47 protein-coding genes (2 of these 47 only partly in view) are annotated in these 57,671 nt (G+C 50.7%); 10 read left to right on the top strand and 37 right to left on the bottom strand.

Going from position 1 to position 57,671, the window contains the following annotated elements; all coding sequences use genetic code 11:
* A protein-coding gene (locus tag ACFQ0N_RS02465) for an alpha/beta hydrolase (RefSeq protein WP_379322755.1) crosses the window boundary here: on the top strand, nucleotides 1–557 show its 3' portion. 217 nt of this gene lie to the left of the window's left edge; 557 of the gene's 774 nt are visible here — the last part of the coding sequence; its start codon lies off the left edge, out of view; its stop codon occupies nucleotides 555–557.
* A 57-nt stretch (nucleotides 558–614) separates the two neighbouring features.
* On the opposite strand, the gene ACFQ0N_RS02460 is transcribed toward ACFQ0N_RS02465, so the two are convergent.
* The 12 genes from ACFQ0N_RS02460 to ACFQ0N_RS02405 form a co-directional block, all read right to left on the bottom strand.
* Nucleotides 615–980: a hypothetical protein gene (locus ACFQ0N_RS02460; protein ID WP_379322754.1), complete on the bottom strand. Its 366-nt coding sequence runs from the start codon at nucleotides 978–980 to the stop codon at nucleotides 615–617.
* A 102-nt stretch (nucleotides 981–1,082) separates the two neighbouring features.
* Nucleotides 1,083–2,414 carry a DUF4129 domain-containing protein gene (locus ACFQ0N_RS02455; protein WP_379322753.1) on the bottom strand — a complete coding sequence of 444 codons (1,332 nt, stop codon included), beginning with the start codon at nucleotides 2,412–2,414 and terminating at the stop codon, nucleotides 1,083–1,085.
* 2 nt (nucleotides 2,415–2,416) lie between these two features.
* Nucleotides 2,417–3,508 carry a DUF58 domain-containing protein gene (locus ACFQ0N_RS02450; protein ID WP_379322752.1) on the bottom strand — a complete coding sequence of 364 codons (1,092 nt, stop codon included), beginning with the start codon at nucleotides 3,506–3,508 and terminating at the stop codon, nucleotides 2,417–2,419.
* A gap of 42 nt (nucleotides 3,509–3,550) precedes the next feature.
* The gene (locus ACFQ0N_RS02445; RefSeq protein ID WP_379322751.1) at nucleotides 3,551–4,513 is read right to left on the bottom strand and encodes an AAA family ATPase; all 963 of its coding nucleotides are present in this window, start codon (nucleotides 4,511–4,513) and stop codon (nucleotides 3,551–3,553) included.
* Nucleotides 4,514–4,659: 146 nt separating this feature from the next.
* Nucleotides 4,660–5,937, bottom strand: a complete 1,278-nt coding sequence (gene serS, locus ACFQ0N_RS02440) for a serine--tRNA ligase (protein WP_379322750.1) — start codon at nucleotides 5,935–5,937, stop codon at nucleotides 4,660–4,662.
* 305 nt (nucleotides 5,938–6,242) lie between these two features.
* Nucleotides 6,243–11,144: an S-layer homology domain-containing protein gene (locus tag ACFQ0N_RS02435; protein WP_379322749.1), complete on the bottom strand. Its 4,902-nt coding sequence runs from the start codon at nucleotides 11,142–11,144 to the stop codon at nucleotides 6,243–6,245.
* 26 nt (nucleotides 11,145–11,170) lie between these two features.
* Nucleotides 11,171–12,049, bottom strand: coding sequence for a carbohydrate ABC transporter permease (locus ACFQ0N_RS02430; RefSeq protein ID WP_379322748.1), 879 nt, complete (start codon nucleotides 12,047–12,049; stop codon nucleotides 11,171–11,173).
* Between the two features lie 16 nt (nucleotides 12,050–12,065).
* Complete coding sequence (locus ACFQ0N_RS02425; RefSeq protein WP_379322747.1) at nucleotides 12,066–13,019, bottom strand: ABC transporter permease; 954 nt, start codon at nucleotides 13,017–13,019, stop codon at nucleotides 12,066–12,068.
* A gap of 12 nt (nucleotides 13,020–13,031) precedes the next feature.
* Nucleotides 13,032–14,621, bottom strand: coding sequence for an extracellular solute-binding protein (locus tag ACFQ0N_RS02420; protein WP_379322988.1), 1,590 nt, complete (start codon nucleotides 14,619–14,621; stop codon nucleotides 13,032–13,034).
* Between the two features lie 182 nt (nucleotides 14,622–14,803).
* Nucleotides 14,804–17,137 carry a helix-turn-helix domain-containing protein gene (locus ACFQ0N_RS02415; protein ID WP_379322746.1) on the bottom strand — a complete coding sequence of 778 codons (2,334 nt, stop codon included), beginning with the start codon at nucleotides 17,135–17,137 and terminating at the stop codon, nucleotides 14,804–14,806.
* Between the two features lie 99 nt (nucleotides 17,138–17,236).
* The gene (locus ACFQ0N_RS02410; RefSeq protein ID WP_379322987.1) at nucleotides 17,237–17,686 is read right to left on the bottom strand and encodes a Fur family transcriptional regulator; all 450 of its coding nucleotides are present in this window, start codon (nucleotides 17,684–17,686) and stop codon (nucleotides 17,237–17,239) included.
* Nucleotides 17,687–17,753: 67 nt separating this feature from the next.
* Nucleotides 17,754–18,626 carry a helix-turn-helix domain-containing protein gene (locus ACFQ0N_RS02405; RefSeq protein WP_379322745.1) on the bottom strand — a complete coding sequence of 291 codons (873 nt, stop codon included), beginning with the start codon at nucleotides 18,624–18,626 and terminating at the stop codon, nucleotides 17,754–17,756.
* Nucleotides 18,627–18,748: 122 nt separating this feature from the next.
* On the opposite strand from ACFQ0N_RS02405, the gene ACFQ0N_RS02400 reads away from it, so the two are divergent.
* The gene (locus tag ACFQ0N_RS02400; RefSeq protein ID WP_379322744.1) at nucleotides 18,749–19,873 is read left to right on the top strand and encodes a glycoside hydrolase family 88 protein; all 1,125 of its coding nucleotides are present in this window, start codon (nucleotides 18,749–18,751) and stop codon (nucleotides 19,871–19,873) included.
* Nucleotides 19,874–19,947: 74 nt separating this feature from the next.
* Here the strand turns inward: ACFQ0N_RS02400 and ACFQ0N_RS02395 are convergent, their stop codons facing one another.
* From ACFQ0N_RS02395 to ACFQ0N_RS02365, 7 genes are all read right to left on the bottom strand, one after another.
* A complete protein-coding gene (locus ACFQ0N_RS02395) occupies nucleotides 19,948–21,036 on the bottom strand; it encodes a lactonase family protein (protein ID WP_379322743.1) in 1,089 nt (362 codons plus the stop codon).
* 77 nt (nucleotides 21,037–21,113) lie between these two features.
* On the bottom strand, nucleotides 21,114–22,046 hold the full coding sequence (locus ACFQ0N_RS02390) for a manganese-dependent inorganic pyrophosphatase (protein WP_379322742.1): 933 nt from the start codon (nucleotides 22,044–22,046) through the stop codon (nucleotides 21,114–21,116).
* A gap of 97 nt (nucleotides 22,047–22,143) precedes the next feature.
* On the bottom strand, nucleotides 22,144–23,082 hold the full coding sequence (gene rpoD, locus ACFQ0N_RS02385) for an RNA polymerase sigma factor RpoD (RefSeq protein WP_379322741.1): 939 nt from the start codon (nucleotides 23,080–23,082) through the stop codon (nucleotides 22,144–22,146).
* Nucleotides 23,083–23,469: 387 nt separating this feature from the next.
* Nucleotides 23,470–24,174, bottom strand: coding sequence for an SGNH/GDSL hydrolase family protein (locus ACFQ0N_RS02380; RefSeq protein ID WP_379322740.1), 705 nt, complete (start codon nucleotides 24,172–24,174; stop codon nucleotides 23,470–23,472).
* Nucleotides 24,175–24,185: 11 nt separating this feature from the next.
* Entirely contained in the window at nucleotides 24,186–25,115 is a 930-nt protein-coding gene (locus tag ACFQ0N_RS02375) for an alpha/beta hydrolase (protein ID WP_379322739.1), read from the bottom strand.
* Nucleotides 25,116–25,180: 65 nt separating this feature from the next.
* Nucleotides 25,181–25,375: a DUF4177 domain-containing protein gene (locus tag ACFQ0N_RS02370; protein WP_379322738.1), complete on the bottom strand. Its 195-nt coding sequence runs from the start codon at nucleotides 25,373–25,375 to the stop codon at nucleotides 25,181–25,183.
* A 166-nt stretch (nucleotides 25,376–25,541) separates the two neighbouring features.
* Nucleotides 25,542–26,747, bottom strand: a complete 1,206-nt coding sequence (locus ACFQ0N_RS02365; RefSeq protein WP_379322737.1) for an MFS transporter — start codon at nucleotides 26,745–26,747, stop codon at nucleotides 25,542–25,544.
* Between the two features lie 157 nt (nucleotides 26,748–26,904).
* On the opposite strand from ACFQ0N_RS02365, the gene ACFQ0N_RS02360 reads away from it, so the two are divergent.
* The 3 genes from ACFQ0N_RS02360 (at nucleotide 26,905) to ACFQ0N_RS02350 (ending at nucleotide 28,684) form a co-directional block, all read left to right on the top strand.
* On the top strand, nucleotides 26,905–27,666 hold the full coding sequence (locus ACFQ0N_RS02360; RefSeq protein ID WP_379322736.1) for a MerR family transcriptional regulator: 762 nt from the start codon (nucleotides 26,905–26,907) through the stop codon (nucleotides 27,664–27,666).
* 119 nt (nucleotides 27,667–27,785) lie between these two features.
* Nucleotides 27,786–28,133, top strand: a complete 348-nt coding sequence (locus tag ACFQ0N_RS02355) for a PadR family transcriptional regulator (RefSeq protein ID WP_379322735.1) — start codon at nucleotides 27,786–27,788, stop codon at nucleotides 28,131–28,133.
* Nucleotides 28,130–28,684 carry a DUF1700 domain-containing protein gene (locus ACFQ0N_RS02350; protein ID WP_379322734.1) on the top strand — a complete coding sequence of 185 codons (555 nt, stop codon included), beginning with the start codon at nucleotides 28,130–28,132 and terminating at the stop codon, nucleotides 28,682–28,684. Before ACFQ0N_RS02355 ends, ACFQ0N_RS02350 begins: the two co-directional genes overlap by 4 nt.
* 130 nt (nucleotides 28,685–28,814) lie before the next feature.
* On the opposite strand, the gene ACFQ0N_RS02345 is transcribed toward ACFQ0N_RS02350, so the two are convergent.
* From ACFQ0N_RS02345 to ACFQ0N_RS02330, 4 genes are all read right to left on the bottom strand, one after another.
* The gene (locus ACFQ0N_RS02345; protein WP_379322733.1) at nucleotides 28,815–29,687 is read right to left on the bottom strand and encodes a MurR/RpiR family transcriptional regulator; all 873 of its coding nucleotides are present in this window, start codon (nucleotides 29,685–29,687) and stop codon (nucleotides 28,815–28,817) included.
* 11 nt (nucleotides 29,688–29,698) lie between these two features.
* Nucleotides 29,699–30,661, bottom strand: coding sequence for an ROK family protein (locus ACFQ0N_RS02340; RefSeq protein WP_379322732.1), 963 nt, complete (start codon nucleotides 30,659–30,661; stop codon nucleotides 29,699–29,701).
* Nucleotides 30,651–31,355: an N-acetylmannosamine-6-phosphate 2-epimerase gene (locus ACFQ0N_RS02335; RefSeq protein WP_379322731.1), complete on the bottom strand. Its 705-nt coding sequence runs from the start codon at nucleotides 31,353–31,355 to the stop codon at nucleotides 30,651–30,653. Before ACFQ0N_RS02335 ends, ACFQ0N_RS02340 begins: the two co-directional genes overlap by 11 nt.
* A gap of 633 nt (nucleotides 31,356–31,988) precedes the next feature.
* A complete protein-coding gene (locus tag ACFQ0N_RS02330; RefSeq protein ID WP_379322730.1) occupies nucleotides 31,989–32,795 on the bottom strand; it encodes a phytanoyl-CoA dioxygenase family protein in 807 nt (268 codons plus the stop codon).
* 249 nt (nucleotides 32,796–33,044) lie between these two features.
* Here ACFQ0N_RS02330 and ACFQ0N_RS02325 point away from each other — a divergent pair, with 249 nt between their 5' ends.
* On the top strand, nucleotides 33,045–33,944 hold the full coding sequence (locus ACFQ0N_RS02325; RefSeq protein ID WP_379322729.1) for a DNA-3-methyladenine glycosylase family protein: 900 nt from the start codon (nucleotides 33,045–33,047) through the stop codon (nucleotides 33,942–33,944).
* 1 nt (nucleotide 33,945) lies between these two features.
* Here ACFQ0N_RS02325 and def read toward each other — a convergent pair whose 3' ends face one another.
* The 3 genes from def to ACFQ0N_RS02310 form a co-directional block, all read right to left on the bottom strand.
* On the bottom strand, nucleotides 33,946–34,458 hold the full coding sequence (gene def / locus ACFQ0N_RS02320) for a peptide deformylase (protein WP_379322728.1): 513 nt from the start codon (nucleotides 34,456–34,458) through the stop codon (nucleotides 33,946–33,948).
* Between the two features lie 137 nt (nucleotides 34,459–34,595).
* On the bottom strand, nucleotides 34,596–35,546 hold the full coding sequence (locus tag ACFQ0N_RS02315; RefSeq protein WP_379322727.1) for a sugar phosphate isomerase family: 951 nt from the start codon (nucleotides 35,544–35,546) through the stop codon (nucleotides 34,596–34,598).
* A 37-nt stretch (nucleotides 35,547–35,583) separates the two neighbouring features.
* Nucleotides 35,584–36,288 carry a PIG-L deacetylase family protein gene (locus ACFQ0N_RS02310; RefSeq protein WP_379322726.1) on the bottom strand — a complete coding sequence of 235 codons (705 nt, stop codon included), beginning with the start codon at nucleotides 36,286–36,288 and terminating at the stop codon, nucleotides 35,584–35,586.
* A gap of 166 nt (nucleotides 36,289–36,454) precedes the next feature.
* Here ACFQ0N_RS02310 and ACFQ0N_RS02305 point away from each other — a divergent pair, with 166 nt between their 5' ends.
* Nucleotides 36,455–37,354: a helix-turn-helix domain-containing protein gene (locus tag ACFQ0N_RS02305; RefSeq protein ID WP_379322725.1), complete on the top strand. Its 900-nt coding sequence runs from the start codon at nucleotides 36,455–36,457 to the stop codon at nucleotides 37,352–37,354.
* Here ACFQ0N_RS02305 and alr read toward each other — a convergent pair.
* The 10 genes from alr to ACFQ0N_RS02255 form a co-directional block, all read right to left on the bottom strand.
* Nucleotides 37,351–38,499: an alanine racemase gene (gene alr, locus ACFQ0N_RS02300; protein WP_379322724.1), complete on the bottom strand. Its 1,149-nt coding sequence runs from the start codon at nucleotides 38,497–38,499 to the stop codon at nucleotides 37,351–37,353. The genes ACFQ0N_RS02305 and alr overlap by 4 nt on opposite strands.
* 6 nt (nucleotides 38,500–38,505) lie before the next feature.
* Nucleotides 38,506–39,585, bottom strand: a complete 1,080-nt coding sequence (locus ACFQ0N_RS02295) for a D-alanine--D-alanine ligase family protein (RefSeq protein ID WP_379322723.1) — start codon at nucleotides 39,583–39,585, stop codon at nucleotides 38,506–38,508.
* A gap of 846 nt (nucleotides 39,586–40,431) precedes the next feature.
* On the bottom strand, nucleotides 40,432–41,547 hold the full coding sequence (gene carA / locus ACFQ0N_RS02290) for a glutamine-hydrolyzing carbamoyl-phosphate synthase small subunit (protein WP_379322722.1): 1,116 nt from the start codon (nucleotides 41,545–41,547) through the stop codon (nucleotides 40,432–40,434).
* A 17-nt stretch (nucleotides 41,548–41,564) separates the two neighbouring features.
* Nucleotides 41,565–42,902 (bottom strand): type I glutamate--ammonia ligase, encoded by a 1,338-nt coding sequence (gene glnA, locus ACFQ0N_RS02285; protein WP_379322721.1) that lies wholly within the window; start codon nucleotides 42,900–42,902, stop codon nucleotides 41,565–41,567.
* A 145-nt stretch (nucleotides 42,903–43,047) separates the two neighbouring features.
* Nucleotides 43,048–43,917, bottom strand: a complete 870-nt coding sequence (gene dapF / locus ACFQ0N_RS02280; protein WP_379322720.1) for a diaminopimelate epimerase — start codon at nucleotides 43,915–43,917, stop codon at nucleotides 43,048–43,050.
* Nucleotides 43,918–43,935: 18 nt separating this feature from the next.
* Nucleotides 43,936–45,168, bottom strand: coding sequence for an LL-diaminopimelate aminotransferase (locus ACFQ0N_RS02275; RefSeq protein WP_379322719.1), 1,233 nt, complete (start codon nucleotides 45,166–45,168; stop codon nucleotides 43,936–43,938).
* 17 nt (nucleotides 45,169–45,185) lie between these two features.
* On the bottom strand, nucleotides 45,186–46,631 hold the full coding sequence (locus tag ACFQ0N_RS02270; RefSeq protein WP_379322718.1) for a glutamate synthase subunit beta: 1,446 nt from the start codon (nucleotides 46,629–46,631) through the stop codon (nucleotides 45,186–45,188).
* 6 nt (nucleotides 46,632–46,637) lie between these two features.
* Nucleotides 46,638–51,188, bottom strand: a complete 4,551-nt coding sequence (gltB, locus tag ACFQ0N_RS02265; RefSeq protein ID WP_379322717.1) for a glutamate synthase large subunit — start codon at nucleotides 51,186–51,188, stop codon at nucleotides 46,638–46,640.
* Nucleotides 51,189–51,377: 189 nt separating this feature from the next.
* Nucleotides 51,378–52,166, bottom strand: coding sequence for a helix-turn-helix domain-containing protein (locus tag ACFQ0N_RS02260; RefSeq protein ID WP_379322986.1), 789 nt, complete (start codon nucleotides 52,164–52,166; stop codon nucleotides 51,378–51,380).
* 44 nt (nucleotides 52,167–52,210) lie between these two features.
* Nucleotides 52,211–53,488, bottom strand: a complete 1,278-nt coding sequence (locus tag ACFQ0N_RS02255; RefSeq protein WP_379322716.1) for an adenylosuccinate synthase — start codon at nucleotides 53,486–53,488, stop codon at nucleotides 52,211–52,213.
* A 288-nt stretch (nucleotides 53,489–53,776) separates the two neighbouring features.
* Here ACFQ0N_RS02255 and purB point away from each other — a divergent pair, with 288 nt between their 5' ends.
* The 3 genes from purB (at nucleotide 53,777) to purF (ending at nucleotide 57,549) form a co-directional block, all read left to right on the top strand.
* Nucleotides 53,777–55,084 (top strand): adenylosuccinate lyase, encoded by a 1,308-nt coding sequence (gene purB / locus ACFQ0N_RS02250; protein ID WP_379322715.1) that lies wholly within the window; start codon nucleotides 53,777–53,779, stop codon nucleotides 55,082–55,084.
* Nucleotides 55,081–55,959, top strand: a complete 879-nt coding sequence (locus tag ACFQ0N_RS02245; RefSeq protein WP_379322714.1) for a phosphoribosylaminoimidazolesuccinocarboxamide synthase — start codon at nucleotides 55,081–55,083, stop codon at nucleotides 55,957–55,959. Before purB ends, ACFQ0N_RS02245 begins: the two co-directional genes overlap by 4 nt.
* 159 nt (nucleotides 55,960–56,118) lie before the next feature.
* Complete coding sequence (gene purF / locus ACFQ0N_RS02240; RefSeq protein WP_379322713.1) at nucleotides 56,119–57,549, top strand: amidophosphoribosyltransferase; 1,431 nt, start codon at nucleotides 56,119–56,121, stop codon at nucleotides 57,547–57,549.
* Between the two features lie 66 nt (nucleotides 57,550–57,615).
* On the opposite strand, the gene ACFQ0N_RS02235 is transcribed toward purF, so the two are convergent.
* Nucleotides 57,616–57,671, bottom strand: partial view of a GTP pyrophosphokinase gene (locus tag ACFQ0N_RS02235; RefSeq protein ID WP_379322712.1) — the 3' end only. It continues 691 nt past the right edge of the window; the window shows 56 of its 747 coding nt (coding positions 692–747); its start codon lies off the right edge, out of view; it ends in the stop codon at nucleotides 57,616–57,618.

Genomic DNA, 57,671 nt, shown 5'->3' with positions numbered 1-57,671 from the left:
TTGCAGTTATTATGCCAAACGTACATCGCAGCTTTTATACGGATATGAAAAGCGGCTACCCTTACTGGACATTTATTACAGAAGAGCTGCCCGAAATAGCCCGTTCCTTTTTTCCTCTTTCCAGCAAAAAGGAAGATACTTTCGTCGCCGGCTTGTCGATGGGCGGTTACGGTGCTTTCAAGGTCGCTTTAAGCCTGCCCGATCGCTACCAAGCTGCGGCAAGCTTATCAGGCGCTGTCGACATTACACATGTCAACACCGTATTCCCCCAAGATTTCGCGAAAATATTCGGCAGCATAGAAGAGGCAGTCGGCAGTGAAAACGACTTGTTTGAGCTTGCCAAGCGCGCGGCGGCCAGGGACTCCGTCCCTCTGCTTTATCAATGCTGCGGAACGGAAGATTTTTTATACGAAAACAATCTTGCTTTCCGCGACCATGCCCTCAGCTTGCAGCTTCCGCTTACCTACGAAGAGGAAGCCGGCAACCACGACTGGGGATATTGGGATATGAAAATTCAGCGCGTTCTGCAATGGCTGCCGCTCCGCAGAAATCAGTAAAAAACATAAAAAGCCCCGGCCTGCTGCCACTCAAGGACCTGCTGCCGAGGCTTTTTCCTATTGCATATAAGGAGCCGTATAAGCTTGATTGGGCGGTTGCTGCGCGTTCGCGGACGACATATAGGCAATCACGTTCTTTACCTGCTGCTCGGCTTGCTGCATCCGCTGCTTAATACTTTGGATTTGGCGTCTTTGGGCATCCATTTGACTTTGCAATTGGTTTTCAGCGAGCTGCAGCTCCTCATTAATATGATGAAATTCGACAATGATTTGGTTCAGCTGCTGTGAGTCTTTATCGAGTCCCGCTTTTTTCAATGCTTGCTGCGCTTGCTGCCGCTCTTGCTCACGTCTCATTTGTACTTGCTCCTGAAACTGCTCATAAGTCAATTGCTGACTATTGATTGGCATCCCGCTATTTTCCATTTTTAGCCCTCCTTGGTTGCTTATTCATCAATTTCAATTGTGACCGTTATGAAATTGACTCATACAGCTACTAGTATCCACCAATTAGGGGAGCTTTATGAATTATTTTCTTTTCCGCTGTAAGAGCTGCTGCAGTGCAGCCAGTTCCTCATCAGCAACTGCTTTATTGCCGTAACGAACCGCATCATATCGCGCGATCAGCTTGCGTTCCAATTGTTCGCTTTCCGCAGCGTCTGCCTGCGGCCGCCCCAGCTTGCTCGCCTCGCTTTGCAGTTCTGACGGCGTAAGATACGCTCTAAAATCGATCCCCGATTTAATCTGTTTATCAAGCCAGAAGCGGTAAAGATAACGCACACGCGCCGTATTATCTTGCATGTCCTTCCATCTTCCTCCGCTGTGTCCGCGTTTGCGGAACCAGTCCCCTATCCGCCGCTCTTTATGAATATTTTCGACTTCATCGACATATCCCTGAGCGGCTTGCGCGGCACGCTCCCTGCCAAACAGCCATGCCAGCCTCTCCTGCAGCGCCCGAATCCAGCCTGGCACATATTTTAGGAGCCGGAAAACGATCCAGATCGCTGCGATGATGAGCAGCCCAATAAACAGATAAGACAAGTATTCCCAGAACGGCGAGGTCTTGCCCGGCTCTGGCAGCATGGGCGGCTGACTGTTCTCAGGCATCGGCTGAACGAGCGGCTCTTCCCCCGTTCCTCCGCCTTGCAGCAAAGCCTGCAGCCACTCGGATAAATAAGCCCACAATGTGCGTAGCAATAGCTGGATTTGATACGAGAAGCCGATGATTAAGGTTAAAATAATCATCGCCGACACCAGCCAGCCGTTATAGCGGCGCACCGCGGCCTCGACTCTTGGCTTTTCCCGGCTTCCGGAGAATGACTCATCGCCGACCATTTGGCTGTTTATCGCGAAAAAGGTTAGCACCAGACTAGTGAATCCGCCGATCAATAGTATAGGGGCATCAGCTGCAAACGGCTCCAAACGCAAGCAGATCGCTGAAGTCATAAAATAATAAAGAATTCCTAGCAAATAGGGGCGCACCGGCTGCTTGCCGGCAAAGCCGAGATGAAAAATTCTGGCGCCGCGGTACAGGCCGAACACGGCTGGTGCAGCCGCAACAGCTCCACTAATTGTGGCGCCGAAAAACAGAAAACCGGAAATAGCTCCAATGGGCAGTGAAACTAGCCCGACAGTGAACGGATGATGAAACTTGAGCATCCGATTAAGCGCGTAGCCTGCAAGCATGCCTATCGGCAGCCCGGCAAGCCAGAGCCAGTTATGCTGCGCTTTTATTCCGTAACGGGCTGCGACGAGAAACAACGGGAAATATAGCAGCAGCTCCAGCAGTCCCCGCTGTACCAGCTGCCAGCTGATATTCTCCTTATGACTGTTTTTTTGTTCCATTTCTGCAGCGTTCATGATCAAGCCGCTCCCTTCGCTGCATCAATCGGCATCCAGTGCGCGCCGTGGCCTTCCGAACGGATTCGCTCCATGACCGCATTTATTTTGTCGCTCATAAAAGCAGATACAACGAGCAGATCGCAGCGTGCATCAAGCTCTTCAGCCATCTGCTCCAGCAGCGTATCGAACGGGACTGCACGGGCGATGACCAGGCGTGACATTTGCTCCAGCGTCGCCATAAAATGCTCATGCCCGCTGCCTGTCCCGACATGGACCGGGCGTCCCGGGACGTCCAGATCATGGCCATTGGCGGCGAAGCCAACCTCCAGTCCTTGCTCGGATGCATATTGAATAATGCCGGCCGCATAGCGGATTCCCTGCTCTATCGTCTCCGTATCGTTCACCGTATCCCACATGCCAGCATGATCCTCTACATTGAGGACGACCATTAGGCGATAATCCGCCGTATAGTCCCGCTGATGGACCTGCAGTTTGCCGGCGCGCGCCGTGGCGTTCCAATTGATGGCCTTCAGCGGATCGCCTTGCTGATAATCGCGTACGCCGGTAATGTAGAATGGATCTTCCACAATCCAGCGTTTCACCGAAATATCACCTTGCCAGCTATTGGACGGCAAATGAATCTCCGAGCGATCGACCGGCTTAGGGTACACGATCAACTGCTCCTGCAGCGGTACATTCATCCACGCTTTATGCAGCCCGAACAGATCCCCGGAAGTGAGCGAAGCTGAGGTGAGCCTGTAGCAGCCGCGCTGTACGCATTGAACAGTATGCCTTCGCGTCAATTGCTTATAGCCCATCAGACTGAACAAACTTTTATGATTTTGATAAAATTGCCCTTGACTGACGTCAAAATTAAATTCACTGTCGAACCTTAATCCTGTATGCAGCTGCGACTCGACACGCAGCCAGGGCAGCGGCAGCATGCTGTGATTGGCCAGCTTCTCCACCATTTCTATCCGATCGCCCTCAAAGCAATGCGTGGTATTGAAGTTTCTGCTATAGTGCACTTTCTTCATTCCCAGCCGCTTGAACAACTGCCATTGAATAATCAAAACGGCGACTGCACTCAATATAAACCAGTGGATGCCCATCGCTTACCGCTCCTCCCCTCCTATACCTGATCTTCACTGCCGTTAACGGGACATCAGCGGGCGATCAGCCGGAACCGGAATTTGTCCAAGCAAGGACTGAATCACCTGCTCTGCCGCATGCTCCCGCAGCCGCTGCGAGCTGCGCAGCGCCATACGATGCGCCAGCACCGGCACGGCCATCGCCTTAATATCATCCGGCGAGACGTAGTCTCTGCCGCGCAGCGCCGCCTGAACTTGACTCGCTTTGAGCAGCGCTTGACTGCCGCGCGGGCTGACTCCAAGCAGCACATCGGCATGCTGCCTCGTTCCTTCTACAATATCCAGCATATAACGAAGCAGCTCATCGCTTACCTGTACTGTCGGGTAGATGCGCTGCGCCTCCAATATGTCGGCGATGCCGACAACCGGCTGCAGCTGTTCAAGCGGACTGTCCGCAATGAAGCGCTTCAGAATCGCCAGCCCCTCTTCAGCAGTCGGATAGCCCATCCTTACTTTGAACAAAAACCGGTCAAGCTGCGCTTCCGGCAGCGGGAATGTGCCTTGCTGCTCTACCGGGTTTTGGGTCGCAATAACGAGAAATGGCCGCTCAAGCGTATGAGTCGTCCCATCGATACTAAGCTGCCGCTCCTCCATACATTCGAGCAGACTGGACTGTGTCCGCGGCGTCGCGCGGTTAATTTCGTCCGCCAGCACCAGGTTGGCGAATAACGGGCCCGGCCGGAACTCAAACTCCGACAGCTTTTGATTATAGTAATGAATGCCGCTCAAATCCGACGGCAGCAAATCCGGCGTAAATTGAATCCGCTTGAAGGAACAGTCCAGCGACTTCGCAAGCGCTTTCGCGAGCAGCGTTTTGCCTGTGCCGGGCACGTCCTCAAGCAGCACATGACCTGACGTTATAATAGCGATCAGCAATTTATCGACGATATCTTCTTTCCCGACAATAACAGACCCGACATTATCGCGAATTCGCTCTGCCAGTTGATGAATGGATTTCATACTCATTTGAGATTAAGCTCCCTTCTCTTCTGCAGCTAAAGGTTATTTGTTTTTTCCAGTATACCCGTTCAAAGTGTTGATCGCCATACAAAAGTAAAAAACAATCATTGCAGCCAAGCGGCAAACACTGCAATGATTGTTTTTCTCATCACTTAAGGCTGAAGCGCCTTTTGCCCCCGCATATAAGGTCGCAGCGCAGGCGGAATATAGATTGTCCCATCGGCCTGCTGATGATTTTCAAGCAACGGGATTAATATACGCGGACTGGCTACCATCGTGTTGTTCAGGGTATGCGCATATTGCAAGTTGCCGGCATCGTCCCGATAGCGGATCCGCGCCCGCCGCGCCTGAAATTCATGGATGTTCGATGCCGAATGCGTTTCTCCATAGCTGCCGCGGCTTGGCATCCATGTTTCAATGTCGTATTGCTTATACGTTTTTTGCGACATATCGCCTGTACATACAGCCACGACCCGGTAAGGCAGCTCGAGCAGTTGCAAAAGCTGCTCGGCATTCGCTACCATCTGCTGCAGCAGCTGTTCCGACAGCTCGGCATCCGCCTGGCAGATCACCACCTGCTCCACTTTGGCAAATTGATGAACCCGATACAAGCCGTGCACATCCCGGCCAGCCGAGCCAACCTCACTGCGAAAACATGGCGTAGCCGCAGCGAGACGCAGCGGCTCGCTCAAATCAATGACTTCATCGCTATAGAGCGCTACAAGCGGCACCTCCGACGTGCCGGCGAGAAAGCTATCCTCCCCGGCAATGGCAAACGTCTGGTCGCGATTGGCCGGAAAAAAGCCCGTTGCGGTAAGCGCCTGCTCCTTGACCATCATCGGAACGTCCAGCAGCCGGTAGCCGCGGTCAGCCAGTAAATCGAGCGCCAGCTGCTGCACAGCCCGGTGCAGTAGCTGGCCGTTATTTTGCAGCACATAATGCCGGCTGCCGCCAATTTTCACGCCGCGCTGCAGATCCATCAGCCCATGCCGCTCTCCCAGCTCGACATGATCAAGCATTTGAAAAGGCTGCTGCACTGCCTCTCCCCAGCGTCTTACCTCCACATTATCAGCATCGCTTGTTCCCACAGGCGTATCTGGCGAAACCAGATTAGGCACCTGCAGCATGAGCGCATCAAAGACCTCATCCGTCTGCCTAAGCTGCTCCTCCAAACCCTTAAGCTGCTCGCCGCGAAGCGCCGCCAACTGCTTTTCCCGCTCAAACTCCTCCTGCTTGCCTGCGCGCAGCAGCTTAGTAATCGCGGCCGAATGGCGATTGCGTTCGGCCCGCATTGTCTCCACCTCAACAACCAGTTGACGTCTTTTTGCATCAGCCGCGAGCAGCTGCTCCACATTAAATTCAAGGCCTTTTTGCCTTGCAGCCTGCTGGACCTCTTGAGCCCGTTCACGAATTACCTTGATATCCAACATTTGTAACCCACTCCCTATCGTAAATAAAAACACGCTCCTCATCCACATATGGGACGAGGAGCGCGCTCGCGGTGCCACCCAAATTAGCCGATCAAAATCGACTCACTTGATCCGCCTCTAACGGTGCGGTACCGGAATACTTAGAGAATGTATCGTATACGACAAACCACTGTCATATCATTCTGATCATAACGCCTCAGAGTTGGAAGCTCTTCATAGGCCTGTTTTACTTATGAAATTGACTTCAAGATGCTTGCATTATACCAGCTTTGCCGTATGAACGCAAGTCTCGGGCGCTATTACTGCTATTCTATTAATGTGTGCAGCCTGAGCAGCACCGTTATCGCTTCCGCCCGGGTTACGATGCTGTCCGGCATAAAGCGGCCGCCGCTTCCTCCCTGCATAAGCCCGCTTGCCTTTGCTGCTGCCGCATATGGCTGCGCCCATTTGGCGATGCCGGCATAATCGGCAAATGGAGACTTTTGCCGCTCAGAAAGGGCAGCAGCCTTCTTTCCGCCGGCCCGAACCGCCATCGCAGCCAGTTCGGCGCGCGTTATTACAGCAGCCGGACGGAAGGAACCATCTGCAAAGCCCGTTACAATTCCAAGACCGGTCGCTTGCGCAATTTGCGCTTTTGCCCAAGCTGGAATCGCCGCTGCATCCGTATAATTGCTGCTCTGCTCAGATTCTGCCGCTCCTTTGATGCTATTCATCAGCATCACAACAAATTCGGCACGGGTTACGGTCCGGTCTGGTTTAAAGGTTCCGTCCGGGTAGCTGTTTGCGATGTTGAAGCAGCTGCCCATGTGGATCTCCTTTTCAGCCCAATGCCCGTTAATATCTGTAAAACTATTTTCGCTCGAGCTGCAGCCTGCGTAGTTCTCCGGATCTGCCGGCTCTGCTTTAGCAGGATGACGCATTATTGTAAGATGGTAGGCTCGCTCAGCGCCATTTTCGGCTACTACGACAAAGGTGAAGTGATTTTCCCCGATTTGCAGCTCGGCCGTAATGTCCGAAATGACTTGCTTTCCTTCCCATTTTACGACAGCCAAAGACGAGGCGGCCTTAACCGTAAGCGTCACCTTCTCTGTATCTGTAGCAGCCGTATAATTCAAGTTGGCGTAGGAGAATGCGGGGTTGAGCTCCACAATTTTTCCGTTGGAAGTTATTTCCACCCTAAGTAAATCAGTATTATCTGACAACTGCACACCCGCATTTCCAGGCTGGGGCTCTTCCTCCGGATTTTCCCCCTCGGGCTCCTCGCCCGGCTCTTCTCCAGGTTCTTCGCCGGGTTCCTCACCAGGCTCTTCGCCTGGTTGTTCTTCTTCCTCTTCTAGCAGCGGCCCGTAAAAACCGACTTCAGTTATACTGTTCCATGCATTCTGATTATTGCCAAAGCCTTGAATGCGCACATAGCGCGCCGTTTCGGCAGTAAACGGGTATAGCTCATGATCTGTGGATTGCCCCGAGCTTTCTCCCTCAAACACCGTCCGCCACAGCTGACCGTCGTCCGAGAGCTCAATGTGGAAGAAGCTGGAGCGTGTGTTTCCCATATACCAGGCTATGCTGATTGCGGCAAGCTCCCTTGCTTCTCCAAGATCATACTGAATCCACTGCCGCCCCGAAGCTGACCAGCGTGTTGCCAGGTCATTATCGAGCGTATTTTCCGCAATATTGCCGTCATCCTCGCTTGCCAGGACACTTACCGCCTGCCAGCGCTCGCGATCTTGCGGTATGCCGAACTGCAGCGGATTAGTAAATTCGATATAATAGACGGACGGCTTTTTCACCCCTTTTGGGTCCGTAACAGCAATTCGTGCCCGGCCTGGCAGCTGCGCTGCCTGCGTTACGGTTGCCACGTAACTGTCTGCATATGAAGCCCCGATGACAGGAACTTGCTTTTGTCCATAAGGCAGCTTCACTTCATACAAATAACGTTCTGGAGCGAAGGCGGGTAGCGGTTCTCCGTCAATCGTTATCCCGTCCAGCTGTGCAATCTCCCCCTGCTCGACCTGCCATTCATCCAAAGCCGGCCAATTCCCAGGCAGCGCCGGCAAAGTTTCCTCGCCCGCCAGCGGCGTCATCTGAACGCGAATCTGTGTACTCAATACCTCGTCCCAATGAATGGCCAGCTTTTTCACGCCAATGTTCATCGTTTGTCCGGCGGGGTTGGGCGAAGACGGCAGCGGCTCTGCACTCATCACACTAAAGCGCGCGCCATCTGCAGTCTGTAACTGGACGGCAAGTTTTCTTCCCTGCTGCGTCAATATTGCCGTCCTGCCGTCATCGCTAAGCTCAATTGCTGCACGGGTATGCATGAACCAATACAGCTCCGCAGGCGCTTTCAGCTTGATTTCATCCTGTACAACAAACTGTCTGCGGTGATCGATCAAAGCCGTTCCCCGTTTGACAGATTCTGCTGTCGCGCGATAGGCCGGCGTCAGATCGGCAATTGCAAAAGCGCCCTCCGGAGAATCGAATTGCGATGTAATGATTGGCGCTGAAGCCGTTACATTTTGATCCGGCTTCTGCGACGGTTGAATGACAAGCGTATTATGACCTTCCGCACGTTTGCGGTAATAGGTCCAGCGTCCGCCGTCAGGGGTCATATCCCAAAAACCGGGCAAATTATAGTCCTCTGAGCCAAAATCGATCGCCCACCGCACGCCGTTCGCATCCAGCACGAAGGAGCCAATATCAAGATCGCCGTGCGGCGAACCGTTGACACCCCCTTTGAAGCCGGCAAACAGCGCGTTGGCATCCTCCCAGGAGCTGCGCATTGTCACAGCCTGCTGGCGTTCAAAATAGTAGTCCTTATGCTGAGGCTCACTGCCGTTATACAATTCCGGACGATACCAGAGCAGATCGTAGAGGCTGATCTGTTCGGCTTTGGCATTGACAAAGCGGTGATACCAGGCGTAATCCGCTTCTTCATACCGCTGGGCGAACCACAGCAATAATCGGCCTGGAATGAAGGCTTCCGCATTGTCCGAATAATTGAAGGTTCCCTTCGCCCCGGCAATGTAAAGCGGGTATTTCGCCGTATCTGCAATGCCTTCCGCTGCAGAGAAGCCGAAATCATGGCCATAGGCCGTCTCCAGCGCAGACAACATATAGACTAAGTAGCTCGAGCCGTATTCCCAGTAGGCCGGCCCTTCGAGCGCCGAGCCGTCCGGCGCGTACTGCCGCAAGCCATACTGCAGCGATTGAAAAGCGCCCTGCAGCACAGCTCCGGCTATCGCCTCTTCCTCTTCGGCGATTGCAAGTGCGCCGATGATCATGCCGGCATTGCATACAAAGTTCCAGTTATTATCGTTTTTTGTCCAGTAGGTCATATTCCGGTACAGCTTTTCGCCTTCCTGCAGTCCCTTTGCGACAATGGCTTGCTTAATTTGCTGGCTCTGCCCTTCAGTCATATAGTCGTAGAGCCAGTCGTAACCGATGGCAACGCCGTAAGTCATCGTGGCATCGTCGAGAAAATGGCCGGGGCTCCAATCCGGATAAGCAGAGGATGAGACATGGAGCAGCTCCGTTACGGCCCGATCCGCATATTTGCTTTCACCCGAAATTTGATATAAAAACGCCATATTGGCAATGATAGAAGCCGACTCCGTACGCAGACGCAAGCCGTCCGGCTTCAAATAAGGCACAACAGGCTGCGAAAGCTTGCTGTCCCCTTCGCGTTTGACGATCCCATACCACTTCTGCATCGCCGGATCACTCACGATCAGCTGCCGAATGCGCGTAAAATCGTCAGCCGTCGCCAAAATTCGCGGATGGCGCCGGCCAGGCTGCCTGTCCTTCAGTTCCTGTACCAAGGCAGCAGCAGTGGGCGCCATATAGACGCGAATCGTACCACTCGCCTGCCCGCCACGCTGATCGCTTACAGCAATCGTGAACATATCCTCGCCAATATAATCAGGATCGGGCGTATAAGTCCATTCTCCATTCGCCTGCAGTTCCACCCGCCCGTGCTGCGGGGCGGTGCCGACCGTATAGCTCAGTACATCGCCATCGGGGTCCTTTGCCCCGGTCTTACCGGTGATTACCTTGTTCTGAATCGTCGGATATACGCTATCCGCCACATATGGCGCCCGATTGACGGGATGCACGAGTACCGTTACGACCGATACAGCGAATCGGCCTGCTCCGTCGCGTACATTCACAGTAAAACTGTCTGCGCCATGAAAATCAGGCTCCGGATAATAACGCCATTCTCCAGATGACTGTATATTCACGATGCCATGCTGCGGCTTTATCAATGTACTAAAGCTTAGTGGTGCCTGATAACTTGAGCTTACTGCAATTCGCCCGTCAAGCATCCCGCCCTGCTCCATCTCCCGCTCATCGTCCGGCACAACAAGCTCCTCACTGCCGACAATGACGATGCAATCCGCTTGCACATCGCCATCTGCCGTCCGCGCTGTAATGATTGCCGTTCCTTGCGAGATGCCCGCTACTACCCCTTCGCTGCTGACGACTGCCGTGGCCGGATCGGAAGAGCTCCAGACTATCTCTTTGTTCATCGCATTTGCCGGGATGACCTCAGCGGTCAATGCCGCCTCTCCGCCCACAGGCAAAGCAAACTTGGACTGATCAAGCGCGATGCGCTCCGCTCGAATCCACGGTTTCAGCACGGCATCGTCAAACCAGACGGTTCCCGTACTGTTTTCCAAAAAGTTTTCCCAAACAAAACTTACAGCCTCGGCAGGCATTTCGATTATTTTCTCCACCAGCGTCCAATCGTTCGTCCCCTGCAAAGAGGGAGCTTCTATCAGATCGCCAATGCGCGTGCCGGCCTGATTGTAAATTTGCACGCGGAAATAGGCCTTTCCGGTCACATTCTCCGTCTTCATCCACTGGCTCATTTTATAATTGATCCCTTTAGGCGCATCATGAAGCGGAATTCTTTGAGTGACAGCGCCCCGAACAATACGGCTGTCCGGCGCTTGAATAAAGAGAGACCTGCTGCCAGCCTTGTAGACGGCGTCCGTTACACCATATACCGGCGTACCGGTAGGCGACCAGGTGCCCCATAGACTGGGCATGCCATCTGTTACCTGTTCATAGCTTCCATTCGGGATCACTACCTCCGACAGCCCCTCTTCGGCGGCCGCAATATGTGGTATTGCCCACAAGCCGTTATCCATGACTAAAAATAGCGCTAACAGAATCATGATTCCTCTTCTCGCCCTGCGAACCGGCACAACAATTCCTCCCTCACGGAATTTCGTTATTCCTTAATCGCTCCAATCATGACACCCTTCACAAAATAACGCTGCAAAAACGGATAAAGTACCAGGATCGGCACTGTAGCGACGATAATCGTCGCATATTTGATCGTTTCGCCGATCGGCATCCGGTCACCGCCGCCTACTCCCGTCAACATACTGTCCGTACTGTTCGTAATTAATATTTCGCGCAGCACAAGCTGAAGCGGGAATAATTCGCGGTCCCTGAGGTAGATCATTGCGCCGAACCACGCATTCCAATGCGACACGCCGTAAAATAGTATCATGACGGCTACGACCGGCAAGGATAGCGGCAAAACAATCCGAAACAGCACAGTAAAATCGTTGGCGCCGTCGAGCTTGGCCGACTCTTCCAGACTGACCGGCACTGCCGCAAAGGAAGTGCGCATAATGATCAAATTGAATGCGCTTACCAGCCCCGGAAGAATAAGCGCCCAGCGGCTGTCCAGCAAACCGAGGCCGTCTACAAGCAAATAGCTCGGAATAATGCCGCCCTGAAAAAACATTGTAAAGACGATTAAAAACATAATCGGATGCTTCCACATTACCTCTCTGCGCGAAAGCGCGTATGCTCCGAACGAGGTCACTAATACATTAAGCGCAGTACCGATGACAAGGATGAATAATGTGTTCAAATATCCCGTCCGGATCATCGGATTGTCAAAGACCAGATTGTAGGCCGCCATCGTAAAGCCTTCCGGAAACCAGATCATTCCCCGCTGCTGCACGAGCCAGGACGGATCGCTGACTGATGCGATAAAAATATACAAAAAGGGATAAGCGGTTATAAAGCACAGAAGCAGCATCAGAATGGTATTTCCTGTATCAAACATCTTTCCGCTTATACTCGTCTTCATCATGTTGTCCAAGCCTCCCTCACCACAGCTTCGTCTCCGTCAATCGTCTGCTGATCGAATTAGCCAATAGAAGCAGCGTAAAGTTAATGACCGAGTTGAACAAGCCAATTGCTGTACTGTAGCTGAAATCCGCCTCCAGCAGTCCTTTGCGGTACACATAGGTTTGAATGACATCCGCAGTTTCATAAGTGAACGGATTGTACATCAGCAATATTTTTTCAGTGCCTACCGTCATCAAATTGCCGATTTGCAAAATGAGCAAAATGATAATCGTCGGCATAATTCCCGGGATCGTAACATGAATCGCTTGCTTCCATCGATTGGCCCCATCTGCCTTGGCAGCTTCATACAGGGTAGGATCAATGCTGGAAATGGCCGCCAAATAAATGATCGTTCCCCAGCCGATATTTTGCCAAATGCCAGAAAAAATGTACAACGACCGAAACCAGCCCGGCTCTCCCAGAAATGCTGTCTGTTCCAGACCGAACCAGCCAATGATGCTGTTGATCAAACCGTCCCGCGACAGAAAGTCGACCATCATCCCGACGACTACGACAATGGATACAAAGTGCGGCAGGTAGGTTATCGTCTGTACCGATCTTTTGAAAATACGGGAGCGAATCTCATTCATCAAGAGCGCCAGCAGGATCGGAGCCGGGAAAGACAGAAGCAGGTCGAATGCGCTTAATAGCACCGTATTGCGAATTAACCGCCAAAAATAAATACTATTAAAAAATTGTTCAAAATGGTAAAGCCCGGCCCATGGACTATCTGAAATGCCAAGTGACGGCGAAAAATTTTTGAAGGCGATCTGAATGCCATATAAAGGCCCGTAATGAAACAGCAAGTAGTAGGCGACGACCGGCAGTACCATCAAATAAACGTATTTATTTTGCTTCAAATCTTTCAGCATGCGCAAGCGCAGGCCGCTCTTCTGTTTGAACACCGCTTTCGGGACGGTTATTTGTTCCATCGCATTTATCTCCTATCTTTGATTAAACCGGTCAAGCGCGTTTTGCTTCAGCTTGATTGCTTCTTCGATTCCCATGCTGCTCAGCTTGCTGGTAAAGGCGTCGAAGTTATCCAGCGATTCCGAACCAATAATAAATTTGTTCAACATTTCCTTATGATAGGTGTCGATATCATTCATAATTGAAGCATATTTCGCGCTTTCATCCGCTGTCATCGTCGTCGGCGGCATTAACTTGCTATGATCGGCCTGCATCCACATATCAAGCGCGTTCCGCTGCACCTCTGTCGCATAATACTGCTCTACATAGCGGCGATCCTGAATAAAAGGCCCGCTCCAGCTGGCGGTAAAATATTGCGCCATAGCTTGCGTAATCGGCAGCCCGTCCGGGTTATGCAAAATCTGGTCTGTATAGGTCGGGTAGCCGTCCTTCATCGTGTAGCTCTCGCCTTCAATACCGAAGTTAAACAGCAGATGCCCCTCTTCGCTATATTTTAAGTCCAGCCATTTTGCGATCTTTTCCGGCTCTTTTGCCGAAGCGGTTATGGAGGCGCCAACCCCTGCAAAAGGAAACTCCATCTGCCCGATCGATTTTCCGCCCTTCTCCAAGGCTGGATACGGAGTCGCGGCCAGTACAAAATCCGGGGTCTGCTCCTTCATCAAATCATTAAAACGGCCGACCCCGCTGCCTGCATAAGTGATGAGCGAGCCGAGCTGATTGCCGGTAACCTTCGCATCGCGCAATTTGGCATCTGTTAGCGCATAATCCTTATCGATCAGCCCTTCCTTGTACCAGCGGTTCATTGTCGTCAAAAACTGCTTATATTCCGGCTGCATCGGCCCGAATTTCACCTGGCCGTTTTCATGATAAAAGCTGTTCGTAATGCCGTAGGCACCGATAAAAGCATGGCCCGTGTTCAACTCGTCGATATTTAATAGGAACGGAATTTCATCCTTCTTGCCATTGCCGTTCGGATCCTGATCGCGGAATGCCTTCAAAACCTGCTCCCATTCATCAATCGTCTCCGGAACGGACAAATTCAATTTATCCAGCCAGTCTTTGCGAATCGTCGGCCCGTGATAGGTCAACAGCAGTTCATCCCCGCGAATGAAAGGAAATACATAAATATTGCCGTCATCGGTCGTAATGAGCTTTTTATATTCCGGATTCGCCTCCAAAATCGCTTTCAAATTTGGCGCGTGCTCCTCGATCAGCTCATTCAGGCGCAGGATCCGCTTTTCTTTAATGGCATTGTCCGGCCCCTTAGGAATGTTCGACATTGTGTACTCTATTACGTCCGGCATTTTGCTTGACGAAAAGACCAAATTAAATTGATCGCTTTCCTGACCGGCGGGCGGATGCTGAAACTCCACCTTCGTTCCAGTCAGCTTTTCAATTTCCTTATAAGCGGCAATGCCATTGTAGCTTTTCATAGTAGCGCCGGCATTGCCGTTCAGACCAACCCAATACGTAATCGAAGCAGGGTACTCCGCCCCTTTTGGCTGGGCCCCGCCATCGCTTGCTTCCTTTTGCGTCTCGCCGGCAGCCCCCTCCGGTTTCACTCCGCCATCGCTGCCGCAGCCGCTAAGCAAGCTCCCTGTCATGGCAGCGGTTAATGCAATCGGCCATATTTTCTTTTTTGTTTGCAAGGTGTTGCGCCTCCTTTAATTTGAAGTCGGTTGATTCCATTTCAATATATCCTCTCTGACACAAAGCCGGATACAGCCTGATGGCAAAATGGGCTATACATCCTTAATTTCGGGCGGCTATATCATTTTAATGTGTCCTATACATCTTTAATTTTCAGCTCATTTTGCGCCAGTTCACTGTATTTCCCAGGTGTAATCCCTTCATATTTCTTAAACATGCGGATGAATCCAATCTCATTGGCGTAGCCGACCTCCTGAGCAATTCGCGTCACGGTAAGCGATTTGTCGGCCAGCCATTTCTTCGCAGCGCGAATGCGGGTAAGCGCGATAAAGTCGGTCATGTTTTGCCCGCCTTTCTTCTTGAAGAAGGAAGACATATATTGCGGAGTTACATCAAAATGCTCGGCAATACTTGTCAGACTTAAATTGCTGTCGCCAAAATTTTCTTCGATGTAGGCTGTAATCCGCGCATAGAATCGGTCACTCGGGTCGGTGCGTTCAGCTTTCACGCTTGTACAAACCTGGCGGTAGAGACCCTTCGTTGCTTCCAGCATCTCTCGCGCCGTTAAGCAGTTGGCAAAAAAATGCACCGGATCAAGATTCGCAGCTTCTTCAAACGTCTCCTGATTGTGTACGCGAATGCTATTATAAGTTTTCAAAATGGTGCTCAATAAATCGTGAAATAAAAACAGCCCCATCCTTCGGTCAAGGGAATGTGCCACAAAATTGATTTCATAAATTTGCTCCAGCACTTGTTCTGCTTGTGCGAAATCACCCGTCTTGACGTAATTGGTCAGCTGAATCTCGGTTTCCAGCGGATAATGATAGGATAACGGGGTGTACTGCTTGGAGTCCGCGTAAAAAATGACTGCATGAGCCCCATAAACCATCCGGTAATCTAAGGCCAGCGTCGCCTCCTGATAACCTTGGGCAATCTCTGCCGCTTCAGCAAAGCTGCCGCTTACGCCGACCGTCATTCGCATACGGAATCGCAGATCAACAATTCCCATCAGCTCATCCAGCTTCCCGCGGATATCTGTACTAAGACTGTGATCCGCAGGAAAATTGAGCAGCACGCCTAGTAAATTGCGGTCCATCTCTGCGATATATAGTCGGGCCAAGCTGTCCTGGAACAGCTCCGTGCACAGATTCGAGACAATAAAACGGGCAAGCGCCCATTCTTCCTCAGAATCATCCTTCATAAACCGGCTGCAATCTTCAATGTCTGCAAGGATGACAATAAAGCAATCATGCGATAGGCGAACATCCATAAATGCCAGCGACTCGTCAGTCATCGCCTCTGCATCAACATGCCCTTTTATCAATCTCGTCAAAAAATTCGCCCGGATAACCGGCGCATTGCGTGCGATTGTATCGCGCAATTGCCGCTCTTCTTCCATAGAACGAATGACAGATTGCTTAATAAAATCATATTCATTCACTGCATTTGCTTGATCCGACCGCCTGTGCAAAATCGTATGAACCACATCCCGGATCGGTGAGTAATTACGGTATGCAAGCAGATAAGCGACAGCGAAGCCTGCCAATAAACAAATCATTAACAGCACGATCGCCCTCGTCTTTAATTCCTCTACATTCCCCATCACTACAGGCTTCGGTACGAGCGAGACATACTTCCAGTCATTCTCCCCTGTTGTATAAGATACGATCATTTCTTGTCCGTCGCGCTCGATCTGAGTATATCCGCTGGAGTGGTCAAGCCGCTGCAGCAGCCCGGAATCCCAAGCATTGGCCTTTGCAGTCGACGTCAGCACTTCATTCCGTTCATTAATGATGTAAACCTCACCTTGATGCAGCTGTTCAATTTGTTGAAACAGTCTGCGGATTTCCCGCTCGTCAATATTGATGACAAGGTACCCTTTAATATCAGACTGGTCATTAATCGGCAGCGACTGCACATATGTAATCGTTTGAACTGGAGTCTCGCCCAATGTTTCCGTCGTTTCAACGGGAAAATAGTTTTTATACCGCAGCCCTTGAAAATAATGCTCCATAATCCAATCATAGCTGCGGCCTTTATAGGTATGCAGCTGAGTATAGAAAGTACGGGAATCCGTTTTAGCAATCGGGGTAAAGATCAAATCGCTTTCCTTTACAAAAATATAAAAATTGCTGTCAAAGCTGCTTACGTTGCGATACTTTTGTAAATCTTTCATAAAATCGATCAGCTTCACCATATCTTCCGGACTTTTATCCGCACCGTTACTAAGCAGCCATTGCAGCTTCGGATAGAGCGCCAAGTAATTCGTCATCTTATCGATCGACTCCATTTGCGTCTCTGTCACCGCCTTCGCCTGCTCAAGCAGACCAAGATTTGTCCGGTTGGCATTTTCAATCGTCTGCGCTTCCACCCGCTGATAGAAAACGCTTCCAATAATAACGGGAATGAGCAGAATACACAGGTAAGACATAAGGATTGTCAAAAAAACGCTGCGGCGTGCTTTAAGCATAGCCAGCCTCCTATTCATCAGTTTTATCCCTTTATTGTACCATATTATTACAAAAAACAAGACCGTTGCCGGCTTACCGCAGACAGCAGTCTTGTTCCTCTACTCTTCAGCGCCATCCTGGCGTTCCGTTTGACACGCTTCGCAAATTCCATAAATTTCAAATCGGTGATTTACAATTTTAAAGCTCTCCGGCAGCTCAAGCTTCACTTCCATCGGACAATAATCGAATGTAACGGTCTTCTCGCAATTCATGCAGATTAAATGGTGATGGTGATGCCCGTGGCAGCTTCCTTTAAACTTCAAGCCGCCTTCCATGAAATAAAACTGCTCAAGAGCGCCCATCTCGCTTAACATACGCAAGTTGCGATATACGGTATCGAAGCTGACGCCAGGATACTTGTCCTTCATTTGGTCATAGACATCCTTTGGCGAAAGGAATGCGTCCGTATCGGAAAAAATTTTGGCAAGCGTCCGGCGCTGATCGGTAATTCTCCACCCGTTGCGAGACATGATCGCGATCATTTCCTGCACTTTATTGGCGGCGTCCATATTAGGCTCCCCCTTCATAATGCTTTGCTTTCCATTGTGGTCAATCGCCACCGCTTTTGTCAAGACTTTACGAGCCTTGCCTGTATTTAAGCGGCGTGCAGCCAACAACTTTTTTGAACAACTGAATAAAATAGGAGACATTTGGCAAGCCAACCTCGATCCCGATCCGCTCCACAGATTGTGTAGTCGTCTGCAGGAGCCTGCAAGCCTGCTTAATTCTGCGTGCGGTCAAATAGTCGGTTATATTGCTGCCCGTCTCCTCGCGAAAAATTCGCGAAACATAATATTTGGACAGATGAGTCTCTTTCGCAAGCCGCTCCAAATGAAACTCCTCGGCATAATGGCGCTCGATCCATTGCATGATCGTTTCCGAATAACGGGTTGGGCGGGCAGTTATGACAGCGCTCCGCTTTCCAGCCGGAATGCCTTCCAGCCTCGCCCCCATCAGTATCGAAAGCAGCGAGAGCAGCAGTAACGCTGCTTCTTCTTCCGTCTCCCCGTTGTTTTTGTGCAGCGCTTGCTCGTAGAGCGCTATTTGCCATTCTGCTTGCGCAATTGCTCCCCCCAATTGAAACGCCAAGCCGCGGACCGCCCCTTTCCACAACCGCTCAAAAAACTGTGCGCGCTGCGGATATGGCTGCAAAAAATGCGCAATGACAGCAGGATCCAAGTAAATGATCGTTCGCTCATACGGCGCTTCCTTGCTAATTTGGGCATAGACCTTATGCAGCTGGAACGGTTGAAAAAAGAAAAGCATGCCGCGGCCAATTTGGAAAGTCTGCTGATCGACGATAACGCTGCCTTGCCCTTCATGCACAAGCAGCATTTCGCAGCACTGATGCCAGTGGTAGTAGCCGCCAAAGTTAGTTTCGTTGCGGTTTCTATAACTCCACACAATCGCTTGTCCATCAAATTTAATGAGGTCGGACAATAAGTTCATTGCTAGCCCCACCCTCTCCAGCATGACAATAGAACAATATTTTATCATATTATAGCACAACTTATCCGTTCTATCTCACGCTATAATCGAATCAATTCATTCAAGAGGAGGTTCGATATACAATGACGATCATGACAGAATTACAACCAAAATTGCTCTTGGAGCGACTGGAAGAAAAGGTAGGGCGCATGATTCAGCAAATCGGCGGTCGCTGCCCGCATACGGCCGGCAAAGAAAGCGGCATTTATGACAACACCTCGTCTGATTGGTGGACGAGCGGTTTTTGGCCTGGCTTGTTGTGGATCATGTACGACGTGACCGGCAAGGAGCAGTTCAAAGATGCGGCATGGGACTGGGATGCCAATATTGAAACCTGGTTTGAAAAGGAGTCGCAGGAGCTGCACCATGATGTCGGATTTCAATTTCTGTCGACCGCGGTCTTGAAATATAAAATTACAGCCGATCGCGACGGACTGCGCCGCGGCATCAAAGCGGCCAATTATTTGGCCGGACGCTTCAACCCGGCCGGCAACTTTATTCGCGCCTGGAACGGCGATAAGTACGGCTGGGCGATTATCGATTGCATGATGAACATCTCGCTGCTTTTCTGGGCTAGCGAAGTAACCCAGGATCCGAGATATCGTCATATTGCCGTTCGGCATGCCGATACTGCAATACAATACGGAGTTCGCGAGGACGGCTCTGTCAATCACATCATTTCCTTCGATCCGCAGTCGGGAGCTTTTATCGAAGCCTTCGGCGGCCAGGGCGATGCCGCAGATTCCGGCTGGAGCCGCGGTACCGCATGGGGACTTTACGGCTTTGCCAACACTTATCGCCATACAGGGGATGTGCGCTTCTTGAACACCGCCAAAAAGATTGCGCATTTCTTTATCGCAGCTCTTCCTAATGATTTTGTGCCTTATTGGGATTTCCGCCTGAGCAGCTTTGCGGGCGAACCGCGCGACAGCTCTGCAGGAGCCATCGCCGCCTCCGGCTTGATCGAATTGGCTGCTTTAGTTCCCGGGAAGGAGCAGTGGATGTACATGCAGGCAGCGGAGCGGATTCTGCTCTCGCTGACGAACAATTACGGAACATGGGATCAGCCTGATCATCAGGCCATCCTTCTCGGGGCAACCGGTCACAAGCCTGCCGGCGCGGCCATTGATGTATCGCTTATTTATGGCGATTATTACTATGTCGAAGCGCTCGCCAAGCTGAGCGGCTGGAAACATCGCATCTATTAACAGCAAAAGAGGCCGGATCCGGACTGATGCAAGTCCGTAGATTCGACCTCTTTTTTGGAAGGAGCATTAGCGTATCATCTGGCCGCCAAGTAAACAGGCTGCACGCAAACCGGCTTCGATACTTCTACATTAACGCCGGTGAAAGTCAGCTTGCCGCTCTGCTGATCGACGTGGAAGGTGACCAGGTTATTCGTATCCCGGTTGGCTGCAATCAAGTACCGGCCATTCGGCGTCAGGGCAAAATGCCGCGGATGCTTCCCTTCAACCGATACATGCTCGATGTAAGTCAGCTTGCCGGCAGCGGCATCGAAGGCATAGACCACGATGCTGTCATGACCGCGGTTCGAGCCGTAAATATAGCGGCCATCAGCCGAAATCGCAATTTCGGCACAGCCGTTCTCGGCAACAGGGAAATCGCTTGGCAGCGTCGGCACGGTCTCATGCTCCGTTAATTGACCGCTGCTGCTATTGTAAGCAAATGAAGTAATGGTCGAGTTTAGCTCGTTAATAACGAATGCATGCTCGCCATGCGGGTGAAACGCCAAGTGCCGCGGTCCAGCTCCCGGTGCAGTAGCCGCCTCGCTTTGCAAGCTCAGCTTGCCTGAAGCTGTGTCAATGGCATACGTTCGGATCCGGTCGATGCCCAAATCCTGTGCGATAATAAATCTGCCATCCGGGCTAAAATATGCAGAATGAAGATGCGGCTTATCCTGATTCGGATGTACACTGCTTCCTGTATGCTGAACAGCATCAAGCAGCCGGCCAATCCGTCCGTCCTCCTCTAACGAAACAGAGCCTAGCATACCTCCATGATAGCTGGATACTACAAGTATTGGGAAACGCTCGTCCTTCATAATATGGCAGGTCGGCGCACTGACCGAGGTGCTGCGGTTAATGAGCGAAAGACGGCCGCTATTCGCCGCATCAATCTGGTAGGCCAGCACTTCCGCACCGCGCCCTTTATCCGCCGACTCGGTTTCTCCAATCGCATACAGACGAAGATTTTGACGATCGATATTGAGGAAGGTTGGATTTTTCACACCGGACACGGCATCCGTTTTCGCCAGACCGCCTGTATTTTCATCAAAAGTATACACATAAATGCCGTCATGCTCAGCCTCCGCATAGGAGCCGACAAATACAACTAGTTGTTCTGCTGCCATCTCTTAACCTCCCGATGATTGTCATGAATAAAGCACCGGGAAAAATTCGTCAAGAATCCTCCGCGGTGCTTATCGTATTACATATTGGACAGCGTCTCTGTCAATACAGGTACAATTTGCGACTTGCGCGAAACAACGCCCTTCAGCAGCGCTTTGTTGGCATCAAGCTTAACATTGTATGCTTTCTCTACAGCGGCTGCTGTACGGCCAAGCGAGACCGCGACAGAGTCATTATTCAAAATATCAGTAACGACAAACACAAACAAGTCCAGACCTTTGTTCTCGATCACTTGATTCAGCGCAGCCTCGACTTCAGCCTGGCGGGAAAGCACATCATTGACATCAACGGCATTGACCTGCGCAATTTCGACCTTGTAGTTGCCCATTTGGAACTCTTTGGCATCGAGAGTAATCAACTGCTCGATCGTTTTGTCGCTCAGATCCGCGCCGGCCTTCAGCATCTCCAGTCCATACGCTTCTGCATCGACACCGGCGATCTCAGCCAGCTCGCGCGCAGCCGCAACATCCTGCTCCGTGCATGTCGGAGATTTGAACAGCAGCGAATCCGAAATAATGGCCGATAGCATCAGACCGGCAATCTGCTTGTCGATCGCAACGCCGTTTTCTTTATACATTTTATTCAAAATTGTCGCTGTGCAGCCTACCGGCTCAGCGCGATAGTAAAGTGGATGGCTTGTCTCAAAGTTCGCAATCCGGTGATGGTCGATAACTTCGATCACGCGTACTTGCTCGATATCGTTGGCGCTTTGCTGACGCTCGTTATGGTCAACGAGAATGACATCTTTTACATCGCTTGCTACAGCTTCGACAAGACGCGGCGCTTCAGCCTGGAACTTGTCCAAAGCGTACTGCGTTTCTCCATTCACATTGCCCAGACGGATCGGCTCAACATTCCAGCCCAGCTTGGACTTCAAATCCGCATAAGCAATTGCGGAACAAATCGAATCAGTATCAGGGTTTTTATGACCTAGAATAAATACTTTTTCCATCAGCTTGCTCCTTATTCATTATTATGGCATAGCGCTCTACATTCCACAAAAATGATTATACCGTTAATCCCGATCCGATTCCAGTGTTATCCACAAATCATTGATCCAAAAAATCTTTCAGCCGCTTGCTGCGGCTCGGATGTCTCAATTTGCGCAATGCCTTCGCTTCAATCTGGCGAATCCGCTCGCGCGTTACGCCGAACAGCTGCCCGACCTCCTCAAGCGTGCGCGTCCGCCCATCATCGATGCCAAACCGCAGGCGCAGTACGCCTTCTTCACGTTCGGTCAGCGTATCCAGCACTTCGCTTAATTGCGACTTCAGCATCGAGAATGCCGCAGCATCCGTCGGCGCGAGCGCCTCTTGATCTTCGATAAAATCAGCCAGCTTGGAATCATTCTCTTCGCCGACAGGCGTGTCCAGCGACACGGGCTCCTGCGCGATTTTGCGAATTTCCTGCACCTTGTCCGGAGGAATCTCCATCTCGGCTGCAATCTCTTCATCTGTCGCTTCTCTGCCTAGCGAGATTTGCAGCTGGCGCGTAATCCGGTTCAGCTTGTTGATGGTTTCGACCATATGAACAGGTATGCGAATGGTGCGCCCCTGATCGGCAATCGCCCGGGTGATCGCCTGTCTGATCCACCAGGTGGCATACGTACTGAATTTAAAGCCTTTGCGGTAATCGAATTTGTCGACTGCCTTGAGCAGCCCTGTATTCCCTTCCTGAATCAGGTCAAGGAATAGCATCCCGCGTCCCACATACTTGCGGGCGATACTTACAACAAGCCTTAAATTAGCCTCCGCCAGCCGCTGCTTTGCTTCATTATCCCCCTCTTCAATACGCTGAGCAAGTTCAATCTCATCATCTGCCGAAAGTAATGGAACACGGCCAATATCCTTCAAATACATTCGTACAGGGTCACTGCTTTTAATGCCTGACGGTAAAGAAATCTCCTCAGCTATTAACGTTAAATGCTCGGGATCCGCTTCTCTTGCCGCTACCTCTGGTATACTGCGATTAGTTTCATTTTCTCTCATATCTCGGCTCCCTCCACCCCAAGTGGCTTGCTGCCATACCAACCAAATAAAGCATTGACAAGAAACAAAATTATATGGTAAGATGATTCCAAACGGGGAATTAAATTGCGGATATTTCGTTTACGTTTCATTCTATCAGATTTGAATATGGGTTTCAATACTTTTTTCTGGAGAAACGCAGGCTGCCTTTGGCGCCTGCTTTTTTTATTTATCACATACTCAACTATCGCAGAGCAGCGCCAAAAAAACGTCTGGTCTGTTCCAAATGTTGTATCCTGTACAACATTGCGCCTCATCGCTCCAGGCACCCTGCCAACATACAAAAAAGCACAACCAGGCTGCGGGCGCGCCCCGCATCGGAAGTGCTTCTTCAAGTGCCGTCTCAAACTAATCCAGCAGCTTGGCTTCCAGCAAAGCGCCCCAGCGCCGGTGAAAGCTTTGATCCGGATGGTTTAGCCCGTTGGACAGCAGTGCGTGGATATCTTCTCCTTTACGCTCCATCTCTTCCCACTCGGCGTAAACATCGAGGCATGGCAGACCGCGCTCTGCGGCAAATTGCTTCAAGGCCGCAACGTAGCGATCCAACACACCCGATTCTGCAAGACGAATGAAATCGGCAGTCAGCGGCCGATGGACTTCTGCGATATTTGCGTTATTTCTTTTCATCATCATACAAGGCGTAATAAGCAAAACTTCCGCCTCTGTCTCTGCTTGAATCTGATCCACTAAATCCCGGATTGCTTGTATGTAAGTTGCAATGCCATCCATGCCGCCGTGAGCGTCGTTATGGCCAAAGCAAATCGTTACTAGGTCAGGCTTATATAGCAGCACGTCCCGTTCCCAGCGCGAACGCGAGCCCTCGGCTGTATCGCCGCTGACACCGGAATTTATAACATTCAGTACGGTGCCTTGGTACCGCTGCTCAGCGGCGCGGCGAAACACTTGATGATAAATATCTGTGTATTCCACCACCTCATGCTGCATGCAGCCTTGTGTTACACTGTCGCCAATTGCAACATAAGTGACCGCACGTTTAAAAACATCCTGGGCTTTTTCCTGCAGCCGCTGCTGGAATCGCGGAAATTGACTCATATTGTGCACTCCTATTCCATCAATTGGTTGCTCTTCATCCATCCAATTATATCAGCATATACTTGTTCCCGGTCAATTTCATTCAAAATTTCATGACGCATTCCATCGTAAAGCTTTATGGACACATTTTGCATCCCGGCCGTCAAATAGGCATGATATGATTTCTCGACCATCTTGCCGAAGCCGCCCACCGGGTCCTCTTTGCCAGCCAGCAATTGAATGGGCAGCTGCGCCGGCGTCTGTCGTATGTTGCGGACATCCGTAATAAACAATAAACCTTCGAACATATCCCGAAATCCACTGGCTGTAAAAATAAAGCCGCAGCGCTCGTCTGCCAGAAATTGATCGACAATCTTCGTATCTCGCGTCAGCCAGTCCTGGTCTGTACGGGTCGGCTGAAAACGCCGATTGAACGATTGATAGCTCAATTTAAATAATGTTTTGCTTTGAAAGCGGCTTCCGCGCGACCACACTTCCCATTTCGCTATAAGCGAGGCCATATGCAGGAGCATCCGGCCGTGATGGGCAGTGCCGCTTAAGATGAGACCATCGATATGCCTGCCATACTTCACCGCATAATGTCTAGCCATAAAAGACCCCATACTATGGCCAAGCATCGTCAGCTTACAGTTCGGATTTTCTCTGCGTATAACCTCGGTAAGCAGATAGAGATCATCGATCATCATCGTCCACCCGCCATGCTCCCCGAAATAGCCGAAATCTTCTTTATTTGCTGCTGATTGTCCATGTCCGAGATGATCATTGGCGTATACGGCGAGTCCCTGATCCGTCAAAAATCGGGCGAAGGCTTCATACCGGCCTGCATGCTCGCACGATCCGTGCACAAGCTGCACAACCCCGCAGATGGCTTTACCTTCATCAGGCTCCCATTTATAAACATGTATTGGCCGATCTGCCAATTGAAAAAGAGTTGTTCTCACCTTATTGCCTCCTTGCCGCTAGCCAGCCAACTCTGCGCTTTGTATACAGGCAATTTCGATGTCAGCTATACTCTTCTTTTGAAAATCATAATAATGTCTTTAGATTGACCCTGGTATAGACTGGTGTCAAAGCTTGATACTAGTTCCCAGCCTTCATAGCCCCGGCTGTTCAGCAGGTCGTCCAGTTCTTCTTCATTTACTTTTCCGCCAAGAAATCCCCCGGTTCTGTATTTTAGTGTGTGATATTCCCATTGTACCATCGGTGTCCCTCTCTCCTGACAAGTGATGCTTAGTAACGAATGATTGACATTCATGCCCAATCGTTCATCGTTATTTTACCATAACAACCCGCGTCATGAGTAGGCTTATTGCGAACTAGGACTTTTCCACCATTGCCTGGAACCAATTTCATAATCGAAAAATCCTTTATGATGAAATATGCATCGATGACGAAGCCAGCTTGCGATCGCGGCTCAATACGATGAGCATAATAATCATGGAAGCAGCTGTCAGGGAAAGCGGAATGATGAATATTCGCGGATCGTAGCCTGCAATAAGCAGCGGAAACATGTAGCCGGCCAGCGAGGCTGCAAGGGAGATAAATACATACAAGCTTGAGCCAAAGCCGCTGCGTCCGGCAAACATCCGCTGCACGTAGCCCATCGCTACCCCATATAAAATCGAGACAAAAAACGAGTAAACCGGCTGTACAAGGAAAAACACGATTAGCGACGCCGAGGATGCATACACTGTGTAGGTAATTAGCGCAGCCGCACTGCCGATTAAAATAATCCGCTTGCTGCCATACTTCGCCGCCCAATAGCCTGCTATCGTCATAAACAGCAGCTCGAAGACGGCCTGAATGCTCCATATATAAGACATCAGCTCCGCCTTGCCGAACAAATCCTTTACGACAAGCGGCAAATAAAGGCCGCGGATCGCATCGGCACAAGCAATCATAAACAATGCGATCAGCATAATGAGCGAGAACGGCTCAGAGTTGGGGGCGCTCCCCCCATTGCTTCCTTCAGCAATGGCGCTGCTATATTCTTTATAGCCCAGCAGCAGCACGACAAGCAGCGCATAACCAGCCATGTTGCCCCATAGTACGCCCTGAAAGGTTGCCAGCAAATAAAGGTTTGCTCCAATCAGCAAGCCGGCAAAAAAACCGACGCTCAAGCTTGCCCGCAGCCAAATTTGCGCCATCTCCACAATATCGGGCGCCAGCTGCATAAAATGATTCCGCGACATAGCAAATAGTTGTCCCATAATAAGTCCCGACGGGGCAACAGCCAAACACATTCCGAATAATGCGCTTGTGTAGGATTCGGCTCGCATGTAAAATATAAGGCCCAAAATACATAATAGCGCCGCTGAAATAGCCAGCTTGCGTTTGCTCCGCAAGCGATCGCTTATCATACCGACCGTCATGGTGGCAATCATATTCAGTATGAGAGAAATTGCAAATACAGATACAACCTGTCCTTTAGACAGACCGATACTTTCACTCAAATAAATCGAATTCATCGGTGCCAAAATGCCGGTGCCAATCCCATAACAAAATAATGTTAACAGGAGCACACCCGCCCGTTTGATGCGGACAAACCGTTTAAAGTCTGACCATACACCCATTTCATCGCCTCCTCCACTCCATTGTATTCGATCGGCTGGGCATTGTATTTGTCGTAGATTGCCCTGTTTTTGAATTGTTCTGCTATTTTTAATCGGCAGCGCTTGACATTGACGCAACGTAAAGGTGTACCATCTAATTTGTCAGGAGGAATGCGTAATGGAATATACGATACAAAAGCTGGGGCTCCTGGCCGGCGTCAGCACCCGGACGCTCAGATATTATGATGAAATTGGCCTTCTCAAGCCGGCGAGAATCAATTCATCTGGTTATCGAATTTACGGTCAGCAAGAGGTCGACCGGTTACAGCAAATCCTTTTTTACCGCGAGTTGGGTGTTAACTTGGAGGAAATCAAAGCGATCGTAACCTCGCCTTCCTTTGACGCTGATCGCACCCTGGCTGAACACCGTGACAAACTGCTACAGAAACGTGAGCAATTAGATCTGCTCATCGCTAACGTTGAGTTGACGTTGGCACAGCGAAAGGGGAAAAGCACAATGAGTGATAAACAAAAATTCGAAGGCTTCAAGCAAAAACTTGTAAGCGATAATGAAGAGCGATACGGCGCAGAAATTCGCCAAAAGTATGGCGACAAGCAAGTCGATCTGTCCAATGAAAAGGTGTTGAACATGACGGAGGAGGAAGCAGCAAAGGTTGAGCAGCTGGCAGCGGCGGTACATGCCGCCTTGGCGGAAGCGTTCGTTGACGGCGATCCTGCCGGCGAACTGGCTCAGCGAGCGGCCGACCTGCATCGTCAATGGCTGACCTTTTTCTGGCCGTCATACAATAAAGAGGCTCATGCAAATCTTGCGCAAATGTATGTTGACGATGAACGCTTTACAGCCTACTATGATAAGAACCAGCCAGGAACCGCGCAATTTTTGTGCGATGCGGTCCAAATTTATACGAACCGCCTTTAATTCATGAATGAAGAAGCCGTCTTGCAGCAGTTAACAGCTCTGCAAGATGGCTTTTTTCACCTAGTACCTTGCAACGCATAATAGCTTGTGTTACCCTATACTAGGGAGGAGGGTTATGAATGAATATGTCCGAATGGACATCCCAAGCGCGCCGCGGACTGCTGGAGTACAGCATACTGCTTCTCATTAGCCGTGAAGCGCGTTATGGCTACGAACTCGTGACATTGCTCAATAGATGGGAGTCGCTAGCTGTTACAGAAGGTACGTTATACCCTCTGCTGAGACGATTGTTGAAAGAAAAGTATATCGATTCTTTTTGGAAAGAATCGGAATCCGGACCGCCAAGAAAATATTACACACTTACCGACTCCGGCCAGCATTTACTTTCAGCAATTTCATTGGAATGGAACAAACTTTCCGAGGCTATTGATCAATTACAACTTTATAGAGGTGATATACCACAATGAGTCCGCAAGGTAAGGATTACTTGGCAAAGCTATACGAGATGCTTCATCAGCTGCCTGAGGAGGAGCGTCTTGATGCCGTAAGAGAAATCGAAAGTCATATTATTGATGGGACTTTGAGCGGTCAACATGAAGCGGCAATTCTTGCCCGCCTTGGCGATCCGCGTACTTTGGCGAAAGCCTACCGGAATGAATATATGATTGAACATCATTCGGGCCGTTCCTTTAAAGATGTGTTAGCTATGATCAGCTTCTATTGTACAACCGGTCTTTTAAGCGTGATGGTCATACCAGTGCTGGCTGTCGTCGCCTATGGATTCGGGTTTTGCGCAACGCTTATTGTGATTGCAGGAATTATTCGCACTTTTGGGGTAACATGGATTAATATGAATCTTGGCCCCGGATTGGAAGTTCCCACTGAGTGGAGCATGCTGTACGCTCTGCCTATCGGCGGGATCGTTGGCGGGATTGCTTTTGTAAGCTGGCGTTACTTGCGTAAGTATATGGACTTTCTTTCCCGCAAATACCAGCTTGCCCTGCCGAAGGGCCGCTAATAATGCGTTATCACAAGAAGAAACGGCTGATGCCGTCCTTGGAGCGAGGCAAGTTTCTTCCCCTGAAATTTTAAAACATATAAAAATCAAAAAAGCCTCTGCCATGCGGCAGAGGCGTGAAACAGCAAAATTAATACAGCTTGGATGCGACGGCGCTAGCCGTCTTTTTTATTGAATCAAAGGCTGCTTCCTTCTTCTCCATCATAATCAAGTTGGACAGCACCTCGATAATGTGTATTTGTGCTATTTTAGTTGAAAGGGCACCGCCTTGGTACGGGGATTCCTTCGATGGAGACAACAGTACCGTGTCCGCATAAGTCGTTATCGGCGATTTGGCATGACTTGTCAGGCAAATGATTTTGGCCCCGTTTTGCTTGGCCTGCTTGATCGGATCGACCAAATCCTTCGTGCTGCCCGAGGTCGATATCCCGAACACGATATCGCCATTGCGGACAAGCGCAGCCGACATTGCAATAATATGCGCATCTCGCTGAATCTCCACATTCAGGCCCAGCCGCATAAAACGATAATGAGCATCGAGTGCAGTAATGCCAGAGGATCCAACTCCATAAATTAAAATACGTTCCCCGCCAAGCAGCAGCCGCACAGCGTCGTTCAACGCATCTACATCAATGAAATCCATCGCATCTTGCAGCATCTGTACATTATTGGCAGTGATTTTGCCGACAATCGTCGCCGAGTCATCGCCATCATCAATATGCCCGCCGCTTATATGCGTCGGAGCTGTTACGAGATCTTGAGCGATCGCCAGCTTGAACTCGTGGTATCCGTGGAAGCCAAGCTTGCGGCAAAATCGTATGACGGACGTTTCTCCGACTGCAGCCTTTTCAGCCAGGTCAGTGACAGTCGCCAGCACCGCTTCTTCCGGATCGCGGAGCACAGCATCAGCCACCTTCTTCTCCGCCTTGGTCAAAGAATTGTAGATGCTGGTTATCATCAATAGCGTATTCGATATACTGGACAACTTTCTAACCTGCTTCATGCTGTTTCCCTCTACTTTCCGTCAGAATAAAGCCATACTTGCGCCGCAGCGCCAATAACGCCGGAATGATTGCCGACAACTGCAGGCAGCAGCTTAGTTGAACGCCACATCGCCGGAGCTGTGCGCTCCCCGGTCTGCTTGCGCAGCTCAGACAGGAATTGTTCCCCGGAATCGGCTACTCCGCCGCCAATAATGACTGCTTGCGGATTGAAAGCGTGAATCAGACTGGCAAGCGCAGCGCTTAAAGCGTGAATAACTTCCTGCATCACGATAGCGGCCTGCTCATCCCCTTGCTGCCAAGCCTGCAGGACAGCGCGCGAATCGGCCGGCCACGCCGGCTTCCAGCCATTGCTGTCAATCGCTTCCTGCGCAACGCGCGCAATTCCAGTGCCAGAAGCATAAAGTTCTATACAACCATAATTGCCGCAGCTGCATCGAGGTCCGGCATAATTAACCGTTATGTGGCCGAATTCCCCTGCCGCGCCGAAAGCTCCGCGAACGATCTCTCCCTCGTTGACAATCGCGCCGCCGACGCCAGTACCTAAAGTCACACATAGAAAATGTTTGTATTGCAAGCCTGCGCCATAGCATTTTTCTGCTAAGGCGACGACATTTACATCATTATCTACATAGACCGGGAACGGAAATTTACCCTCGACCTGTGCGCGTATTTTCGTTCCTGTCCAGCCGGGAATCGTATCGACGGCATGATCAACCTCCCCGGTCTCGAAGTTGATTTGACCCGCACTGCCAATCCCAATGCCGGTAATGACAGTTTGGCCGCTATCACCGGCGGCATGTGCGTCAACCATTTTTTCGATTCCCAGCAGAACCTGCTCCATAATGCGCGCTGATCCTTCCTTGACCGGCGTTGGCACGATATGCTGATTAAGAATATTCCCATCGCGATCCGTGATCGCAAAATGAATCTTAGTGCCGCCAATGTCGACGCCAATTGCGACTTCATTCACCATGCTGTGCGCTCTCCTTTACCGCTTGGACAAAGCGGCGGGCAATTTCCTGAGGGCGGGTGATTGCTGTACCAACAACGACTGCATGTGCTCCTGCCTCAATACAGCGCTGGCTGTCCTCAGTCGTCCAAATGCGTCCCTCCGCCAACACCGGTGTACGATGCAGTTCGGCTAACTGCGCCACCAGTTCAATATCCGGCCCGCTCTGCTGCTTGCTGTGCGCTGTGTAGCCTGATAAAGTCGTTGACACAAAATCTACGCCTAAGTCCATCGCAGCAACGCCCTCCTCAAAGGTCGAGACGTCTGCCACAATCGCCACTTGCGGATACTGCTCGCGAATTTGGCCAATGACCTGCTCAAGCGTTAATCCGTCCGGACGCGGCAGCTTTGTAGCATCCAGCGCGACTGCATCGGCTCCGGCTTCGATTACGGCTGCAATTTCGCGCATAGTCGGCGTAATATATACATCATAGCCTTCATAGTCCACTTTGTACAAGCCCATTACCGGCAACTTAACCGCTTGCTTGATCGCCGCGATATCCACCGGCGTATTCGCTCTAATGCCGACTGCTCCGCCCTCTTCAGCGGCGGCTGCCATTGCTGCCATGAAATGCGAGCCAAATAGCGGCTCATGCTCCAAAGCCTGGCAGGATACAATACAGCCTTTTTTCCATGTTTCTGCTAAATTTATTTTCATATCATCTACAGCTCCTCACGGGTTTCATTATTCCTCTCCCACTATAGCAAGGTTTTGCTTCAAAAGAAAGATTTTTGTACCGTTTTTAAGATATAAAAAGAATTATTCCTCCATTTTTTAATGAAAACCGCTTCTATATAAGTTGAATTAAAGAAAGGGACAGGATAAATGCAAGAATTGTGAATGGATGCTGAAAAAGCGAAGCATTCGTTAGCCATGAAAAGAGCTTGCGCGATGATTGTGTATGAAATATCATATACAATTGATCATTTCGCGTTGATTTCGCCGATTCTATGCGAAAAATCATACAGATTTTACCTTGAAGCAGGCAAAATCGATGAATCTGTATGAAATATCATATACAATTGATCATTTCGCGCTAATTTCAATAATTCTATGCGAAAAATCATTCAGATTAACACCCCCCTTTTTCTTGCCTTGATTGTCTAAAAACTAATTCAACTTATATAGTTCCCGAAAATGTCTTACGTTCATCTTGTTTGCGGACCTACGGTCCGCGAGCCAGCCGTTTTAGCTATTTCGTTCACAGATAACGGAACCATGGTCCGCCTGACTAACCTTTCATTGAAAAAAAGAGGCTAACACCGCCTGGTGAAGCCTCCGTTTTTTTAATTAGTGATCACTATATTGTTTGAGCGGCACCTGATCTAAATTAGGAACGTAATAGTTAAAATAATTAGTGCTGATGTCGCCTAGCAGTTGACGGCGGAGCGGATTTGCACCCGCCAGCAGCTGCTCGGAGGCAGTATGGTAATCAATTGGCCGCATCCAGATCGGGCTGTAGCCGATAAATAATTGTCGCCTTTCAAATCCTTCCGTCCGATTTGGCGAGCCGGCATGCCAAAGGTTTTGCGGAAAAATGAAGGCGTCGCCCGGCTTGCCGCAAATGGCCACCTCTCCTTCTACCGGCGTATTCACATCATAATCATTCGGCTTGAAATCGGGAATACGATGACTGCCGGGGATAACTTTTGTATTGCCGCGGTTCGGTTCGGACATATCGCTCAAAATGTAACAGATTTTAATATAGTAGGTCGATGTAAGTCCGCCAATTGCCGGAAATGACGGATGCGGACCATCCTGGTGCCAATTGATAAAGCTGCTCGTCGCGGTTTTAAAATCAGCGGGATTCGGCTTGCGAACGGTAAGGTGCGAAATGTGCAGCTGGATATTGTAGCCGAGCAATTTCACCATGAGCGGCAATAATTGCGGATGATCGATCAATTCCAATATTGCCGGGTCGCTTTCAACGCTATGATATACATTGTAGGCCAGCGATTCCGGTTCTTCGGCGATAATACGGTCGATGGCCAGGTTGAGGCGTTCAACCTGTTCGGCCGGAAGCGCATTTGGTATCAGCAAATAACCGTCTTTTTCAAACTGCTCTGTCAACGCCGGAAGATGAAGCTGTGCAACCATAATTGTCCCCTCCAAAATATTTACTCGTGTAAAATTTTAAAAAAATTAGCGATGTAGAGGTTAGTTCACCCTCTTGCGCTAATTTTACACGAGTAAATAACAAGTTTCAATCCTAAATTTTCTAAATTCAAATGGGCCATTTCAAGTGCAGCTATCGATTTTATACAAAGCAAGTGAGCAAGATTCCGTGTGCAAAGCACCCGAAAATCCTTTACAATTGGGGCAGAGCAAAAGGAGCTGGTATTAAAGATGTCTACTATTCTTCAAATCGAAACACCTGCCCATTTTAATTTCACGCAAAACCTTCATTATTTGAGCCGCTCTCCCGATGAATGCATGTATCATATTTTGGATGGAGGCATAAAGCGGGCATTGCAGCTGGAGGGGCAAACAATCATTATAGAACTACGCGAAGCGGCTTCCGATAAGCCGGCGCTGGAGGTTCGTTTTTTGTGCGGTAATGATACTGCGCAGCTGCAAGCGGCGGTTAGCCGCTACGTTCGGGAATGGCTTGACCTCGATACCGATTTGCAGCCGTTTTATGACTGCGCGGTTCGCGAGCCTTTGCTGCAGCATGCGGTAGCAAGCTTTCCCGGCCTGCGAATAATGGGGATCCCCGATCTGTTCGAGGCATTATGCTGGGGCATTATCGGCCAACAAATTAATTTGCCCTTTGCTTACACATTAAAACGGCGGCTTGTTGAGCAATTCGGGGAAGGCATCGCTTATGAGGGGCGTCAATATTTGCTTTTTCCTGATCCCGCAATCATTGCCGGCCTGTCAGTCGGGCAGCTAACAAGCTTGCAGCTGACAGGGCGCAAAAGCGAATATTTGATCGGAGTCGCCTCTTTAATTGCTGAGGGGGAGCTTTCGAAGGAGCAGCTTTTGGCTAGCGGCAGCCTGCAAGCAGCGGAACGGATGCTGCTGCGCATTCGCGGAATCGGGCCGTGGACAGCCAACTATGTGCTGATGCGCTGCTTGCGTTTTCCGAATGCATTCCCCATTGATGACGTCGGTCTCCATAATGCAATCAAGCATTTAAAAGGTATGGAGCGTAAACCGACCAAGCAGGAAATTACGGAGCTTGCTGCCGCTTGGTCCTCCTGGGAAGCTTATGCCACGTTTTATTTATGGCGGCTGTTATACTGACTCATTGCCGCGATAGCCGAAGCACATCAAACAATTTAATCTTCTGGCCTGTATGCTCATGAGACAGCCATTCTTCCTGCACATGGTCGATAAACAGAACGCCATTCAAATGGTCGATCTCATGCTGCATACAGCGGGCCAGGAACCCTTCGCCCTCAAGCACGATTGTCTCTCCCTGGCGATTCAGCGTCTGCACCTTAACCCGGTTGGCGCGCTTCACATAACCGTAGTAGCCCGGGTAGGACAAGCAGGCCTCAGTGCCGTACTGCTCGCCTTCGCTTTCGATAATCTCAGGGTTGATCAGCTCAATCAGGCCGCTGCCGCAATCCATTACGATCGCCCGGCGCAAAATGCCAATCTGCGGGGCGGCCAGACCAGCCCGGCCATCGCTGGCATATAATGTTTCTGCCAGATCATCCAGCAGCTTAAAGGTACGTTCATTCATCGTATCAACCGGTCTCGCCGTTTTGCGCAAGATCGGATCGCCAAACGGCAAAATTTGCTTCACTGTCATCTCAGTTCCCCTCCTTCGCTTGCCTAATAATACCATGGCAATGTTGTCCGAGTCACCAAGTAGCAGCCTAAAGTTCCTGCTTCGTCTTAGAGCAAAAAAAGGCTGAGCAGTCCCTGTCCTACCCAACCTTTTTTCGATCAATTGCATTCTGCCGTCAGCGGCCCAGCCAGTTCCTGCAAGAAAAACAGCTTTCCAGGCATTGTTGGCATATAAGTCGAAGGAATCCACATGCTCGGACCGTACCGCAGCGTCATCCACAGCGACATTCCCTGCCACTGCATGCCGCGCCCGAGCGCCCCGTCGCAGCCCCCGATAATTCGGTCCGACTGCAAAAACAGGCCGGGCCCTATTGTATTAGCCGTACATGGAACGAGCGTTGTCCGGCTCTTAAAGCTAGTAATCGCATTTTGCTCAATGGTGAGCGGATGCAGCTTGGCGCCGATCCGGTAATTCTGGCTCTTCCATTCTTCCTCGGATGAAAATTCTGCAGCAAATTGCGGCTCCCAAAAGGCAATATGGCACATGCGCCCGATGCCGAAAATCGTCACCAGCTTGGCATTGCCCGCTTTTAATGCAGCGATTTTTTCGCCATAAGCAGGCAAATTTTCTTTCGTTGCGAAATTGCGCTGGGCTTTCGGTACAGTCAGTTCACCGAGCGGACCGTAGAAAGCATTTTGCATCGCATTTTCGAACGATCCCGAGTTGCTGGCCGCAAGCGTATTGCCGTCGGCGTCGCTCCACTCATCCATATTGAAGCCATGTACATGAGCGCAGCTCACATTCCACGCCTTCAAGAAATAGACTGCCCATTTGTACATGCCCATCGGACCAACCGGAAGGATCAGCGCCAATTGCCGTCCTTCTTCACCGGTGCGCTTTATTTCCAGCGCAATTTCATGACCAAGCATAACATCAAAGTCGCCCACTTGCTCGCAAACGACTGGCTCAAACTCCGGATGCCAGAACGATTGACGTTCTGTAATCGCTTCCGGGGCATGCGAACAGCATGCGTCAATTTTGGCAAAATCCCATCCGGCAGGATAGAAGCCTTCCAGCAAGGAACCTTTTTGTGTGCTCATAAAATCCATCTTGTATCCAACTCCTCTTCAAAATTTAATATATCCGCTAGGGCAGAAGCCGCTTGGTTGTCATGCGCGGCCACGCTTTGCAACGCCTGAAGCCCTCCCCGTACATCACGCCTGATTGCAAGCCGCGAAAGCGGGAGCAGCTGCGGACAAATTCCAGAAAATCGATATTGTCATGCTCGCGCAGCCAATCGATCTGACTGCGATGACAATCGTTCATCGCAATTTTCATATCAATAAACTCACTTATGTCGACATATTCTTCCGGCAAAAAATTAACGCCTGCCAGTGTATCCATATAATAAATCGGCACAATTGAAGAATAAGCCGGCGTATCGGGCAGCATATGCGGCACACTGGCCGAGAAGCTGGCATCGAATACGGCTTTACTGACTTCCTGATGATCGACCATATAATCGTCGGGATTGTGCGTAATGATGAAATCCGGCTTTACATCGCGAATAAGACGAATCAATTCATGAACGGCCTGTTGGTTTTCTGCTTTGAGCTGCAAATCCGGAATTTGCAAGCTTACAACATCGGCGCCAATTAGCGCTCCGGCAGCCCGAGCCTCCTTCGCCCTGATTTCGCTTAATTCCTTTGGGCGTATGACAGCATGCCCTTTGTCCCCATTCGCGACATGGCACATGGTCACATGATGCCCTTGCTTTCTCAAGGCAGCAAGTGTGCCGGAACAGCCGATTTCCAAATCATCGGGATGGCATCCGACAGCAAGTATATTCATTGTCCTCTCTCCAGACTTGTCCCCGGCGGTCAAGCCGGTTTTTCTTGAATAATGCGCTTACAATGAATTGTAATTGATCCGACTCCCTTTTTCTTTACCATTGCGTCTGATTCCTTTATCAAATCGTCCATTTTTGCTATAGTATTGCTTACAGGAGGGAGTCGCAATGGCAACCAAATCCAAGCGTTTTCCGCGAACGAAGCTTTCCGACTATATAACGGTCCGGCAGATCGTCTCTCTGCATTATTTCGAATTTTCCAAAGACTTTATTTTTGATGGGGAAAAGCATAACTTCTGGGAATTTGTCTACGTCGACCGCGGCGAGGTTGAGGTGATTGCCGATGAAGAAATTTTCTTGCTTAAGCAGGGGGATATTATTTTTCACAAGCCAAATGAATATCACAATGTATGGGCCAACAAACGTATTGCCCCGAATGTGATCATTATATCCTTCGTATGCCGCTCTCCCGGCATGCGCAATTTTGAAAACAAACTATTTTCATTAAATGATTCGCAGCAGCAGCTGATGGCCCAATTGCTCAAAAACGGCTTTGCCGCCTTCCATCCTCCGTTCGACGATCCGCGCAATCATACATTAAAAAAGCGGGAGGATGCCCCTCCCGCTGCGGAACAGCAAGTGCGTATTTACTTGGAGCTGCTGCTCATTCACCTGCTGGAGGACATGGACAGCTCCATGCCGCGCCACCGCTTGTCCGGTGCAGCCAAGGAACAGAGCGACAGAGATTTAATCCGGCAAATCTCCGCTTATATGGAGCAGCATGTATTTCAAAGCTTAAAGGTCGAACGTATATGTCAAGCGTTCAGCATTAGCCGCAGCCATGCCTTTGCCATCTTCAAGGAACGCACCGGACAAAGCATTATGCATCATTTTCGCTCCTTGAAGATCGAACGCGCCAAGCAAATGATCCGCGAGGAAAGACATAATATAACTGAAATTGCCGAGCTGCTGCAATATAGCAGTGTCCACAGCTTCTCCAGACAGTTTAAAATGATCGTCGGCATGTCGCCGACAGAATACGCCAGATCAGTAAAATCGCGAATTTAATAGATGCGCGGCACGCGCGCGGCCAGACTGCTCGTAATTTCCTGAGCCGCGCCCCCCAGGCATTGCGCCAGCTCCGCACATGTTACTTGCTCCTGGCCCTGGCGTCCGATCAGTGTAACACGCGTGCCGGGCAAATAATGCTTAGGCAACCTGATCATCATTTGATCCATACATATTTTTCCGATAATAGGCGCGCGCTGGCCATCAACCAGCACTTCTGTCAGGCGCAGACTTTGATTCCAGCCATCGGCATAACCGATCGGCACAGTGCCCACCCATTCCGTCTGCTCGGCCTGGTAACATTGATCATAGCCGATGTATTCCCCTTTCCTCACCTGCTTCACCTGTATGAGCCGGCTATGCAGCTGCAGCGCCGGTTTCAACAGATTCCTTTCACGCAGCAGTCTTGGGGTAAATCCATAAAGCGCCGCTCCTATTCTTACCATATCCATTGCCAGTTCGGGAAAGCGCAGCGCTGCGGCGCTTCCAGCAGAGTGATAGCGTCGTACAGCCAGTCCCGAGGACTTCACCCAGCCGGCCATTTCCATAAAACGATCGCGCTGCTGCTCCATATAGCTCGTATCCTCCTGCCCTGCTGTGGCAAAATGAGTGTATACGCCTTCTATGGCAATATCTGCTTCCCGCAGCAGCGGCAGCATCTGCTCCCACTCCCATCGCTCGCGAATGCCCGCTCTTCCCAGGCCGGTGTCCAGCTTTAGATGAAGTTTCAATTTCACTGCAGATGCAACCGGCTTATACGCCCGCATTTGCTGCAGCCAAGCGGCTGAAGCTACCGTCAGCATTAAATTCCGCTTCACAGCAAGCGGAACTTCCGCCGGTGCGATTGGCGTCAAAATGAGGATCGGGGCGGTTATGCCGCAATTTCTCAGCTCAAGCGCTTCGCTCAAATAAGCGACAGCGAGCTGATCCGCGCCTGCTCTAAGCGCTTCTCTGGCTACAGCGACCCCGCCATGTCCGTAACCATCGGCTTTGACTACAGCCATAAAGGACGTGCCAGCTGGCAGCAGTTGCCGAATATAGCGCGCATTATGCCGAATAGCTGCCAGATCGACCTCGGCATACGTTTCGCGCTGAATAGCATCTATTCTGCCAGCACGTTTATAATTTGGTATACGCTCTCCCATCTGCACTCACCTCGCATATTCGATCGACTGCCGCTCCAGATGGCGCTCAAGCGCATAATCAATTAGCCGCTCAATCAGCTCGCCATAAGAAGTCCCGTTAGTTCTTTCCCACATAACAGGATACATGCTGCAATTCGTGAAGCCGGGCATTGTATTAATCTCATTCAGGTAAATTTGCTGCCGGCCATCGACAAAGAAATCGACGCGCGCCAGCCCGCTGCATCCTAAAGCAGTGTAGGCTTTCACTGCGGTTTCCCTGATTTGCTCTGTAATCGAAGCCGGCAGATCGGCCGGAATGGACATTTGAAGCTGCGGGTCCAAATATTTAGCCTCATAATGAAAGAAAGATCCTTCGTGGATAAACTCTCCCGGCCAAGAAGCGGCCGGATGATCGTTGCCCATTACCGCAACCTGGATCTCGCGGGCGCAAGCGTCGCGCTCGACGACGATTTTACGATCGAAGCGAAAAGCTTCGCTAAGCGCCGCATCAAGCTCACTACGCTGCTGGCATCTGCTAATGCCAACGCTGGAGCCCAGCGAGGCCGGCTTCACATAACAAGGGTAGCCGATCGTTTGCTCGATTTGCCCGCTCACCTGCTCCCCGTAAAGCTTCCAGTCGCGCCAGCTATAAGTCAAATGCTCAATTTGCGCAATACCGGCTTGCTGCAAAATCGTCTTGCAAACAGCCTTATCCAATGCCATCGCCGAAGACAGCACGCCATTGCCAACATAAGGAATATCGAGCAGCTCCATCATCCCCTGGAGCGTACCGTCCTCCCCGCCCGTGCCGTGCAGCATCGGCAGTACAACTTTCTTCCCTTCCTGGTTAAATATGGTGGATAGCAGCTGACCAATCGATGCTGCCACACTGGTCCTGCCGCTTTGCGAAGCAGTCAGCTCCTCGATTGAGCTAATCGCCCTTTCAAGCGCCCCGCTGCAGCTCCAGCGGCCGTCGCGTGCAATATGAATCGGATATACCGTATATTTGTGCAAATCTATTGACTGCAGTGCGGTAAATGCTGTCTTTAATGAAACTTCATATTCAACCGACTTGCCGCCGTAAAATAGATAGAGTAAAGTTTTCATTTCCTGCGCCTCCTGTGGCTTGCGTAACTTCATTACCTTTACTTTACGGCGCAAATCTTGACAGGCTTGTACGAAATCATTAAGAAAACATTACGATCCATTAAATAAAAAATAACGCTTTTCCGGAACTTCCCCGGACGCAAGCGTTTAGGTCGTGAGAATAACGGCTTAGGCTGACACCGCGTGTCGCCAAGTTTTATCTAGCGGAAGTCACAGACGCTATTTCGTCAATAACACTCCTTTTTGAAATCTAACGGACGTGAGCGATCTTAATGGGCCATTTTCTGGCGAAATTGTGCTCATAATCATCAAATAACGGCGCACAGTTCCGTTACAATTTCAGATCGGTCGATTTTTCGAAAATAGCGGCCATGACATCCGTTAGCGTTCGTTCATCAGCTGACCGTAGGAGGCTGTCGATTAATTTTGGACAGTGTCCAATCGACATTTTTGTAAGGCGGGCGAATCGGCGGACCGCGCGGACCGTAGATCCGTTATCTGTGAACAAAACAACAAAAACGGCTTGCACACGGACCGTAGGGGGCTGTCTATTCGTTGTGGACATCTGCAAGCGCGGGTGAAGTGGGCCGTCGCGGACAATGGATCCGTTATCTGCGAACAAACATGTCAAATTGACGGCGAAGCGGACCGTGGTTCCGTTATTTGCTTTAAATTGCCGCGAAAACCCGGCAAAACCAGCCGATAACGGATCCTATGTCCGCGAACCCTCCGAACTAGTCGGGTCACGACAAAATAGCGGATTCTGTGTCCGCATGACTCACAGTTGCCCGTTAAAAAAAGGTTGAACAGCAGCGGCAACGCACCTGTTCAACCTTTAACCGGCGCTTACTTGACCAGCATTTGCGCTTGACGCACGACCCGGGGCTGATCGCGTTTGAACGAAGCGATCTGGGCCAAAAAATCGTCAAACAAGTAATTGGAATCCAGCGGACCCGGTGAAGCCTCGGGGTGATACTGTACAGAAAAGGCCGCAAATTTGCTATGCCGCAATCCTTCAATTGTGCGGTCATTGTTGTTAATATGCGTAACCTCCAGCTCCGTGCCGGCAATCGAATCAGCGTTCACCGTGTAGCCGTGGTTTTGCGAGGTCATATAAAATTTGCCTGTTCGCAGATCTTTGACAGGATGATTTCCGCCACGATGACCGAACTTCAGCTTCTCTGTATCCGCGCCGCACGCCAAGGCGAACAGCTGATGGCCGAGACAAATGCCGAATATCGGAAATTCGCCTAGAAGCTCTTGAATCATCCGCACCGCATAAGGTACATCCTTCGGGTCGCCAGGACCGTTGGAGAGCAGGATGCCGTCCGGCACGAGACGGCGAATCTGCTCGGCTGTCGTATCATGCGGGACGACGACAACGTCGCAGCCGCGACTGGCAAGCTCCTTCACAATCCCGCTCTTGGCGCCAAAATCGACAAGCACGATTCGCTCTTTATTGCCGGGGACGCTGAATACGCTGCGCGTAGAAACGCGGGCTACCTGATCTCTCATCGGCTCCATGCTATTCAGCATTTCCCTCAGTTCCTCAACCGGCTCATTCGCAGTCGACAAAATACCTCTCATTGTGCCGGACTGGCGAATGATTCGCGTAAGCATGCGCGTATCGATTTCACTGATGCCGACAATGCCATATTCTTTAAGGAAATAATCAAGTGTATATTGAGCTCGCCAATTGCTTGGAACCTCTTCATATTTTCTGACGGCGAAGCCGTGAATGAAAGGCCGCACCGCTTCAAAATCATCTCTCGTTATTCCATAATTGCCGATATGAGGATAGGTCATCGTTATAATTTGTCCGCAATAAGATGGGTCGGTAAGGAGCTCCTGATAACCCGCCATCCCGGTATTAAAGACAACTTCACCTGACGAGTTCCCCTCCGCTCCGAATGCCTGGCCAACAAAGAGCGTACCATCTTCCAACAGCAGTCTTGCCTGCATCTATCCTCACTCCCTCTCTAGTATAAGGTCAAGTATTGCTCTCTTTCCCACGGATGAACTTGCGTACGGAACATATCCCATTCGATTTGCTTCGCTTCTACAAACCGCTCGAGCGCATGATCTCCCAGTGCATTCGTCATTATTTCATCCTGAACCAGCTCGTCAAGCGCTTCTTGCAAGCTGGACGGCAAACTTATTATGCCCCATTCTTCTTTCACTTTATCTTCCATCGTGTAAATATTTTGATTCACAGGAGCAACGAGAGGAAGCTCGTTGCGGATTCCGTCCAGGCCGGCGGCGAGCATAACCGCAAGAGCAAGATAAGGATTTGCCGCCGGATCGGGATTTCTCAGCTCAATTCGTGTGCTCACTCCGCCGCTTGCCGGAACTCTGACGAGCGGGCTGCGGTTTTTGGCTGACCAGGCAATATAGCAAGGAGCCTCGTATCCCGGTACCAGCCGCTTATATGAGTTGACCGTCGGATTGGTAATGGCGGTGAAGGCGCGGGCATGCTTCAAAACTCCGGCCAAGTAGTGTTTAGCCGTATCGCTCAGTCCCAATTCGTCCTGCTCGCAGGCAAATGTGTTCTCACTGCCCCGCGCCAGCGATTGATGGCAGTGCATACCGGAGCCGTTCATACCGAACAACGGCTTTGGCATAAATGTAGCATGAAGCCCGTGCTTTCTTGCTATATTTTTCACGACAAGCTTAAACATCTGGATTTGGTCGGCTGCCGTTACGGCATCGGCATATTTGAAATCAATCTCATGCTGGCCTGGAGCTACCTCATGGTGGGAGGCTTCAATCTCGAAACCCATCTCCTCCAGCGTCAGCACGATTTCCCGGCGGCAGTTTTCGCCAAGATCGGTTGGCGCCAGGTCAAAATATCCCCCGTTATCGTTCAGTTCCATAGTCGGATGACCATGCTCGTCCGTCTTGAAAAGGAAAAATTCAGGTTCCGGTCCTACATTCATCGCCGTGAAGCCCATCTCTTCCATGTCCTTTAAGGCGCGCTTCAAAATTCCGCGCGGATCGCCGGCAAACGGCTTGCCTTCGGTTGTATATACATCGCAGATAAGAGCAGCGATTTTCCCCTTCTCCGCTTCCCACGGGTAGATCATCCAGGTGTTCAGATCCGGATAAAGGTACATATCGGACTCTTCAATGCGGACAAAGCCTTCTATAGAGGAGCCGTCAAACATCATTTTATTGTCCAAAGCCTTGGGAAGCTGACTGATTGGAATTTCAATATTTTTAATCGTTCCGAACAAATCAGTGAACTGCAAACGGATGTAACGTACATTTTCCTCGTGAGCGATGTTAAGAATCTGTTCCTTGCTGTAAGCTCTTTTCATCTTCCTTGCTCCTCTCGTTTGTTTGCGGCTATATAAAATGATAACACGAAAATATGAACATTCATTTGGATTCAATGGTATATTATTTGCATCGAAGTCATAAAAGCGAACATTATTTACCTAATAGAAAATAAGTGTACGGTTTTTATTGAGCAATAGGCAGCTCCAATTCTCCGTGGCAAATATATGCGGCCGGGCCGCTTTTCCATACATGGTTGTTCCGATCCCAACGAATCGTCAAATCTCCGCCAGGCAAATGGACTGTGATGGGCTCATCTTTATTCAGTCTCTTGTTCAAAGTGGCGGCAACTACAGCAGCACAGGCTCCTGTGCCGCAAGCCATAGTCAGGCCCGATCCTCTTTCCCAAACACGGTAATTGATTTCCCGCTCGTTTAATACATGAACGATACCGACATTGACTCTTTCCGGAAACAAATCGGCGTGTTCGATTTTCGGGCCCCATTGCTCCAGTGGAAAGGCATTTACATCATCGACGAACAGAATGGCATGAGGATTGCCCATCGATACGCACGTCAAATGAAACATCTGATCCTCAAATGCGAACGGTTCGCTTATTGTTGTAGAACGCGCGTCGCCTTTCATCGGCAAGGTTTCTTTGCTCAGCCCCGGCATCCCCATATCGACCTTTACATTCCGCACCGTCGGCTGATGCTGATTGATCTCAAGCTCTACCTCCACGCTGACGATCTCGCCCCACGTTTCAATCGTAAATTGAGTTGCATTGGAATAACCGCTATCGAACAAATATTTTGCCGTACAGCGCAAGCCGTTGCCGCACGTTTTCCCTTCCGAGCCGTCGGCATTGAATATTCTCATGCGAAAATCAGCTTTATTGGAGGGGCAAATAAGAATCATGCCGTCCGAACCGATTCCGAAATTAACATCTGATACTGATTTGGCCAGCTCCGATAAGTCCTGTTCTTCCAGATCAGCATCCAGCAGATTAAAAAAGATATACTTATTGCCTAAACCGTGCATTTTCGTAAACAGCACTGCTCTTCACTCCTCGCCCTAAAAGACAAACTCAGCTCTGCCGAGTCGCGTTTTAATTTCTTCCACAATACGCTGCTCCTCTTGTAAGCTGCTTGCCTGAAATGTAACCGAAAAACGCACATACGGGCCTGCATCATCCCACGGAACGCTGGAGATAAGATGCTCTTTGAGCAAGTATTGGCAAAATTGCTCTGCCGTTTCAAATTGCGGACCGTTCACAATCCCTCTGGGGATTTTGGTATACAGGAAAAAGGAGCTTTTCGGTTTTGTAACGCGGAACCCGCAAGCACGCATCGCACCTGTCAGCATTTCATGTCTGCGCGAGTATTTCAAAGCTGTCTGCTCTGTAATTTCAGGATGGGCAAGCGCATAGGCCGCCGCCTTCTGAATCGGAATAAATTGACCGGAGTCGTTATTGTCCTTCACCGTAGCGAAGGCGTTGACGATTTTGGCGTTTCCCGCCACAAATCCGATCCGCCACCCTGTCATGTTGAACGACTTGGAGAGCGAATGCAGCTCCACCCCGACATCCTTCGCCCCGGGAACAGACAGAAAGCTTAACGGTTCTGTATCATCGAATACAAGTGCAGCATAAGCGGCGTCATGCACGACGATCAGCCGGTTTTGTTTGGCAAACTGGACGACTTCCGCAAAAAATTCCTTGCTGGCCACAGCGCCGGTAGGGTTATTCGGATAATTCAAATAAAGCAGCTTCGCTCGTTTTAATACATCCTCATCAAACGCATTCAGGTCGGGAAGAAAGCCGTTCTCTTCTGTTAAAGGAAAATGAACGACTTCCCCGCCATAGTATCGGGTATGTGTGCCCAGCACCGGATAGCAAGGCGACGGCATGAACGCAATATCTCCCGGATTAATAAAGGCGGCGGGCAGCATAGCCAGAGCAGATTTGGAACCGATGGCGTGGTTGATTTCCGTTTCCGGATCAATACCGCTTACTCCAAATACTTGCTCCATATAGGAAGCGGCCGCCTGCTTGAAATCGCCAATTCCGTTATCCGCATAAAAGCGGTTCTCCGGTTTCCGCGCTTCCTGCTCCAAAATTTGCACAACCGTTCCGTCTGCCATCGCATCCGGCTCGCCTACCCCCAGATCAATCAATTCGATATGCGGATTGGCCAGCATCGCCTCTTTTTTGCCCCGCTTGATTTTCTCAAACTTGTAGATCTCATTTTTTAATCCGAACTGCTGTCCGCCGATGCGCCCTGCGAACAGCTGCTGTATATCGTACATAGTCATGGCGACTCCCTCTATCTCATAATATATTGATGGCATTCTTTGGCCGCTTCTTTGCCTTCTTGAATCGCCCAGACGATAAGACTTTGACCCCGGCGGGCATCCCCGGCAGCAAATACGCCATTGGCACTGGTTCGATACGAGCCTGCAACGGTGGAAACAGCGGAGCGTGTGTTTCGCTTTATTTGCATTTGCTCGAGCAGCTCCGGTTCCGGACCCTGGAAGCCGATTGCCAGCAGAACGAGCTGAGCAGGCCACACCCGCTCCGTTCCGGGGACCGCTTCCTTACTGGCGTTCAGCGCTTGGCTTCTGACACCGGCAATTTTTCCTGATGCATCGCCGAGAAATTCGATCGCCGAAGTAGCGAAAGCGCGCGGATCTTTGCCAAACCGCTTCATCGCTTCCTCTTGCCCGGAATCCAGCTTATGAATGACGGGATATTGCGGCCACGGATTTTCATTGCCGCGCTCAGCGGAGCGCTTGGCGTAAATGTCGAATTGCACCAGACTTTTGCAATCCTGCCGCAGCGCAGTGGAAATACAGTCAGTCGCGGTATCTCCACCTCCGATGACGATCACGTCCAAACCTTGGGCAGAGATGTAATTCCCGTCGGCCAGGTTGGAATCAAGCAAGCTTTTCGTATTTAAATGGAGATATTCCATAGCGAAATGAATGCCCTGATGCTCCCGGCCCGGAATCGTCAAGTCGCGCGGACGAGTGGCGCCAATACATAGCACAACGGCATCATATTCCGTTTGCAGCTGTTCGATCGGAATTTGCTTGCCTACCTCGGCACCGGTAACAAAGCGAATGCCTTCTTCGGCAAGCAGCTTCACCCGCCGATCAACAACATGCTGTTCGATCTTCATCTTCGGAATGCCGTAAGTCAGCAAGCCGCCGATCCGATCCGCCCTTTCAAATACCGTCACGCTGTGGCCGTACTGGTTCAGCTCGGCGGCGCAGGCGAGACCCGCCGGACCGGAACCGATTACGGCCACTTTTTTGCCTGTACGCAGAACAGGCGGCGCAGGCCGAACCCAGCCTTCCTGGAATGCCCTGTCAATGATCGCCCACTCAATGTTCTTGATCGTGACCGGCGACTCATAGAGCGAGGCGACACATCCTCCTTCACAGGGAGCGGGACAAGCGCGGCCGGTAAATTCGGGAAATGGATTCGTCAACCGCAAACGCTCATAGGCTTCCTGCCAATTACCTTTGTAGATAAGCTCGTTCCACTCCGGTATGAGATTGTACACCGGGCACCCCGTCGTCATCCCTGCCAGCGTACTACCATTTTGGCAGAAGGGAACTGCACAATCCATGCAGCGGGACGCTTGCTCCCGCAATACATCCTCATCCGGAAGACGGGCGACCTCCTGCCAATCTTTCGTCCGCTCCAAAGGATCGCGGTAACGGAGCGGATTTCTTGCATAGTCCATAAAACCAGTAGCTTTTCCCATTGATCATCACCTCGATCCTGGAGATTTGCCGCCCAGCAGCAGAGGCGCGGAGTGATCCGCTGACTGCAGCAAGCGTTTGTATTCTTTAGGAATGACGCGCACAAATTGTGCAACTGCCTGTTCCCACTGCTGAAGCATGCGTCCGGCTGCCATGCTTCCGGTAAATCGCAGATGGCGCTCTAAAAGTGTTTTGACATGAGAAATTTCTTTTTTGTCCTGCTCCTGCAGCGCTTCTATAAGCACGAGCTCCCGATTGCATCGCTCGCGCAGGCCGCTGTCATCGGCTGCAGCAATATAAGCTAAGCCGCCCGACATTCCGGCAGCGAAATTTTTACCGACTTCACCGAGGACGATCACAGTTCCTCCGGTCATATACTCGCAGCCATGATCGCCTATTCCTTCTACTACTACTGTCGCTCCGCTATTTCTGACACAAAATCTTTCCCCGGCTTTGCCACGGATGAACGCTTCGCCTGCCGTTGCCCCGTAAAAAGCCGCATTGCCAATAATGACATTATCTTCAGCAGTAAATTGGGATTTGGATGCTGGATAGATGACGATTTTGCCGCCTGACAGCCCTTTGCCGACCGCATCGTTCGCTTCGCCCTCCAGCGTCAGCGTCATACCGCCCGGAATGAATGCTCCGAAGCTTTGCCCTGCCGAGCCTTGAAATTGAAGGTTGATGGAGTGATCCGGCAGCCCTTCCGCACCGCAATGTCTGGTCAGCTCGCTGCCAAGCAGCGTTCCCACCGCACGATCTGTATTGGAGACTGGCAGATAAGCATACACTCGTTCTTTGTTTTCCCACGCCTTGCGGCTGATTGGCAGCAGTTGACGGGAGTCTAATGTCCGGTCCAGTTCGTGATCCTGCTCCTGCGCAAATGCCCGTTCCCCTTCTACTTGATAGAGGAGCGCAGCCAGATCCAGCTTCTCCGTTTTCCAATTGCCATGATCCGACCGCTTTAGCAGATCTGTGCGCCCAATCATTTCATCCATCGATCTGAAGCCTAACTGGGCCATATATTCGCGAACTTCCTGTGCAATGAAATACATGAGATTGACGATATGCTCAGGCTGGCCTGCCATTTTTTTGCGCAGCTCCGGATTTTGTGTGGCAATGCCTACCGGACATGTATCCATATGGCAAACCCTCATCATGACACAGCCGAGGGAAACTAGCGGCAAGGTGGAAAAGCCGTATTCCTCTGCGCCCAATAAAGCGGCGATGACAACGTCGCGCCCGTTCATCAGCTTCCCGTCGGTTTCCAGTCTGACCCGGTTGCGCAAGCCGTTCAGCATCAGGGTTTGATGAGCTTCGGCAAGCCCCAGCTCCCACGGCATGCCCGCATGCTTAATGCTTGTTCGCGGCGCGGCCCCGGTTCCTCCATCAAAGCCGCTGATCAGAATGACATCTGCCTTGGCCTTGGCCACGCCCGCAGCGATCGTCCCAACTCCGGCTTCGGATACGAGCTTGACGTTTATTCTTGCTTGCGGATTGGCATTTTTCAAATCATAGATCAGCTCGGCCAAATCCTCGATCGAATAAATATCATGGTGAGGCGGAGGGGAGATCAGCTCGATTCCGGGGATGGAGCCTCTTGTCCTGGCCACCTGCGGCGTAACTTTGTGACCTGCCAGTTGTCCTCCTTCACCGGGCTTCGCTCCTTGCGCCATCTTGATCTGAATTTCCTCGCTGTTGACCAGATAGTGGCTGTTGACGCCGAATCTTCCCGAAGCGACCTGCTTGATTGCACTGCATTTCGAGTCTCCGTTCGGCAGCGGGGCGAACCGTTCGGGATCTTCTCCCCCCTCGCCGGAGTTGCTCTTGCCGCCGATGCGGTTCATGGCGATCGCAATCGCTTCATGCGCCTCCTGGCTGATCGAGCCGAATGACATTGCGCCGGATTTAAACCGGCGGGCAATCGATTGGACCGACTCTACTTCCTCGATCGGAACGGGAGCGGATGCCGGTTTCAATTGGAACAGGCCGCGCAAAGTTACATGGCCTTCCCTTTCCTCCTGCAGCATATCGCTATATTTTTTGAACAGGCTGTAATCGTCTGTCCGGCAAGCATGCTGCAGCGTATGAATCGTCTCCGGCCGGTAAATATGCGGCTCTCCGCCGGGCCGCCATTGCAGGTCAGAGCCGCTTTCGAGCGAGCCGGAGCTTTTCGCGTAAGCATTCCTATGTCTCATCAGCGTCTCACGGGCAATATCATCGATGCTGAGCCCGCCGATCTGCGATGAAGTTCTTGGGAAATATCGCTCCACCACCTGTGCACTGATGCCAATCGCTTCGAATATTTGCGCCCCAATGTAGCTCTGCAGCGTCGATATGCCCATTTTGGACATAATTTTCAAAATTCCCTTGCTCACTGAGCGCGCATAATTTTGGGATAGATCGTCGAGCGACAGCTTCGTCCCTGTCTCCTCGGCGAGAGCCGGCAATGAAGCGCAGACCAAATAGGGATGGACAGCATTGGCTCCATATCCGAGCAGTGCGGCAAAATGATGCACCTCGCGGGGCTCGCCGGACTCGACAATCAGGCTGACCTTGCTTCTGAAGCCAGTGCCGATCAAATGGTGGTGAACAGCGGAGACGGCAAGCAATGAAGGAATCGCCGCCTGCTCACGCCCAATTCCGCGGTCACTCAAAATCAGAATATTGCAGCCTTGCCCCATAACGCGGTCAACCGACTGCAGCAAAGTGTGAAGCGCACGTTCCATTTCGTTTCCATCCCCTTGATGCGGGAACAAGATCGGAACTGTTGCAGCCTTCCAGTCCGCTGTATGCAATTTTCGCAGTTGCCGCATTGCGGACACCGACAAAACGGGAGACTGCAGCCGGATTTTTTTGTATTTTTCCGGATTCGGCTCAAGCAAGTTGCCTTCCGAACCGAGCAGTACCTCAACCGAGGTGACCAGCTCCTCGCGAATAGCGTCAATTGGCGGATTCGTCACTTGAGCAAACCGTTGTTTGAAGTAATTAAACAGCAGCTGCGGCCTGTCGGAAAGTACGGCGAGCGGCGCGTCATAGCCCATCGAGCTCACAGGTTCATAACCTTCCAGCGCCATCGGCTTCAACACCTTATTCCATTCCTCATAGGTGTAGCCGAAAATCTGCTGCAGGCGCAGTAACGGCTCCTGGCACTCCAGGCTTTCATCATTGTCGTCCGCAGGCGCTTGCTCCATGTTTTCCAAGTCGACTACCGACTGCCGAGCCCACTCACGATAAGGATGCGAGGAGAACATTTGCTGCTTGATTTCATCATCGAGCATCAGCCGTCCTTTGTCATAATCGACGATCAGCATCTGCCCCGGTCCCAGCCGTCCTTTTAGTACAACCTTCTCTTCCGGCACATCAACAACGCCCGCCTCAGAGGCCAAATAGATAAAATCATCGCTTGTCACTACGTAACGGGCAGGCCGAAGTCCATTGCGATCCAGACAAGCCCCGACTTGCCGGCCGTCTGTATAGGCCATCGCAGCCGGACCGTCCCAAGGCTCCATCAGATTGCTGTGGTATTGATAGAACGCCCGTTTGTTCTCGTCCATTGCGGCAATATTGTGCCAAGGCTCGGGAATCATCATCATCATGGCATGCGGCAATGACCATCCGGACAGTACAAGCAGCTCCAGCACATTGTCGAACATTGCCGAGTCGCTGCCGGCTGGATCAACAACCGGACGAAGCAGCTCCAGATCAGGCAGGAGCTTCGAATGAAAGGCTGCTTCCCTTGCCAGCATCCAGTTTATGTTGCCGTCGATCGTGTTAATTTCACCATTATGCAAAGAGTACCGGTTCGGCTGCGCTCTTCTCCAGCTCGGGAACGTATTGGTGCTGAAACGATTGTGCACCATGGCCATAGCCGATTCATAACGCTCGCATTTCAAGTCCGAATAAAAGGCTTTGAGCTGTCCCGGTAGAAGCAGCCCTTTATAAACAATCGTTCTCGAGGATAAGCTGGGAATATAAAAGGCTTCGGCCGCTTCCTGCGGCAGCTGCCGCCTGATCTCCCCTTCAATCCGTCTGCGCAGCTGATATAACGCTCTTTCAAGCTGATCCTCATCTGTCGGCATATTGCTGGCGGGAGTGACAAACAGTTGGCGTATGCAAGGACAGGTTTGCTCGGCCTGAGCATTCAATACCGAGCGGTCTGTCGGTACTGTACGCCAGCCAAACACGTGCAAACCTTCCTTGGCAACCGCTGATTCAATTATATTTATAGCGTACTCGCGGCCTTTCGGATCTGCGGGTAAAAACAGCATGCCAACGCCATATTGTCCTGGCTGAGGAAGGCTTTTGCCGTGCTGCTGCCAATCGTGCTCGAACAATGCATGCGGCAGCTCGGTCATAATCCCGGCGCCATCCCCTAGTTTCTGATCCGCTCCACGGCCACCGCGGTGATTCATCCGCTCAAGCGCGATTAAAGCTTGTTCAACGATGATATGCGTTTTGTTGCCTTTAATATTCGCAAGCATTGCAATTCCGCAAGCGTCGTGCTCAAATTGAGGGTTGTACAACCCCTGCTTCCTGGGTGTGCGCATCTGCTGCATCAGGTTCCCTCCCATTCAAACAAAGATGGTTTTTGTTATATTTAGCGTAACATTCCACAGACCATTTTGATTTGGAGCGGATGGAGTAATATTTGCACTTTTGTTAGGGTCTCAAGAAAAAAGAAAAAAAGCCTTGCCCAGGAAGCTGGCGCGGCTTCGCTGACAAAGCTTTTCTTTTCATGTGGACAATTAGCGGATTTCGGAAGGCTTTTTGCCTGTGTAATGTTTGAACTGCCGGCTGAAGAAATGGACATCATTGTATCCGAGCGCGTCCGCCGCTTCGGTCACAGTCATTCCCGTAAAATGAAGCAGATGCTCGGCCCGTTTAATTCTGGCATGGACAATATAGGAACGAACGGTCTGGCCGATGATTTCTCTAAATTTTTGCGAAAAGTATTTGGGCGATAGGCTGGCGCGGGCCGCCAGACTTTCCACAGTATGAGGGTCCCCGGGATGCTGCTGCACGTAATTGGCGATTTCTTCAATCGTTTCAAGCAGGGAGTAGCTTGCCTTGGCCGTCTTTTCCTCCCCCACCTGCTCCTCCCGCAACAAATGAATCATCATTTGCTTCAGGATGAGCTTTGCTTCAATCTCTGCACCGAAGGTATGAACGAGAAACAGGCGCACATAACGGCGCAGCAGCGATTCGAGGCTGATAAAATCTTTAATGATTCGATACGGCTGCGGAATCAGAGTGACCGAAGCCGTCATATCGAAATGAATATAGGTTAGCACTAACGGATTTTGCGGCTGATGTGTTGCCGTTATTTCATCTCCAGGCCGAAACAGAAAGCAGCTTTGGGGCCGCAAATGAAAATGTCTGCCATTCAGGATCAAGTCCCCTTCTCCGCTCCACACATAAAATAAATCGTAATTGGGCATTGGCAAATCCCTTCTTCTCCATTGCCAGCCGGGTTCGCAATGAATCGTGGCAAAATGCGGCTTCAAATTAAAATGTTCAGGATCAAGATGCAGCATGGCAGTCACTCCCTCCTCCTGCTTTCTCATGGCGTTATGCCTCATTACCTCTCGATTAATTGTTCGCGTTTTGGCCCGACAGATACCCAGCGGATATGGACGCCGATAAGCCGTTCAAGGCACCGCACATATTCTTGAGCTTGCTCGGGAAGCTCTTCAAAACGACGGGCGCCGGAAATATCCGTTTTCCAGCCCTTTAACTTCTCCAGTACCGGACGCGCTTGCTTGAGCCGGGCAGTTGCAGGAAATTGCGCTGTTCGTTGCCCTTCCACTTCATACTGGGTACAGATCGGTATTTCATCCAAGTAGCCAAGAACATCAAGATTGGTTAGGGCCACCTCGGTTGCCCCTTGAATGGCGCACCCGTATTTTGTCGCTACTGCATCAAACCAGCCCATTCTCCGCGGCCGGCCGGTAGTAGCGCCGTACTCGCCAGCATCTCCTCCAAGCTTGCGCAGCTGATCCGCGGCATCGCCCTCAATTTCAGTTACAAATGGGCCAGTTCCCACACAGGAGGAATAAGCTTTTACTACCGCAACAATATTCTTGATCGCATATGGCGGTATGCCTGCGCCGACAGAAGCGAAGCCGGCAAGCGTCGAAGAAGAGGTAGAGTACGGATAGATGCCGTGATCCGGATCGCGCAGCGCACCTAGCTGTCCTTCCAGCAAAATTCTTTCCTTGTTGTCCAATGCCTGCTGTAACAGATCTGTAGTATTGCAAACGAACGGTTTTAACTTCTCCGCATCCTCTAACAAGTCAGCCAGCAAATCGTCTGCCTGAATGGGCGGTTTGCCATATAGATGCTGGAGCAGAATATTTTTCGAGACAAGAGCGGCCTCAAGACGCCGCTTAAGCCCTTCAGCATCATACAGCTCGGACACCTGAATCCCGATCTTCAAATATTTGTCCCCGTAAAAGGGAGCAATGCCCGCTTTGGTCGACCCAAATTTCCCTTCTCCTAATCTTTCCTCCTCCAAGCCGTCAAACAGCTTATGATACGGAAGGACAATCTGCGCCCGATCCGAAACGCGCAAATCAGGGGCCGGAACGCCACGTTGCAGCAAACCTTCCCGCTCGTGGAAAAAGTCTTTTATGTTAAATGCAACACCAGGACCAATCACATTAACGACATCGGAATAAAAAACGCCCGATGGGAGAATATGGAGAGCGAATTTGCCAAATTGGTTAATAATCGTGTGCCCTGCATTGCTGCCTCCTTGATAACGAACGACATACTTTGCATTGCCGGCAAACACGTCTGTCAACTTCCCTTTTCCTTCATCGCCCCAGTTAGCACCGACGATAGCTGTTACACTCATTTTACTCCCCGCTTCCCTTTACTTTTTTGACCAATCTTACTTTTTACTTACACCAAGTATACTTTTGCAGTGAAAATCTCGTCAACTATATAAAACATTATTTATTTATTGAAAACGTTTATTTATCAATTAAATGGCAAATAATCTCTCTAAACACGAACATTGAAATGATTGTTTATTTTATAGTTCGCTATTTACATTTGTCACTGTTGGCTGTACACTAAAAGGGCAAAAATTTCGAAAGACAAATCATTCGTTTTTTATTATTTACACTTTGGAGGATTTAAGATGCTTGAGCGCTATACACGCCCGGAGATGGGGCGGATTTGGGAGGAAGAAAACAAATTCAACGCCTGGCTTGAAGTTGAAATTCTGTCTTGCGAAGCGTGGGCAGAGCTCGGCGTCATTCCTGCGGAAGACGTTCGCGCAATTCGCGAGAAGGCGTCGTTCAGCATTGAGCGTATTTATGAAATTGAACAGGAAACGCGCCACGACGTCATTGCCTTTACACGAGCTGTATCGGAATCGCTTGATGAAGAGCGCAAATGGGTGCATTACGGCTTAACTTCAACCGATGTTGTCGATACCGCCCTCGGCTATTTACTGAAACAAGCGAATGAGATTTTAGAAGGCGATCTTGTTCGTTTCATTGCTATTTTATCCGAAAAAGCAATTGCTTATAAGTATACCCCCATGATGGGGCGCACACACGGCGTCCATGCTGAACCGACTACATTCGGTCTGAAGATGGCGCTGTGGCATGAAGAGATGAAGCGCAATTTGGACAGATTCCGGCTGGCTGCAGACGGGGTTCAGTTTGGCAAAATGTCCGGCGCTGTCGGCACCTATGCGAATATCGACCCGTCGATCGAGCAATATGTATGCGGCAAGCTCGGCATAAAGCCGGCGCCGATCTCGACACAGACACTGCAGCGCGACCGTCACGCCGATTATATGGCCACGCTTGCGCTGATCGCGACCTCGCTGGACAAATTCGCTACTGAAATACGCGCCCTGCAAAAAAGCGAATTTCGTGAAGTCGAGGAGCCGTTCAATAAAGGGCAAAAAGGTTCGTCGGCGATGCCGCACAAGCGCAACCCGATCGGCTGCGAAAGTATTAGCGGCTTGGCGCGCGTTATTCGCGGGCACATGGTTTCCGCTTATGAGAATGTCACTTTATGGCATGAACGCGACATTTCGCATTCGTCCGTAGAGCGGATCATATTGCCGGATGCGACGATCTTGCTTAATTATATGCTCAACCGGCTCGGCTCTATTTTGCAAAACTTGACGGTGTTCCCTGAGAACATGCTGCGCAATATGAAGCGCACGTTCGATGTGCCTTTCTCCGGCCGGGTCATGACCAAGCTGATCGATGCCGGCTTGTCGCGGGAAATGGCGTACGATACGGTGCAGCCGCTGGCAATGCAGGCATGGGAACAGCAGCGCTCCTTCCGCGAAATTGTATTTGCCACGCCAAAAATTACAGAGCGATTAAGCGCCGCTGAGCTTGAGGATTGCTTTGATCCAAGCTGGCATTTAAAACATGTCGATACGATTTTCGACCGTTTGGGTTTAGGAGGCGCCGCCAAATGACGCAAGCCTTGACGACTGCCGCCCGGCTGATAAAATCGCCGCTCCTCTATAAAGGAAAAGTGCGCGAGCTGTATGATTTGGGCGAGCATATGCTCATCGTCGTGACCGATCGCATCTCTGCATATGATTATGTGCTTGAGCCCGCAGTTCCTGGCAAAGGCATCATCTTGAATCAAATGAGTCTGGCATGGTTCGAGCTGAGCAAGCAAATCATGCCCAACCATATCGTTCACACCGACATCGATCAGTTGGGCCCGCTCGTAGAGGATAAAGATGCGCTGCGCAATCGAATTATGGTCGTGAAAAAAGCGGAGCGCCTCCCCGTTGAATGCGTCGTCCGGGGCTATTTGGCCGGCGATGGCTGGCGGCAGTATGCCGCGACAGGCATGATCAACGGTCATAAACTCCCCGCAGGGCTGCGGAAAAACGAGCGGCTGGGTAACCCGATCTTCACGCCGGCCAAAAAGAACGACGTCGGCCACGATGAAAATATTTCCTTTGCGGAAATGTCCGGCTGGCTCGGCGAAGAGCTGACCAGGCAGCTTGAGACTTTAAGCCTTGCGTTGTATCAGCTGGGGAACGAGTATTGCGAGCAGCGCGGCATTCTGCTCGCCGATACTAAATTCGAATTCGGGCGGGTCGGCGACGATATCGTGCTGATTGATGAGCTGTTCACTCCTGATTCCTCGCGCTTTTGGCACAAGGATAAATATGCGCTTGATATCGAGATCGAATCGCTCGACAAGGAACCGGTGCGCAAGTATCTGGCGGGCTCCGGCTGGGACCGGAACTCACCGCCAGCGCCGCTTCCTGCGCCAGTCGTTGCCGCGACTGCAGAGCGGTATAAAGAGATAGCGGAGCTTTTATTCAAATAAAGTTGGTCATTTTCGGTCAATGCTGCAGAATTCGGGTTCAAATGTTATAGTTTGTGCAACAATAGTTCCGGGGACATGAGCTTCTGTTCTGAATTATGAGAGTGACTCCAAGTTACACAGATACACAGCTTAGAAACTTTTCTGGAAGGATGCAATTCCATGTCATATAAAGCAATTTGGTCGGGCGATTATTATAACGAAGGCATGAACGCACAGAACGCCATCTTTGATAAACTCGGCGAGGAATGCGGCGTATTCGGCGTCTGGGGGCATCCGGATGCTGCGCAGCTCTGTTACTACGGACTTCATGCACTGCAGCATCGGGGACAGGAAAGTGCAGGAATCTGCACCAATGACGAAGGGGCATTCCACTATTTTCGCGGTATGGGTCTCGTAAAGGAAGTGTTCAATCGGGACAACCTTCAACAACTGGCAGGAAGTGGAGCGATCGCGCATGTCCGCTATTCCACTGCGGGCGAAAGCAAGCTGGAAAATGCTCAGCCCCTTGTATTCAAATATCGCGACGGCGATCTTGCCATCGCCACGAACGGTAACATCGTAAATGCGCCGGAAATCAAGCAAAAGCTTGAAAAATCAGGCTCTATCTTTCAATCGACGTCTGACACGGAAGTGCTGGCTCATCTGATCGCCCGTTCCCGGCATACCGATCTTGTCGAAGCGGCCAAGGAGGCGCTATCACAGCTCACAGGCGCGTTTGCCTTTCTCATCTTGACAAAAGACAAGCTGATAGCCGCATGCGACCCGAACGGCTTTCGGCCATTTGCCGTCGCCCGTATGGGCGGCGTGTATGTATTCGCCTCGGAAACCTGCGCATTCGATGCGGTCGGCGCCTCCTACTTGCGCGATGTTCAGCCTGGAGAGCTGCTCGTGCTGGACCGCGAGAACAACTTGCATGAGGACAGCTTTACAACGCCGCAGCGCCATGCGGTATGCGCGATGGAATATGTATATTTTGCCCGTCCCGATTCAGATATTAATGGCATTAATATTCACGCTGCTCGCAAGAAAATGGGCAAGCGGCTCGCATTGGAAGCCTTTGTCGATGCAGATGTCGTTACTGGCGTACCCGATTCATCGATCTCCGCGGCAATCGGCTTTTCAGAGCAGACCGGCATTCCTTACGAGCTGGGGTTAATTAAAAACCGCTACACAGGCCGGACATTTATTCAGCCGAGTCAGCAGCTGCGTGAACAAAGCGTCAAAATGAAGCTTAGCGCGGTTCGAAAAGTGGTGGAAGGAAAACGAGTGGTCATGATCGACGACTCCATCGTACGCGGCACGACGTCACTGCGAATTGTCAACCTGCTGCGTGAGGCAGGTGCTACTGAGGTTCATGTACGCATATCTTCCCCGCCATTTATGAACCCCTGCTTTTATGGCATCGACACGCCTACACGCAAGGAACTGATCGCCTCAACGCATTCGCTGGAAGAAATTCGCAAAATGATCAATGCGGATTCGTTATATTTTCTCAGCCAGGAAGGCATGCTCGAATCGATCAGCTTTATGCCGCTTGGAGTCAATGGCGGCTGCTGCACAGCTTGCTTTGACAATTCGTACCCGAGCTAACCATTACCTTATGGGGAGAGGCATTTCTGCGTGAATCAGCCTCCCCCGCCCCTTCCATAACGAGGTTTAATTGCTCCCCTCGTCCAATAGCTGCAGCAACGCAGACGGGATCGAAATATGCT

Origin of the sequence: Paenibacillus sp. GCM10027626, assembly GCF_042676285.1 — a bacterium.
GTDB lineage: Bacteria > Bacillota > Bacilli > Paenibacillales > Paenibacillaceae > Paenibacillus_Z.
This window is presented reverse-complemented; position numbering and strand designations above follow the sequence as displayed.

Coding starts and splice junctions, on each gene's coding strand:
- ACFQ0N_RS02460 (WP_379322754.1), bottom strand. CDS start 980: ATGGAAAATAGCGGGATGCCAATCAATAGTCAGCAATTGACTTATGAG.
- ACFQ0N_RS02455 (WP_379322753.1), bottom strand. CDS start 2,414: ATGAACGCTGCAGAAATGGAACAAAAAAACAGTCATAAGGAGAATATC.
- ACFQ0N_RS02450 (WP_379322752.1), bottom strand. CDS start 3,508: ATGGGCATCCACTGGTTTATATTGAGTGCAGTCGCCGTTTTGATTATT.
- ACFQ0N_RS02445 (WP_379322751.1), bottom strand. CDS start 4,513: ATGAGTATGAAATCCATTCATCAACTGGCAGAGCGAATTCGCGATAAT.
- serS (WP_379322750.1), bottom strand. CDS start 5,937: ATGTTGGATATCAAGGTAATTCGTGAACGGGCTCAAGAGGTCCAGCAG.
- ACFQ0N_RS02430 (WP_379322748.1), bottom strand. CDS start 12,049: ATGATGAAGACGAGTATAAGCGGAAAGATGTTTGATACAGGAAATACC.
- ACFQ0N_RS02425 (WP_379322747.1), bottom strand. CDS start 13,019: ATGGAACAAATAACCGTCCCGAAAGCGGTGTTCAAACAGAAGAGCGGC.
- ACFQ0N_RS02420 (WP_379322988.1), bottom strand. CDS start 14,621: ATGACAGGGAGCTTGCTTAGCGGCTGCGGCAGCGATGGCGGAGTGAAA.
- ACFQ0N_RS02415 (WP_379322746.1), bottom strand. CDS start 17,137: ATGCTTAAAGCACGCCGCAGCGTTTTTTTGACAATCCTTATGTCTTAC.
- ACFQ0N_RS02410 (WP_379322987.1), bottom strand. CDS start 17,686: ATGGACGCCGCCAATAAAGTGCAGGAAATGATCGCGATCATGTCTCGC.
- ACFQ0N_RS02405 (WP_379322745.1), bottom strand. CDS start 18,626: ATGAACTTATTGTCCGACCTCATTAAATTTGATGGACAAGCGATTGTG.
- ACFQ0N_RS02400 (WP_379322744.1), top strand. CDS start 18,749: ATGACGATCATGACAGAATTACAACCAAAATTGCTCTTGGAGCGACTG.
- ACFQ0N_RS02395 (WP_379322743.1), bottom strand. CDS start 21,036: ATGGCAGCAGAACAACTAGTTGTATTTGTCGGCTCCTATGCGGAGGCT.
- ACFQ0N_RS02390 (WP_379322742.1), bottom strand. CDS start 22,046: ATGGAAAAAGTATTTATTCTAGGTCATAAAAACCCTGATACTGATTCG.
- rpoD (WP_379322741.1), bottom strand. CDS start 23,082: ATGAGAGAAAATGAAACTAATCGCAGTATACCAGAGGTAGCGGCAAGA.
- ACFQ0N_RS02380 (WP_379322740.1), bottom strand. CDS start 24,174: ATGAGTCAATTTCCGCGATTCCAGCAGCGGCTGCAGGAAAAAGCCCAG.
- ACFQ0N_RS02370 (WP_379322738.1), bottom strand. CDS start 25,375: ATGGTACAATGGGAATATCACACACTAAAATACAGAACCGGGGGATTT.
- ACFQ0N_RS02365 (WP_379322737.1), bottom strand. CDS start 26,747: ATGGGTGTATGGTCAGACTTTAAACGGTTTGTCCGCATCAAACGGGCG.
- ACFQ0N_RS02360 (WP_379322736.1), top strand. CDS start 26,905: ATGGAATATACGATACAAAAGCTGGGGCTCCTGGCCGGCGTCAGCACC.
- ACFQ0N_RS02355 (WP_379322735.1), top strand. CDS start 27,786: ATGAATATGTCCGAATGGACATCCCAAGCGCGCCGCGGACTGCTGGAG.
- ACFQ0N_RS02350 (WP_379322734.1), top strand. CDS start 28,130: ATGAGTCCGCAAGGTAAGGATTACTTGGCAAAGCTATACGAGATGCTT.
- ACFQ0N_RS02345 (WP_379322733.1), bottom strand. CDS start 29,687: ATGAAGCAGGTTAGAAAGTTGTCCAGTATATCGAATACGCTATTGATG.
- ACFQ0N_RS02340 (WP_379322732.1), bottom strand. CDS start 30,661: ATGGTGAATGAAGTCGCAATTGGCGTCGACATTGGCGGCACTAAGATT.
- ACFQ0N_RS02335 (WP_379322731.1), bottom strand. CDS start 31,355: ATGAAAATAAATTTAGCAGAAACATGGAAAAAAGGCTGTATTGTATCC.
- ACFQ0N_RS02330 (WP_379322730.1), bottom strand. CDS start 32,795: ATGGTTGCACAGCTTCATCTTCCGGCGTTGACAGAGCAGTTTGAAAAA.
- ACFQ0N_RS02325 (WP_379322729.1), top strand. CDS start 33,045: ATGTCTACTATTCTTCAAATCGAAACACCTGCCCATTTTAATTTCACG.
- def (WP_379322728.1), bottom strand. CDS start 34,458: ATGACAGTGAAGCAAATTTTGCCGTTTGGCGATCCGATCTTGCGCAAA.
- ACFQ0N_RS02315 (WP_379322727.1), bottom strand. CDS start 35,546: ATGGATTTTATGAGCACACAAAAAGGTTCCTTGCTGGAAGGCTTCTAT.
- ACFQ0N_RS02310 (WP_379322726.1), bottom strand. CDS start 36,288: ATGAATATACTTGCTGTCGGATGCCATCCCGATGATTTGGAAATCGGC.
- ACFQ0N_RS02305 (WP_379322725.1), top strand. CDS start 36,455: ATGGCAACCAAATCCAAGCGTTTTCCGCGAACGAAGCTTTCCGACTAT.
- alr (WP_379322724.1), bottom strand. CDS start 38,499: ATGGGAGAGCGTATACCAAATTATAAACGTGCTGGCAGAATAGATGCT.
- ACFQ0N_RS02295 (WP_379322723.1), bottom strand. CDS start 39,585: ATGAAAACTTTACTCTATCTATTTTACGGCGGCAAGTCGGTTGAATAT.
- carA (WP_379322722.1), bottom strand. CDS start 41,547: ATGCAGGCAAGACTGCTGTTGGAAGATGGTACGCTCTTTGTTGGCCAG.
- glnA (WP_379322721.1), bottom strand. CDS start 42,902: ATGAAAAGAGCTTACAGCAAGGAACAGATTCTTAACATCGCTCACGAG.
- ACFQ0N_RS02275 (WP_379322719.1), bottom strand. CDS start 45,168: ATGTACGATATACAGCAGCTGTTCGCAGGGCGCATCGGCGGACAGCAG.
- ACFQ0N_RS02270 (WP_379322718.1), bottom strand. CDS start 46,631: ATGGGAAAAGCTACTGGTTTTATGGACTATGCAAGAAATCCGCTCCGT.
- gltB (WP_379322717.1), bottom strand. CDS start 51,188: ATGCAGCAGATGCGCACACCCAGGAAGCAGGGGTTGTACAACCCTCAA.
- ACFQ0N_RS02260 (WP_379322986.1), bottom strand. CDS start 52,166: ATGCTGCATCTTGATCCTGAACATTTTAATTTGAAGCCGCATTTTGCC.
- ACFQ0N_RS02255 (WP_379322716.1), bottom strand. CDS start 53,488: ATGAGTGTAACAGCTATCGTCGGTGCTAACTGGGGCGATGAAGGAAAA.
- purB (WP_379322715.1), top strand. CDS start 53,777: ATGCTTGAGCGCTATACACGCCCGGAGATGGGGCGGATTTGGGAGGAA.
- ACFQ0N_RS02245 (WP_379322714.1), top strand. CDS start 55,081: ATGACGCAAGCCTTGACGACTGCCGCCCGGCTGATAAAATCGCCGCTC.
- purF (WP_379322713.1), top strand. CDS start 56,119: ATGTCATATAAAGCAATTTGGTCGGGCGATTATTATAACGAAGGCATG.